The sequence below is a fragment of the Thalassospira sp. ER-Se-21-Dark genome (genome assembly GCF_017922435.1).
In the GTDB taxonomy this organism is placed as follows: domain Bacteria; phylum Pseudomonadota; class Alphaproteobacteria; order Rhodospirillales; family Thalassospiraceae; genus Thalassospira.
Map to the genome: position 1 here is coordinate 1 of NZ_VDEZ01000006.1, position 57,671 is coordinate 57,671.

A 57,671-nucleotide genomic window follows, 5' to 3' on the forward strand; every position below is an offset into this window, starting at 1 on the left:
GCCTTGTCGATCATGCTGTAGTCCTGGAACGAAGCGCCACCGGCTTCTGCCAGAACTTTGGTGATTGCTGCGGTCAGCGTGGTTTTACCGTGGTCAACGTGGCCGATAGTGCCAACGTTAACGTGCGGTTTTGTACGCTCAAACTTTTCCTTGGCCATTGCCCTCAGATCCTATTATCCGAACCAAAAAAACACGTAGTAACCCACCGCACGAGCCGACGGGTTGCATCATAAGAATATTGGAGCGGGTGAAGGGAATCGAACCCTCGTCGTAAGCTTGGAAGGCTTCTGCTCTACCATTGAGCTACACCCGCATATTTATGCTGCGAGCTCTCGCGAGGGCGAGAGAGTGGTGGAGGGGGCAGGATTCGAACCTGCGTAGACTAAGTCGGCGGATTTACAGTCCGCTGCATTTGACCGCTCTGCCACCCCTCCATCAGGGTCGTAACGCCATCCGGGTTTGACCCCGGCCTCGTTGCGGCGAGGGAGGGAATACGGCGAAGGCACCTACCCTGTCAACAGCAAAAAAAGCACGAAATCGTATTTCCTTTCCTATATGTTCGCCAAGTTTCGCCGATCAAACGAAGCAAACTGCATTCAGTCCCCTACGGCCCGGAGGTTTCCGCCATATGTCGCGTCGCAATAAATCCCGTTCAGGAAATCGTCATCAAGGTGACGGGGCACCCGATGCCCTCCCGCAAGGCGATGAAAACCGTGAAGGCAATTCGCGCCGCGGACGAAAACGCGGCCGTGACGGTGGTGGATCGGGTGGCAATTCGCGGCTGATTCTATTTGGGCGTCACCCGGTGATGATGGCAATTGCCAATCCGCAGCGCACGATTCACAAAATCTGGGCCACCGAAAACACCCGTGATGAAGTCATGGCTGCCCTTGCCGATGCCGAACGCGATGACATCGCAGTAGATTCGGCCGGACGCACCGACCTTGATGAAATGCTGCCGCCGGGCACCGTTCATCAGGGCATGGCCATGCATTGCGCGCCCCTGCCCCAGCTTTCCGTAGAAGAACTGATTGCCGATCACCGCGATTCTGAACAATGCACGGTTCTGATCCTTGATCAGGTGACCGACCCGCATAACGTTGGCGCGATCCTGCGCAGTGCGGCGGCTTTTGGCGCATCTGCGGTTATCGTGCCTGACCGTCATGCGCCGCCTGAAACCGGTGTGCTTGCCAAATCGGCCAGCGGTGCGCTTGAAACCGTTCCCTATATCCATGCCGGCAACCTGAACCAGACGCTCGATAAGCTTAAGGGCGCGCATTTCTGGCTGGCAGGTATGGATGGCTACGCCGAACAGACACTGGCCGAAGCAAAGCTGCATGGCCGTGTCGGGATTGTCATGGGATCCGAGGGTGAAGGCCTGCGCCGTCTGACGCGTGAAAGCTGCGACTTCCTGGTCAAGCTTCCGATGTCGGATCGCATCGAGAGCCTTAATGTTTCAAACGCAGCCGCCGTCGCGCTTTACGAGCTGTATCGCAAGTAGGTCACAGCCCACGAACACGCGCGTTTGAGGCGTTTTCACGGGATGTAAATTTCCGTGCTTCAAACTCTTGCAATCATCAGCGGCCCGGATTATGTTCGCGCCGCTCACGCCGGCATAGCTATAATTGGTAGAGCAGCTGATTTGTAATCAGAAGGTTGGGAGTTCGAGTCTCTCTGTCGGCACCATTTTCCTAGATAACCATTTGAAATATAAGGGTTTTTCTATCGAAATCGGGACTCAAATGGACACTATGTGTACCAGTAAGGAGTCCCAAATATGTCTCTATGCACAAATGTATATCGCAGAGGAAGCCGCTACTATTTCAGGAAGCGGATTCCATCCGATTTGAGACACCTTTTTCCTACTGACATATATAAAGTCTCTCTTGGAACACCAAACCACCTTGAAGCGCGAGAACGAGGTGCTAAGCTGGCAGCTATTCTTGTCAACTTTTTCCAGGGTCTGCGAATGTCCAACGATAATAAAAATATGCCGCTTCGCCCGCTGAAAGACGAGCAGACGAGAAAAATACTCAAATCACTAACAGAACAAGCCAAAACTGACTTTGATAAGTTATCTTGGAAACAGAAAGCTCATAGGTTAGAGCCTGTGGTAATGTTTTCAATGCAAGCACTCAAAGCTGAATATCAACAAGAAGAACTCGAAAAAAACAAGTTTGATATTGCTGTCAAAGACGAACTTATAAAACATAAAAATCAAGAAGTTATCGAACAGATTCAACAATCTTCCATCCCTGAACAACAACGAGATGACAACAACGGAATCGAAAATCGCTTCCAACATTTCATGAATGAAAGAGAGGGAGAAATAGATTCAGGATACTTTGATTTACACAAAGTTGTTTACAGGTATTTTACAGAATTATTCGGTGTAAAAAATGTAAGGGATTATACATATGAAGATGCCCTAGCATTTAAAAAGACAGTAGTCTTAATCCCAAAATATCCCAATAACTGGATGGCTTATTTTGGCACCACTGACCTTGTTAAAGTTCTAGAATTGAATAAAAAAATAAAAAAACCAACAGTTTCTAAGAATACATACAACAAAAAGTACCTTGCCATAATCAACACATTTTTCAACTGGTGTGAAGACCGGAAGTTCGTAACACAGAGTATCTTTAGGAATATGAACTACACCGCCAAGCCACACGAGAAGAACAAGAGTAAGAAAATGAAAAGACAACCTTTCAACATTCAGGAATTAAATACTATTTTTAACAGCCCTGATTTTACATCACTGCCTAGAGATTTTCTCTACTTTGGACCGTTGGTATTGCTTTTCAGCGGCATGAGATTCAGCGAACTTGCGCAACTGCGTATCAAAGATATTGTCGAGCATAATGGATACAAACACTTTGATTTGACTGGAACCGACAAAGTTCTCAAAACGGATACATCCTATAGGTATATTCCGTTACACGAAGAGCTTATAAAAGTTGGATTCCTTGATTTTGTTGAAGAACAAAAGAAACGAAAAAAAGATAAATCATCAAAGATTTTTGATGTGAATTTTAACACAGCAAGAAACTCATATGACAGCCGCAGGCTAACGAGATTCTTGGAGAAATTTAAAGAGAACGGACAGCTTAGAAAAACTGTTGTAGTCCATAGTTTCCGCCATTCTTATCGCAATGGGCTAGTATCATCTGGTGTTGATTCTGAATCCATCGCTATGGCTATGGGCCACTCATTTAAAGACGTTGAGTCCGGCGAAGATTATAATGATGGTGAGATTAAAAAAGTTCAGTCTGAAAAAGTTCTTGGACTAAAATATGAAGGATTAGATATCTCACATCTGTATATCTAGGGGGAACCAATGAGAACACTCATTATACTTGCTTCATTGTCACTAATCGCAGGATGTCAATCACTGAAGCAAAGCACAATTTTTGCAGACCCAGAGATTGTATATCAAAATCAAAGTGGGATTGGTGTTAGATATGTAAATGCAGGGGTTTTCTCAGGTGACAATGAAAATATCGCAATGAACCTCATTTCCAGGCATTGCAATAATTCATATAAAATCACCAACAGGGAAAAATCTGGTAAAACCGTTTTGCTTGATGCAGAGTGCAATTAAGAAAAACCCCGCCTTTTCAGGTGGGGTTTCTTTTATATCAATAACTTAGGAATATGTTCCTATTGACTTTGTTAGAATATTATAATATAAAGAAAGAGTTAAATATGTGGTCGGGAAAACCATTTAACTCTTAACTTCATTTTTTAGTAATTATCGGGGAATTGATAAAGATTAATATATACTAATTTAGCAGAATGTCAAGAGAAAAAATGCAGCTTCCGTTCACAAAGAATCGGAGGCTTTTTTTATGGCAACAGGGTTTAAAAATTATATCAGAAAATTAGACGAACATCTCTTTTCAAAACACCTAAAAGACAACCGTTTTATGAGGCCGGACGATGGAACAGATATGTTCGGCAACTCATACGATGACGAACAAGAAGCAACAAACGACAACAAAAAATTAGTCGTCATTCAGTCTCAAAAATCCACCCAATCTGCATCAATCCGAGCTACCGAAAAAAAGTTCATACAGGATTGGAACACATCTTTTGAAGCCAATCAGAAAGAGTATGACACTTTCAAAAAAGCCCATGATTCCGGCATTTTTCAACAGTTAACCGAAGCCGCACGAGCGGGAATTGATTTTGATATCATTTCTATGGATGACATCAATCAAACCTTATCTAAGTTTGCCCTACTCCCTGAGACTATAAAAATTGAAATAACTAAAGTTGTCGAAGCCAAAACAGGTATCAAACTTGAACATATCTCCAAGTTATCTAAGCCAAAAATGTTATGGGAATTAAATGACGAATGGGGAGAAAGTGAGGTTCTAAATTGGCTCAAATTTAAAAATCTCATTAACGGTTTAGAGACATATAAACTCGTTTCCCAATTATCGAATTTTTCCAATTTATCCCTATCTCTGGTTTCCAAATCTGATGAAGAAGTTACTGAACTTTCTAGGGAAATATCAGAGTTCTACATCATAAACGAACATATGATTAAACATCTGAAACAAGGTGAATATCACCTGTTTGGATATGACATAACCCCACCCCAAAATGTTCTTAAAGCCCAATGTGAAAAATACTGGAAAAGAAGAATTAGAAGGGAAATAGCCGACATAGAAACTTGGGTTTCAAACATGTTGGGATTAGCCGGAGCAGACCGACTTTTTATATCCAATCACACTTTAAACCGCTTCTCCGATATGTGGAAACGCAACAAAAAGTACCTTGAAGAAACCTACATCATGAACAGCAAAAAGGAATATGTCTGCCTAGCTGACATTGCCAAAACCAAGTCAAAAGCAAGGCTTTCAATGATGTATTCCATCATTCAAGGAATGACCGATGAAGCCAAGGACAGGAACCTAACACCTGTTTTCATCACTGTGACATTGCCGCCTGAATACCATCCCATGAAAAATAAGGGATATACCCGAAATGAGCAGTTTGGAGGTTTCTCAGGCACACAACAACGTCAAGAGATGCAAACAAGATGGAAGCATGTTCGAGCGATGGTTGCCAAAAATGATATTAATGTTTTTGGCATGTTAGTGAATGAATCACACAAGGATGGCACACCGCACAGGCATATGTTGTGCTTCCTACCTCAAAACGAGATTCCAGACCTCAATCATTGTTTCCAGACACATTTCCCTGAAACAGAATCAAACAAATGGAGACTGCCGGAGAATGGAGTTTCCTATAATATTAAGGTATTGGATTCTCACAGTGGGGCGACCGCTTACGTCTCGAAATATCTTAGAAAAACTGTGAACCTGGACTCACAGGAAGCAAGCACAGAAACACATGTAGATGAGGACCAACTCAACAATTTTGATGAGTATAAGGCATGGGCCAGTTCCAGAAGAATCCGCAGATATGACTTTTTTGGATTAAAATCCATAATCACCAAATGGGCCAGAATCTATAAGGAAAAAGAGAGGCCACAGGGTTTCTTTGGTGAGATTTGGGATGATATGAAATCACACCGTTTCAAATCTGCACTTCAGAAATTAGGTGCTTTTGGGGATTACAAAAATTTTATTATAAAAATAAAATATACTGAACATCTGAACATGTATGAAGAGACATATAGAAAACCACAGACCTTAGAATGTCACAATTCAGACACAGGGGAAAAGTGGGAATTATCTATGGAATCCCAATGGTTTGTACTGGACAAGGATTCTATAGATTCGTTTATAAATATGGATTCAAAACAACAAAATGATTTTATAGTTACACTTATTTCTAATTATCCTAGGTCCGGCTTCGCCGAAGGTGACTTAGACCCAATTCCGATTGACCCGCCCAAAAAGTTGACGGAAACGGAACGAGCAGAACGAAAAAAAATCACCCTAGAACGAGATAAAGCCGCTTACAAAAATAAGGCTGCTTAATTATTCCCCCCTCTAGCTTGCAAATCGTATCTCCCCCCAAGGGGAGATTCTCTCCCAATGTTTCACATTGGGTTTTGGAGCGGGAAACTTACGACTTGTCGTAAAACCCAATCTGAAAAACTTATACACAGCATTACACAAAATTAGACTCATATGGGGTCATTTTGTTCCATGCCATGCATAAGTTTAAGCACATGTAAGTCATTGTTTCACAATGATTTTATACTTGACATGTTCCTAATATACTGTATAATGGTTTCAGTATTACAATAGCCAGCCCTTCCCTGCGTGCTACCGCACTTGGGAGAACTGGCAGGGGGATTTCATCCCCGCTTGACCCCCTAAGAAAAAGGAACCTCGATGTTAAAACTGAAACCCAATTTTTTATATATAATTTCTACACTAACTTTTTGTTCAATGTTGACAAATACAGCGTCCGCTCAACAATATCTTTTCAGATACAAATCTAATGGACTCATTCATGTAAAAAATGAATCCGTCTTAGTATCTGAATCAACAGAACCAGAAGCACCTCTTTCCCACTGTGAAGAGTTCACCTGTGAAAGTGCAGGTGTTGTTTCAAACAGCAACAAACCTCATGCCTATAGGTTCGATACTGCCGGAACATATGAAGTGGTGGATTATATTCCTGGAATTGACTCTATTTATATCCCGTCCGGCTCGACATTAGATTATGACCTGGATGGAAACGTAATCATCAATCTTCCATCAGGAATTATTACATTGCACGGCGTATCTGGAACATACGATTTAACAAACCTCAATTACTATTAATAACAAGGAAAACAAAATGAAATGGGTAATCGGAATAATTGGAATTGTAGTTATGGTTTCATCATGCAGCGTTCAACATAAACAATTTCAAAACAGATTATTAGACAATGCAGAAAAACAATATTACAGAGAAAATCCGTCAAAACAATTAAGGAGATAAATATGGAAACAAATAACTACCCACGATACCTACATTTAAGACTCACTGACAAAATGTTTGCCGACATCGAAAAAAATGCAAATGAACTTGGATACAACAAAAGTAGATGGTTGCGAGAAGTTATAAAGTTAGCTCTCAAAAATGATTCAATATTAAATGCTAATCTACAATATGTTGAATCAAAAAGAATTCACTCTCAGATAAAAGCGATTGGTAACAACCTTAATCAAATTGCTCGAAAAGCAAACACCACTGGAGACATTGAAAATCTTGAGAATATCCAAAATCAATTAGAGGAAATAAAAAGAAAACTATGATTATAAAATCAACTCGCATCAAAACAAAATCAGGAACAAGAAATATTAAAAATCACCTTTTGAATAAACCAGAAGACAACGAAAAAATATATTTATTTGTTGGAAACGAAGTAGACTTTGAAACATTTCATGAGTTTGCAGATGAAGATAAAACTATGTATTCCCTTAGACATTTCAGCATCAATCCTGGTCAGTCTTGGACAAAAGACCAAATGCAAGAAAGCATATCTAAAATCCGTCAAGAATACGGCGCAACTGATAGGCCCTATCTTGTTGTTGGGCATGATAAAAAGTTAGCAGATGGCTCAAAAAACAGCCATTTGCACCTAATTATTCCCGAACGATTTGCAGGAAAAACATTAGATAATAAGTTTGCTTATCAGAGAAATGAGAAGATTTCTCGTATGTGCGAATATGATTTCAAGCACGAAATTACAACAGGGAAACACAACCGAGCGGTTGGACACTCATTAGAAGATAATGAGAAATATAAAGAACTTTCAAAAATTATGTTGGAAGTTCATGCAAATAAGCCCCGCCCCGTCGCATCTTATAGTTCTAACGATTTACAGATTTCTAAGAGACAGGGAATTGATTTACCGAAATCAAAATTAGAAATCAAAGATATTCACTCTCGAAGTGATAACTATCAGTCATTTGAAGCAGGACTAAAAGAATCTGGATACCAGATAAAAATGGGAGAAAAAGCCCATATTATTGAGAAAGATGGAACCTTTATTGGTTCTGCAAATCGTTTACTTAAAATGAAAAAATCAGACTTTGAAAATTATATTAAAGGAGAAAACTATGACAATAGCGAAAAAAATCAAACAAGACACAAGCGAGATTCTAGAGTTAGTTCAACCAACCGAAGGACCAAACAAAGTAGACGAACTCATAGAACTGATAGTTCAGATGAATCACAAAATAGACGAAAACACAAAAGAGATAACAAGTCTGAAAGGGTTGATGAAAGAGATTTACAAAAGAGCAAACCAATGACATTTTCAGACATTAAAATATTAAATGACATTAATAATTCAGATAAAATTTCTTTAGTAAAAACTGAAATAAAAAACAATAATAATTTATTAAAAAATATTTCTAAGTTTTTTAAATCAATATTTAAAGACGAAGCTACAATCAGTCAAAAAGACTTAAACGATTTGAATGAAATTGACAATATGTCTGATGACCAAAAAATCATGTATAAGTTTACTTCTAATGAATTAGAGAACGAAATCTTTAATCCTACAAAAAATGTTGAAACCAAGCCGGAACCTCAAAAAGCACCAGAACTACCAAAACCTGCTGGACCAGATTTCTCTATGTGGGAAAAACCCAAGATTGGCAGAATGTCCGACAAAAAATCTGACAGAAAACAGAAGAAACCTAGCGTCTCACTTGGTTCAGATACACCTGTAAACTTGAATAGCACTCTTATGGAAGATAAAACCAGAGATAGTAATTTACCACCTGCCCCTAAGCCATTCTAGTATAATAATTACATATGAAATAAATCTAGAAATCTTTTATAGACAAAAACTTATCTGACTCATTCTTTAATTCTTTTAGGTTATCCGTCATTATCAACAAAGATAACCTTTGCATATTTTCAGCATGTAGCAAAATCTCATCATTCTTATCACTATATTTAAGTTCAATAATTTTAATTTTTGAACTTCTTTTTTTATCTATATTATTCTTAATTTCGTCCACAATCTTAGAGTACTTATTGGAAAAAAGTAGCTTCACCTTATCACTGTTTTTACCAAACTCTTGATACTTGGGTAGATTTTCAAGCTCATCAACTGATTGCATTGTTGAAACTTCGGAAACTGCTTCCCAAACCGACTTGGTGAAGTCTCGGTGAGCCTGAAACCTAACTTCAAAAAAAGAGGTCAGCCGATTTACCTCAGCTTGCCGCATTTGCAGGAAGCAAATAATAAAACTGGCACTCACAACAACACCAGTTGCTATGTTTTCTGACGTTAGAAACTCGCAAAGAAAATCAACCATTATTTTCACTTCCACCATTTATTCAAAATCAGGATTTTATACGTTTATCGTTGAAATGTGTACCAGTTTTGTGTACCAGTTTACCTATGCTGACACGATAATTTGTCTACAAATCAAGTGTTTACAACAAATCCGGTACAGTGTTCGAGTCTCTCTGCCGGCACCACTCAAAGAAAACCCCGCACGCCATCGGCTGCGGGGTTTTCTTTTGGTCGTATCGCGAAATGCTATTTGGGCAGGCCTTCAAGCTGATCAATTTCATCAAGCCCGTCATCCCAGCTCGCCTTGCTGTCCAGCATGATGTGAGCGTTCGGCTTTATCGCGATGGGGGTTTCAAGGCTGCCTGCCGGCACCACCAACAGCTTGCCATCCATCTGCGTGTAGGGAACGGCCGCGCCGCATGTTTTGCAAAACGCCTTTTGATGGCGCGTTTCGGGCACGGTGTAGGACTGGATGTGGTTGTCGCCGGCTATCCAAGACAGCGCTGCCTTGGTTGAGAACAGATTGGCTGCATGGGCCGAACCGGTGTCTTTTTGGCAATATTTGCAGTGGCACAGAAAGAACGCATCAAAGTCACCCGTGACTTCATAGCGTACAGCCCCGCACAGACAACCGCCGTGATGTTTATCAGCCATGACCATTCCCCTGCCCTAGCCGTCGCGTCTGGACGATGCGTAGCGTTCCGAAACGTCGTAATAGTCATCAAAGCCGATGCGTTGGCGCAGATCCGCCCAGCTCATCAGTTTGTCATCCCGCGGCTGGCCGACCTTCATAGTTTGCAGGCATTCGACCATCGCTTTCATGGCAGCCGCCATCAGCGACAGTGGATAGGCTGCGATCTGATAGCCGATCTGTTTGAGTTCTTCGGGCGACAGATCCGGGGTTTCGCCGCCTTCCACGATATTGGCCATCTTGGGGCCGGGAAGTTCGGCACAAAGTGTGCGCATTTCATCAACCGATTTCGGGGCCTCGACAAACAGGATGTCGGCACCGAGTTCCTTGAACTTCGCGGCACGGTCAATCGCCTCGGTCAGGCCATGCTGATGACGGGCATCGGTGCGCGCCAGGATCAGGATGTCTGCCCCGGCTTCGCGGGCATCGACGGCGGCCTTGATGCGGTCAAACGCCTCATCCCGGCCAACGACTTCCTTGCCCTTGGTATGACCGCAACGTTTGGGCGCCAGTTGATCTTCGATCATGACCGCCGCACAGCCCGCCTTGGCAAAGCCTGTGACGGTCCGCCTGACATTCATCGCATTGCCGTACCCCGTATCGCCGTCGCCGATCACGGGGATCGATACTGCATCGGTGATGTTGCGGGCCTGATCAAGGACCTCGCCATAGGACATCAGGCCGAGATCAGGTTCGCCAATACGCGCGGCAGAGGTCGCAAAGCCCGACATAAAGGTCAGACCAAATCCTTCCTGTTCGATCAGTTTGGCGGAAAGCGCATCAAAGCAGCAGGGCATCGTGATCAGATCACCGGTGGCAAGCAATGCGCGCAGGGTATCGGCAGGTGATTTTACGTTACTCATCGGTCTTTACAGCTTGAAGGGAATATAAAGGGCGAGATCGTGCCACACATACAAAAGGGCAGCACAAGCAAACATCAGCAGCAGGAACGGTGCAACACCCCGGGCAACCTCGCCCAGCCTGGCCTTTGCCACCGACTGGATCACATAAAGGTTAAGCCCGACGGGCGGTGTAATCAGGGCACATTCGACCATGATCACCATATAAACACCAAACCAGATCGGATCGAATCCAAGCGCAAGGGCGGCTGGCAACAGCACTGGTGTCATGATCAGCACCATCGAAAGCGCTTCGAACACCAAGCCCATCACCAGCAGAACTGCCGTGACAATCAGGATGAAGCCAAGTTCGGTATCGACCCCTTGGGTGATCATCACCGAGATGTCCTGCGGGATGCGATAGAGCGTGATCGCCTTGCCAAAGACCTTGGCCCCGGCAATGATCAGAATGATCGCAACCGTGGTTGCCATGGAATCAAACACCGCCTTTTTCAGCGCATCCCAGGTCAGAACCCGCATGATCGGGCCGGTGATGATCAGGGCGGCGGCAAAGCCGATCGCCGCGGCCTCGGTCGGGGTGAAGGCCCCGGAATAGATGCCCGATATGATCAGCACAGCCAGCACAACCGATGGCAGGGCGCGGATGGTGGCGCGTTTGCGTTCGGCCCAGTCTTTTTTCGGTTCAAGTTCCTGCCCGCCCATACGGGCATAAATCATCGAAAATATGATAAAGAACACCAGAAGCGCTATGCCCGGTCCGATCCCGGCCAAAAACAGCGAGATCACCGATTCTTCGGTAACAAATCCATAAATGATCATCGGGATCGATGGCGGGATCAGAATGCCAAGGGTACCGCCCGCAGCCAGCAATCCATAAACAAAGCGCTTGTTATAGCCACGATTGATCATTTCCGGGATGGCCACCGTGCCAATGGTGGCCGCCGTCGCAACCGAGGATCCGGAAATGGCGGCAAACACGCCACAAGACAGTATGGTCGCCACTGCAAGCCCGCCCGGCCAATGGCCGACCCAGGCACTGACAGCGGCAAACAGGTCATTGCCGACACCGGCGCGCAGCAGGATGTTTGACATCAAAAGGAACAGCGGCACGGCCAGCAGGATAAAGCCATCAAGCGTAGACAAAACCGCCTGTGGTGCCATCAGCGGCGAAAAGCCGCCAAGGATCAGCATGGCAAGGCCAAGCCCGCCGAGGGCGAAGGCAACCGGCACGCGCATCAGAAGCAATGCGAACATCGCAGCAAGGGTCAGGACGATGGTCATTCGTGCGCCCCTTTCGGAATATCCTTGCCGCGTGCAAGCCCGATAATCTCGATCACCGCCTGAATAGCCAGCAGCGCAAAGCCGATGGCGACAGGCAGTTCAGCAACCCATGCCGGAAGATCAAGCATGGTGCCGCTGGTGCGGCCGCGCTCAAAGCTTTCATAAAATATTTCCCAGCCCTTGATCGTCACCATTACCGAAAAGGCCAGAATGCAGGCCATGGCAATGATCTCGACAAGGCGCTGGACCTTGGGCGCGAGAAGACGGGTGATGGCATCCACCGAAATATGGCGGCGTGCGGCCAGTGCCCAGGGCATCCCCAAAAGCGATCCCCAGATCAGACACAGTTGGGAAAGCTCGGCCGCCCAGATGGTCGGGCGCACGAAGAAATACCGTGCCAGCACTTCGTAGGTCAGCATGCAGCCGGCAAGCACAAACAAGATGGCCGCGACCCACGCAAGAATAAGCGTCAATCGATCAAACATGATTTAAACAGTGCATGTTGGAAAACGGGGCGTCATCACCACACATTATGGGCATTGGCCCAAACTTGCGCGGTGATGACAACAAATCAAAATACGCCCCGGTCGGCGTCCAAGCACAATCATGCAGCGCATGGCACATGGCACCCGACCGGTGACGTTAAATCCTTAGAACTTCTGGGCGGCCTCGAAGACCTGTTTGCCAAGATCACCGGTATTGGCAAGGAATGCCTCGTAAACCGGTTTGGCAGCTTCGCGCCATGCAGCCATTTCTTCGGCCGTCGGGGTGTAAATGGTCATGCCATTGGCTTTGGCTTCGGCAAATGCTTCTGCCTCGATTGTCGACATGCGATCACGCACATCGTTCTCGGCATTGACGGCCGCGGTTGAAATGATGTCACGCTGCGCATCGGTCAGGCCGTTCCAGAAGTCGGTATTCACAACCACGATGAATTCGATATCGGCATCATTGGTGGTGGTCACGGTGTCCATGACTTCCCAAAGCTGACGGGATTTCACACCTGACATGCCGGTCATGCCGACATCAACCGTGCCACGCTGATAGGCGATATACTGCTCGGAGCCTGAAATCAGGGTCGGTGCACCACCGGCAGCGGAGATGAAATCACCCTGGGTTTTCGAGAACACGCGGACTTTCTGGCCTTTCAGACCATCCGGGCCTTTGATCGGGCCACCGTTCGACAGCATGATCGACCCACCATAAGCCTGCCACCACAGAACCGTCGAACCGGTTTCAGCAATGGCGGCATCAAGCGGCGCACGTACCGGGGAATCCGGGGAAACGGCCTTGCGGACCTTTTCTTCGGTATCGAGCAGGAACGGCTGATAGAAGATATCAACAGCCGGCACGTCACCGACATAACGGGTCAATGACGCGACACCCATTTCAATCGCGCCAGATCCCACCGCCGCAGGAACTTCCTTGTCCTTGTAAAGCTGGGCGGAATCGTAGATCTGGACTTCGATATCGCCGTTTGATTTTTCCTCGACCTCGTTCTTGAACATCAGAAGGTTCTGACCGAGGTGGCTTTTCATCGGCAATTGCAGGGAAATACGCAATGTCAGGTCTGCGGCCTGAACCGTGCCGGAAAATCCGACGGCTGCCATCAGTGCGGCAGCAAGGGCAAATTTTTTCATGATGGACGTCCTCCGAGAACTTTTATTCTGTTTCTTTATTCAGGACGGCAAGGATGCGCCCATTTTTCGGCGGTATTCAACATGTTTTGACTACGGCGAAACCCTGACCGGGCTATCACTAGTGCAGCGCACATAAGACCGGAACTCAGCAAGATGAAGACATACAGACGAGAAGCACAGCTTTGATAACGGCACTGCGGTATTGAAATAATTTGCGATGGAAATGTCTATGCTCCCGGTCTGGCATGCCAGAATGATCGTTCTGAATACAAAACCGGGAATCGCAAGCCGTTTCAAAACACTATCTGATAATGCGCTTATACATCACAGTGGTGCCGCTGAGCTTTTCGGAGTCTGGATCGCGGGCAAAGTCCGGGATGACGCCGGTGGTCTCGAACCCGAGTGAGGTATAAAGAACCTCGGCGCTATCGCCAGTTCGGGTATCAAGGGTCAGCAAGGTTCGCCCAAGTTCACGTGCGCGGTTTTCGGCCGCCTGCATCAACAGCCGGGCAATGCCACGCCGACGACAGTCTGGGCGCACCATCAGTTTACTGATATCGCCGCGATGGGCCTGATTGGGCATGGTGTCATAATCAAGCTGGACCGTGCCAACCACGCGATCCTGATCAAGGGCGGCAAACAGGACCCGTTTTCCCCCCTTCAGTGCCGGGATGGTTTTATCGCGCCAGAAGGCTTCGGCCTCGTGCATCGGAAAGGGTTCGATAAAGCCGATGCTGGCCCCGTCATGGACACAGGCGTGCAGCATGTCGGCGAACTGATCCAGGCGCGCTGTGACGCCATCAGCATCAAGGGTAACGATATCGAGATCGGGGGCGGTGTGCGTAGCCGACGGCATAACGGTTCTTTCGCTTAGTCGATGATAAACAGGTGATATTTCGCACCCTGATCGCGGGGTGTTTGAAACACGTTGCCACCGCGCAACTGATAGCGCAGGCAATCGCCCGCCTTGAGGTGATGGGTTTGGCCATCGACTTCCATCGAAAGCGCACCAGACAGCATCACCAGATGATGTTCAAGCCCGTCACGCGGGGATCCGTCATATTCAATGCGCTGGTTCGGGCCGATTTCGACTTCGATCACCTCGCCCGATAACTGCCTTGATGTCGGGGAGACCAGCCGCCTTTGATAGCCGGTATCCGGATCGGTCCAGATTTCCTGATCATCACGTGTGACAAGCGGGGCGAAATCGTCTTCAACCATTTGCATCAGGCGTGACAGGGTCACACCAAAGGCAACACAGAGCTTACCCAGCACGCTTGCGGTCGGGCTGACCTCGCCCTTTTCGATCCGCGACAGGCTGGCACGGCTGACCGCGCTTTTTTGGGCAAGCTCATCAAGCGACCACCCACGTTCGGCGCGCAAGGCGGCCAGCCGTTGGGCCAGTCGTGTTTCAATCTCATCCATGGCAGCATCCTTTTAATCTCTTATTTGGGATATTTTTTCATTTATGAGAAAACGTCAAGATGAAAAGACCGGCCCCACCATTTAGGCAGGGTCGGCTCGTTATTAGTTCGAAGCATTACACCGGATCAGGCAATACCTGTCGGGATGCGGGCGACAACCTTGATCTCGAAATCAAAACCGGCAAGCCAGTTAACCCCGACGGCTGTCCAGTTCGGGTAAGGGGCCTGATCAAAGATCGCGCCCTTCACTTCCATGATGTCTTCAAACTGGTTTTCCGGATCGGTGTGAAAAGTGGTCACGTCAATGACGTCATCAAGGCTGCATCCGGCAGCCGCAAGGATCGCCTTGAGGTTATCGAATGCGCGTTCGACCTGTTTTTTGAATTCAGGTTCCGGGGATCCGTCTTCGCGACTGCCGACCTGGCCAGACACAAATAACAGATCGCCGGATTTGATGGCCGGGGAATAGCCATGCGCGTCATAAAGCGCATGGCGGTTTGGCGGAAAGACGGCTTGGTTTGCGAGGGCCATGAAGACCTCCTTGTTCGGGTGAAATTCAGTATCTGTGGTATTTCGAATTCAGTTCAGATACGCTGCGTATGTGAAGAAGACATATTCACATACGCAGCGTATGTCAATTCGCATACATCACGTATGTTAAATTGGAGAGCCCGATGACTGTCAAAACGCGCGCTGAAAAAATGGAAGAAACCCGCATCAAGCTAATCAAAGCGGGACGCAAGGCCTTTGCCGAAAAGGGTTATGCGGAAGCGTCAATGGACGAGCTCACCGCAAGTGCGGGGCTGACGCGCGGGGCGCTGTATCACAATTTCGGTGACAAGCGCGGGCTGCTGGCGGCTGTGGTCGATGAAATAGACTCCGCCATGGCGCAACAGGCCAAGGATGCGGGGGACGCCGCAGGTGGCGGCTGGAACGGATTGATGGCCGAGGGCAGGACATATATCGAACTGGCCCTTGATCCGGAAATACAGCGGATCGTTTTGCGCGATGGTCCGGCCTTTCTGGGCGATCCATCACAGTGGCCGAGCCAAAACCGTTGCTTGCAAGCGACAATCGCAACCCTGACGGAACTGGCTGACCAGGGGGCAATCAAACCGGTCGATATCGAAGCACTCGCTAGGTTGCTAAACGGGGTCGCGTTGAATGCCGCCCTTTGGGTCGCGGCAAGCGATGATCCGAAAGATACCCTTGGCAAGGCAATTGCCGCATTTGAATGCCTTGCGGCTGGCGTATTGGTAACGCCCAATGCCAAATGATGGTGGCGTGAATTCGATCACCGCGCGAAGTCGAGTACGCGATCACATTCCGGCCCCTGCCCCGTCAAAGAAAGTCGGGATTATTTGCCATTTTCAAGGTCAAAGCCCGCACGGATCCAGCTTTGAATGCCGCCTTTAAGGTTACTGACGGAGCAATCCACATGGGGCAAAACAGCATTGGCTGCCCCAAAGGAACGCTGACCGACGGCACAGACAAAGACCAGATCGGTATCGCTTTCATCGGTCAGATCGACCAAGGCCGGGATATCGAAGTTCGAGGTCGGGATATTGATCGCGGTTTCAATATGGCCGGTTGCGAATTCCTCGGCTTCGCGGACATCAATAATGGTGACGGCTTCTTCGCCGATCAGTCGATCAAGTTCATGCGGTTCGATAAACTGTACGGTTTCGTCGCCCATAAAGATGTCCTTTGGTGGCTTTTGCGGCCTGATCCTGCCACCTGTGATAGCTGTCGGCTTGGGGATTTTGCAAATGCAAAATATTTTTGTGCAAGGCTGTGGGAATGAAAGCGGCATCAAAGCTGGACGAGCAGTCACTTACATGTGAACATGAACACACGATTATACGATGTTCGACAGAAGTATCGTCTTGCGAAATCAGTTCGTTATTCCCACGTCTGAATAACAGGGCAAATTGCCTCGGCAGGCTCAAAGGTCACTTTGAAATTCATTCGACAGAAGCCTGCCCCGACACATTGATGGTCGGTTTGTTGGTCGCCGCAACGGGACCCAAAAAGAGTCTGATCAAGACTGCACTACGGCGCTGACGCCGCAACTGCACAATCGAATTTTCACACGTTTGGCAAGATCCGCCAGAGATTAACCGCGAACGCCATTTGTTAATTCATGACCGTCTGGCGGAGTCCCTTCACAGGAGACCTGCCGACGCCACCAGATCAGGATCGGGCTCGTCCCGTCCCGTGCAAAAGCAAAACGCAAAAATTGCGCAAAAACAGGATTGAGACAGGAAACGTAAGTTTGACAGTGCGATAACGTTTGAAAGGAGACCGCGCCATGGCTGAGAAGGATATCTTCGAGCTGTATGCGGAAGGCTATGACGGAAAGCAGGAAACTGAACTGACCATCCGCGATTACCTCAATTTGTGTCGCGAAGACCCAAGTGCCTATGCCTCTGCCGCTGAACGCATGATCAAAGCGATTGGCGAGCCGGAACTGATCGACACCTCGACAGATTCCCGACTTGGCCGCATTTTCCTGAACCGGACCATCAAACGTTATCCCGCCTTCGAAGACTTTTACGGCATGGAAGAAACCATCGAGCGCATTGTCGGTTTCTTCAAATATGCCGCACAGGGTCTTGAGGAACGCAAACAGGTTCTTTATCTGCTGGGCCCGGTCGGCGGGGGCAAAAGTTCGTTGGCCGAACGGCTGAAAGAGCTGATGGAACGTGAACCGATTTACGTTCTTAAGGCCGGAGACGAAATCAGCCCGGTGTTTGAAAGCCCGCTTGGCCTGTTTAACCCGGCCAAGATGGGCGATGCGATCGAGGACAAATATGGCATTCCCAAACGCCGCCTGACAGGTTTGATGTCGCCATGGGCGGTCAAGCGCCTTGATGAGTTCGGCGGGGACCTCACCAAATTCTCGGTCGTCAAACTGATCCCGTCGCGCCTGCGCCAGATCGCGATTGCCAAGACCGAACCGGGTGATGAGAACAATCAGGATATCTCGTCGCTTGTTGGTAAGGTCGATATCCGCAAGCTTGAATATTTCAGCCAGAATGACCCGGATGCCTATAGCTATTCGGGCGGCCTGAACCGCGCCAACCAGGGCATTCTTGAATTCGTCGAGATGTTCAAGGCGCCGATCAAGATGCTGCACCCGTTGCTGACCGCCACACAGGAAAGCAACTATATCGGCACGGAAAACCTGGGCGCCATTCCGTTCCAGGGGTTGATCCTTGCCCACTCGAACGAGGCAGAGTGGCAGACATTCAAGGCCAACAAGAATAACGAGGCTTTCATTGACCGTATTTCCGTGATCAAGGTGCCCTATTGCCTGCGCGTCACCGAAGAAACCATGATTTACGACAAGCTGTTGCAAGGATCAGAGCTTGAACACGGATCCTGCGCGCCGGGCACCCTTAAAATGCTGGCACAGTTTTCGGTATTGTCACGCCTGCAGGAGCATGAGAACTCCAACCTGTATTCCAAGATGCGGGTCTATGACGGTGAGACATTGAAGGATGTCGATCCCAAGGCGAAATCCATGCAGGAATACCGCGATACCGCCGGTGTTGATGAAGGCATGGACGGCATTTCAACCCGCTTTGCCTTCAAGGTGCTGTCAGAAACCTTTAACCACGACACGCACGAGGTCGCGGCTGATCCGGTGCATCTGATGTATGTCCTTGAACAGGCAATCCGGCGCGAACAGTACCCGGAAGAACGCGAAAAGGCCTATATGGACTTCATCAAGTCCGAACTGGCCCCGCGCTATGCCGAATTTATCGGGGCGGAAATCCAGAAAGCGTATCTGGAAAGCTATTCCGATTACGGTCAGAACCTGTTTGATCGTTATGTCGCCTATGCCGATGCCTGGATCGAGGATCAGGACTTCAAGGATCCCGATACCGGTCAGCTTCTGGACCGCAAGATCATTGATCAGGAACTGTCCAAAATCGAAAAACCGGCGGGTATCGCCAATCCCAAGGATTTCCGTAACGAGGTCGTCAAGTTCGCCCTGCGTGCACGTGCCAATAACAAGGGCAAGAACCCGTCCTGGACGTCCTATGAGAAACTGCGCGATGTGATCGAGAAACGCATGTTCAGCCAGGTCGAGGACCTGCTGCCGGTGATTTCGTTCGGCTCGAAGAAAGACAGCGAGACCGAGAAGAAACACAACGAGTTCGTCAAACGCATGATCGATCGCAAATATACCGAACGCCAGACGCGTCGTCTGGTCGAATGGTACATGCGCGTCAATAAGGCCGGCTAAGTTCCCCCCCTGTCTTTCCCGGCCCAACCGGGCGGCTTCGTCCCTTGTCCGCCCGGTTACCTCTTCGCCGCAGGATGTGGCCACGGCCCGTTTTATCCGGGTCACATCCTGCGGAACTTCAAGGCGCAAGCGACCTGCACAAAGCGCTTTTGAACCGTGCAAGGATGTGACTGCCCATGCTTTATATCGTTGACCGCCGCAAGAACCCGACCGGCAAAAGCCTTGGCAACAGGCAACGTTTCATGCGTCGCGCAAAGGCCCAGATCAAAAAGGCGGTTGAAAGCACCATCCGGTCGCGTGGCATTACCGATATCTCCAGCGGCGACCAGATTACCATTCCCGGCAAAACATTGAAGGAGCCGGGCTTTCACCACATGGGACGTGGCGGCAACCGCAATTATGTCCTGCCTGGCAACAAGAAATTTGTTCCGGGCGATCGCATTGCCCGTCCGCAAGGTGGCGATAGTGGGTCTGGCGGATCGCAAGCAAGCCCCGATGGCGAGGGCGAGGATGAATTCCAGTTCACCCTGACCCGTGACGAGTTCCTTGATATCTTCTTTGAAGACCTTGAACTGCCGGACCTTTTGAAAAAGAGCCTGAAGCAGACCACCGCGTTTCGAAATGCGCGCGCGGGCTTTTCGGTCGAAGGCACGCCATCAAACCTTAGCCTTGTGCGCACCATGCGCAATTCGCTGGCCCGGCGGATCGGACTGCGTCGCCCGAAAACGGCCGAGGTCCGCGAACTTGAAGAAAAGATATCCGCCCTTCAGGCCAAGGCGGAAAAACGCCCGAATGGCAAGCTGACCAAAACTGACGAGGAAACGCTTCATACCCTGCTGGAGGATCTTGAAGAGGCCAAACGGCGGATGAAGGCGATCCCGTTCATTGATCCGATTGATACGCGTTTTAACCAGTTTCAACAGATCCCCGATCCCAATACACAGGCAGTGATGTTCTGTTTGATGGATGTGTCCGGATCGATGTCCGAACAGATGAAGGAACTGGCCAAGCGGTTCTTCATGTTGCTTCACCTGTTCCTGCATCGCAAATACGAACATGTCGAGGTGGTGTTTATCCGCCATACATCGCGCGCAGCCGAGGTGGACGAGGAAACCTTTTTCTATTCGCGCGAAACCGGTGGCACGATTGTGTCCACCGCACTCGAGGAAATGAAAAAGGTGCTGGTGGATCGTTATCCCACCGATCAGTGGAACATCTATGCCGCGCAGGCATCCGATGGCGATAACTATTCCAATGACGGGGCAAAATGCACGGCCCTTCTGGCCCAGGACCTTTTGCCCAAGTGCCAGTATTACGCCTATATCGAAATTACTGACGAGCGCGAGGCCGAGATTTTCGCCGCCGCCGAGGGCGAAACCGCCCTTTGGAAATCTTATGCCCCGCTTGCCAGAGACAATCCACGCTTTGCGCTTAAACGGGTAACCAAGGCAGCCGACATCTTCCCGGTATTCCGGGAACTGTTTGCCAAAAACCGTGCGGAGGCAGGCCGATGAGCTCCAAGACCAAATCCGCCGACAAATTGCTTTTCACCAGTGCCGACTGGGACTTCGAGACATTGAAAGCCACCTATGACGCGATTGAGGATATCGCGCTGAATGAGCTTAAGCTTGATGTCTATCCCAACCAAGTTGAGGTGATCACGTCCGAGCAGATGCTTGATGCCTATTCATCGATTGGCATGCCGTTGATGTATCACCACTGGTCGTTTGGCAAACGCTTCGTGCGCGATGATGTCATGTATCGCAAGGGCTATCAGGGGCTGGCCTATGAGATCGTGATCAATTCCAACCCTTGCATTTCCTATGTGATGGAAGAAAACACCATCGTCATGCAGGCGCTGGTGATCGCGCATGCGGCGTTTGGCCATAACCATTTCTTCAAGAACAACTATCTGTTCAAGCAATGGACAGATGCCGACGGCATTCTGGATTATCTGCAATTTGCCAAGAGCTATATCGCCAAGTGCGAGGACCGATACGGCTTTGACGCGGTCGAGCGCATTCTCGATGCGGCGCACGCCCTGATGGATCAGGGGGTGAACCGCTATTCCCGACCGGAAAAACCCAACTTGGCGGCCGAGCTAAAGCGTGAACGTGAACGCGCCAAGTATGAAGACGAGACATACAACGATCTGTGGCGCACTCTGCCCCAGCCTGATCAGGGTGATCAGGACATGGACGAGCTTAAACGCAAGATGCGGGTCGAGGAACGCCGTGCGCAGTTCGGCTTGCCGGAAGAAAACCTGCTTTATTTCCTCGAAAAGAATGCCCCGACCTTGCAAGCCTGGGAGCGTGAGATTTTGCGCATCGTGCGCAATATCGGGCAGTATTTCTATCCGCAGAAACAGACCAAGATGATGAATGAAGGCTGCGCGTGCTATGTGCATTACGCCATCATGAACAGTCTGTATGACAAGGGCCTGATTTCCGAAGGTGCTATGATGGAATTCATCGACTACCATTCGCGTGTGGTGTTTCAGGCCGAATATGATGATCAACGCTATTCTGGTTTCAACCCCTATGCGCTTGGCTTTGCGATGATGCAGGATATCCACCGCATCTGCGTTGATCCGACCGAGGAAGACCATAAATGGTTCCCCGATATCGCGGGCAACAATGAGCCGGTCGAGACCCTGAAAGAAGCGTGGGCGCATTACCGGGATGAAAGCTTTATCCTGCAATTCCTGTCGCCCAAGGTCATGCGCGACATGCGGATGTTCATGATTGATGATCTCAGTTCATCACCGCACCTCGAAGTTGCCGCCATCCATGACGACAATGGGTATCGCAAGGTGCGCCGATCCTTGGCGCGCATGCATGACATTTCTGTGCGTGAGCCCGACATGCAGGTGGTTGATGTCGATATCCGTGGCAACCGCCAGCTTTACATTCAGCATACCGAGCATGAAGGCATCCGCCTTGAAAAGTCGGAAGCGGAAATGACGCTGGGCTATATCGGGCAGTTGTGGGGCTATGGCGTTACCTTGCAGGCCGTCGATTATGAAAGCGGCGAAATCCTGCATGAGGTGAATTACACACCGGATGATCTGGTCGGCAACTAACCACGACCTTCTGGCAAAAAAACAGACTTTTGAAATCCGCGCCCCAAATGGGTGCGGATTTTTTATGTCGGGTTTGGAAAAAGCCAAACCGATCAGGCGATGGATAGTAATTTCATTAGGTTGCCTGTTATTCCTTCCGCCCGGACTTCCGACTTCATCGAACCGTCATGCATTATCGCGCAACTCCGAATTGATAGATCGGTCAATTGCGGTACAATAGCATCACGGGAGTTTGAAAGAATAATCGTTCCAAATCAGGCGTCTGTGACGATTGGCACATCGCTTTGGCGGCCAAGCTTTTATCTTTCCGATGTAATCAGCCCCAACCTAATGGGGTACAAGAATAATACTGAGCATCTGCCGCGCCGGGGGACCGCATTCCGGCACGTTGAGGGAGACCACATTATGATCACGCGTCGCGGACTCTTGAAAGGGTCGGCTGCAGCGACCGTTGCTGCAGGCATTGCGCCAATGCCCTGGCTTGTTTCGCCATCGAATGCGATGGAAACAATTGCAAGCCAATCCCCCATCGGCATCAACGACGATTTGCCCAACCCGATGGAAATCCATTCGGTTGATGGGCGCCTGAAAGCCGATTTTTTCATGGATGCCAGCGACTATTCGCTGCCAAGCGGGCCTGCCAAGCTTCGCATTTTCAACGCATCCATTCCCGGCCCGACCATTCGCATGAAGCCCGGCGACACACTGGAACTGGCATTTGAAAACCGCATGCCGCCCAACAAGGATGCCGGCGAGGACGTGGTCACGAATGTACCGAACCGGTTTAACACCACCAACGTCCATTATCACGGCTTCCATGTCAGCCCGCGCGGCAACAGTGATAACGTCTATTTGCAGATTGAACCGGGGCAGAGCTTTAACTATGTCGTGAAGTTGCCGGTTGATCACCCGGCGGGCAATTACTGGTATCACCCGCATCGCCACGGATCGGTGTCGGCACAGGTCGCATCGGGCGCGGCAGGCATGGCGATCATTGGTGGCACGCTTGACGAAGTCCCAGAAATCGCTGCTGCACTTGAACGCGTTCTTGTGCTTCAGGCGCCGATCCCGGGCATTGACGGGTTGCTGGAAAGTGAAAAGCCGATCTGGCCGCTGGATGCCGAACGCGACTTCCTTGTGAATGGTCAATACCGCCCGAAAATCTATATCCGCGAAGGCGAAGTTCAGCATTGGCGATTGCTGAACGCGGGCGATGCGCAGTTCATCCCGCTGCGCGCAGATGGCATGGAAATGCATCTGATTGGTCTGGATGGCAACCCGTTGCCCAAGGCCGAACAAACCGAAGAATTCCTGCTGGCACCGGGGAACCGCGCGAACCTTTTGATCAAGGGTGTTAAAACCGGCACCTATGCACTGCGCCGCCCGGCCTTCATGCAGGGCAAGGCCAGCCTGCCCGAAGAACATCTTGCCGATATCATCGTGATTGCGGCCGATGATCCGCGTGTTGGCAAGGATGTCAAATTCGGCAAATCAATTCCGGCGGGTGATTTGCCCAAGAACGAGATTCTGACCGACATCACCGACGATGAAGTCACCAACCGGCGCAAGTTCGTTCTGGGTGTCAAGGATGTGTCAGGCTTCTTTGACGACACAGAATTTACCATCAACGGTCAGGGTTTTGATCCGAGGCGTGATGACGTTGTCGCCAAACTGGGCGCGGTCGAGGAATGGACGCTGATCAACACCACACCCTTCCCCCATCCATTGCATATCCACGTGAACCCGTTTCAGGTCGTCTCTATCAATGGCGAACCGGATGAACGCAAACCCTGGATGGACACCATTGCCGTTCCGGCGGCGGGAACCGTGACTTTCCGCACCCGCTTTGTCGATTTCACCGGCCGCTACGTTATGCATTGCCACATCCTGCCGCATGAAGACACCGGCATGATGATCAACGTCAATATCGAGGTATGATGATGCGATCCTTTGCACACACCGCCAGCTTTACCGCGGCCATCATGATCGCATGGTCCGCCTTTTCCGTGACAGATGCCAAGGCCGATGATGCCAAACCCGATGCGATGCCAACCGCGGCTTCGCAATGCCTTTCGTGTCACGGCACCAACGGCAACCCGGCCCTTAAGGATGTTCCGATCTTATTGGGTCAACAGCCGCTTTATCTTGAAAACGCCATTCGCGCCTATCAGGAAGGTCGCCGCACCGGTGGTCAGGCGCTTGTCATGCATGAAATCGTCAAAGACCTGAGCGATGCGGACATCAAAGCCATCGCCACCTGGTTCGGAGGGACACAATAATGAAACGTCTTATGCTTCCTGCACTTGCCGGTCTGATGATGGCCGCCCCTATGATGCACGCATCGGCAGATGAGTTGATTTATCTGACCGATGACAAGGGCACCGAGATTTTCATGGATGCCGAATTTACCGGCCCCTATTTCGAACTGGCGAGCTATCTTGAAAGCGAACACATCCTGACTTTCTGTGGCCCGGCCAGTATTGCCGCAACCATGAACAGTCTGGGTGTCGAACGCCCGCAGCCCTATCGCCTGTATCCGTGGGGCCTGTTTACCCAGGAAACGGTTTTCACCCCCGAAAACCAAAAAGTCAAATCCTATGCCATGGTGGAGCATGACGGCCTGATCCTAAGCCAGATTGCCACCTTCTTTGAAAATCTGGGTGTGAAGGCCAAATACCATCACGCCAACAACTTTGATGAAGCGTGGCTTCGCGACACCATCAAGGCCGCACTTGCCGACCCGAACATGCGACTGGTGGCGAACTATTCGCGCAAGCCGATCGGTCAGGTCGGTGACGGGCATGTTTCGCCGATTGCCGCCTATGACGAGGATACCGACCGCGTACTCGTTCTTGATGTTGCCAAATACAAATACCCGCCGGTCTGGATGACCATCGAAGACCTGCGCACCGCCATGGCAACGATTGATAGCGGATCGAACAAGGCGCGCGGCCTTGTCGTGGTAAGCAAATGAAGATTTCACGACGCGCCCTTTTAGGGTCAATCTCGTTATTGCCGCTGGCCCCGGCTGCCACCCGTGCACAGGCACTGGGCAGCAATGCGGTGTTCTATGACATTGTGCGTCAGATTGGCGGCATTCCCGATATTTCGGATCATCTTCTTGATGCCGCCAATTACGAGTTTCTTGCGACCTATGGTGCGGCAGCCCAGCGTGAATTCGTTTATGCGCTGCGTACCGGTGCGATTGCCGGACGCATCAAACAAGCCAGCCCGGAAATTCAGGAACAGGCAGCCTTCGTTGCCCGTCTGCTTTATACCGGCGAAGTGATGCGTAATGGCGCCTACAAGGCGATCTATTATCCCTGGTGCCTTGGTTGGAAATCCCTGACCTTTGCCACAGCACCGGGAACCTGTGGCGGCCCGGCCTTTGGTCATTGGGCGCACCATCCGGTCACGGGGGATATGTGATGGAAGCAACCGTCGTCATCATCGGATCGGGCATGGCCGGATCGCATCTGGCCTATAGCCTTGTGCAAAAGGGCATCGATGTCATCATGCTCGAAGCAGGGCCGAAACGCACGCGCGCCGAGAACCTGAAGACTTTCTATGAGAACCCGGTCAAGGGACCGCAGTCGCCTTATCCGTCAGAGCCCTATGCACCGCATCCCGAAGACGGGAAGTATAACGACTTCTACGTTCAGGGCGGCCCAGATCAGTTTATCGGTGCGTATCTGCGTTTGTTTGGCGGTACGACCTGGCACTGGACCGGCTTTGCCGACCGGTTGCGTCCGCATGACTTCACCATGAAGTCGACCTATGGCGTTTCACGCGATTGGCCGATCAATTATGACCTTCTGGTGCCCTATTACGTCGAAGCTGAAAAACGCTGGGGTGTTGCCGGGGATCCAAACTATCCGTGGGGCGCGCCGCGCGATGGCGCCCCCTATCAGATGCCACCAATCCCGATGAGCTATATGGATCAGAAGGTCACCGAGGCACTGGATAAACTGGGTCTGCATTCAGCCCCGTTTTCCCATGCCCGCAATTCCGAGATTTACGACAAGCGCCCGGTTTGTTGCGGCAACAATACGTGCGTGCCGATCTGCCCGATTGGCGCGAAATATGACGCTTCGGTTCACGCCCAAAAGGCCGAGGACCTTGGTGTCCGGGTTGAGACCGAAGCATTGGTCACCTTTGTCGAGGTCGGTGATGATCAAAAGATCAGCCGTGTGAAGGTCCGCAAACCCGACGGGTCGGAATTCTGGGTAACGGGGAAATACTTTGCCGTTTGCTGCCATGCGATTGAAAACCCGCGTCTTCTTCTGAACTCGGCACAGGACAATGCCCCCAAGGGTGTTGCCAACAGTTCCGATGCGGTCGGACGTAACCTTTTGACGCAAGCCAACCAGGACAGCTGGGGCATGCTTGATGAGCAAATCTTCCCCTATCGCGGTCCACAGCAGACCGGTGGTCTGGTGGAACTGCGTGATGGTGACTTCCGATCTGACTATGCCGCTGTTGGCACCAGCTTCATGAATGATGGCTGGTCGGGCAATTCCGATGCCACCAATCTGGCGAAGGATCTGATTAAAAAGGGTATGGTTGGTCAGGAACTGGCCAATGCAATCAATGATCAGATTTCCCGGCATCTGCGGTTAAACAGCTCGGCCGAGGTTTTGGCAAACTGGAACAACCGGGTCGAGCTTGCCGATGAAAAGGACAGCTCGGGCATTCCGCGCCCGAAAGTGACCTTTACCCTTGATGACTACACCAAAAAGGGATTGGCAAATGCGCTTGAGGTCAATCGCAAGATCTTTGCAACCCTTGGTGTGGCCGACATGCAGACCGATACCCCGTATCTGTCGAATGCGATTATTGGTGGAACCACGATCATGGGCTCGGACCCGAAAACATCGGTCGTGAATGCGGATCTTGTCGCGCATGATCACAGCAATCTTTATATTCTGGGATCAAGTTCGCATGTAACAACACCGGTCAATGCCCCGTCCTTGACCATTGCCGCACTGGCGATCCGTGCGGCTGATCATATGGCCGATGCATTGACCAAATGAATACACCACTCAAACGACTGATCCTGATTGAAACAGGGCTTCTTGCCCTGTTCGTTCTTCTGGGCAACGGAATGCGATCTGTCGCAACCATGACCGTTTCCGTCTCCCAAGGTGAGTTTGCAAGCTTCCTGAACATTTCGGTCGAACGCACCGATATCCTGATTGAAGTCCTGATTGGTGGTGCTGTTATGGCACTCGCCATCGCGCCCTTTGTGATCAACAGTCACACTGCGCGCAAGGTCTGCCTTGCCACCGCCATCCTTGCCAGTGCCAGCTATGCCGCTGTCGGGTTGACCATGCACTGGGATCCGGCCCTTTCCGTGCGTGAAATCATCGTTCTGGCCAGCTTCTGCATGGGTGGCTTTGCGATTTCGTTCTTTGCCCCGCTGGCACAGCTTGCGATCAGCCAGACCAAGACGGATCGCGAAAAGGCGATGCTGACAACAGTCTGGACCGCCGCCCAGCCGATGGCGTTTCTGATTGCGCCACAGCTGGTTAAATATGTCGCCTTTGATGTCGGCACCGGGAATTACTTCCTGATCCTGGCCGTGATGCCTTTGCTGTTTTTGTTGATCATGCCGATGGTGATGGGCGCTGCCGCGCCAACAATCACCGGAAATACCGGCATAAAACAGGCGCCCAACTGGAAACTGATCGGTCTGTTTCTGTCGGTCGTCATCATTTTTGAAGCATGGACAACTGCCAACAGCTTCCTTGGCGTTGAAAGCCTGACGGGACTTGGCCTTATGTCGGCTTTCCTTGTTTTGTCGGCCGTTTTGTATTTCAGTGTGAAATCGTCAGTGCCGCACGACACCAAACTGCCATCTGATGCGATTTTCCTGTTGGTGGTGTTATTCATCCTCGAAATCCCGACCACCGGTGTTTACGACACCGCTTATCTTGTGCGGCATCTGTGCTCGTCAGAATTGATTGATGATCGTGCGACCCTTGGAGCAGCCTGCCAGGTGATCATGGTGTTTGCCGCCGGGGCCCTGATTGCACGTAATCCGGTCTGGCGCGAACGACTTTGGCTGCTTGCCATTCCATGTCTGATCGTTTCATCGGTTGCGACGATCTTTTACCCCTACCCCGCAACGGATGCGGCCCTGTTCTATTGGACCAAGATGCTTTCAAGTATCGGGATCGGGATTGCCACAACAATTGTGGTTAGTGCTGTGATCGCATCGGCCAATGGTAACAAGCTGATCACGCTGGCCCCGGCATTCGTCATCATGTTTGGTACAGAAGTCGGGATCGAGATCCTTGAAATCACGTTCCAGATTTCAAAACTGGCGGGGCTTGGCGTAACACCAGCCTATCAGATGGTTTTTGTCGTACAGGTAAGTGCTGTGTTGCTGGCCACCACACTTATGGCGTGGCGCTGGCTTGCACCGAAAACACAAAAAACTTCTGCCGCCTGACTCAGGAGGACAACAGTCATCGTAATTGGCGCGCGCCTTTGGCGTGCCTGCGGGGAACTAAGCCATTACAAGACTTCCTAATTGGAGCTAAGCCTAGCTTTGTTCGCGATCTGGCGACCATGACCCTTTCAAAGGCATCGGCAAGACACAATATCAATTAATGGTTGCCATGCTTATTTCTCCGGGGGCTCTAGGAGCAACAGATTGCAAAACCGCTTTTGGGTATTGCTGATATCTGCCGTCATGTTTTCATTTACCGCCCCACCCGCACGGGGCGAAGAAATCGTGCGCATGGCCTTCCCGACCGGTGCGGTTGAGTTCTTCAGATACGAGTTCGGCGTTATCGAGCTTGCGCTTGAACATGCCGACGGCGAGTTTCGGCTTGTGATCGAAGAATTCGCGGGCATGACACAGGCGCGCATCAGCTCAATGATGCAAGAGGAAACGGTGGATGTCATGTTCACCGGTTACAGCCTCGAGCGAGAAGCAACGTTCTTGCAAGTTGACGTTCCGATGACACGAGGCTTGCTGGGATATCGTGCTTTCATCACGCATAAGGAAAACATCCCGGCTCTTAGTCAGGCAGCTTCTCTGGAAGAATTGAAAAAATTCTGCATCGGCACCGGGTCAGATTGGCCGGATGCCAGCATCATGGAGAAAAGCGGGTTTTGCGTTGATCGCGCACCGCGTGATCAGCTTTGGCCGATGGTCGCCAATAAAAGATTTGATCTTCTGAGCCGTGCGGTGCACGAGGGCTATCGCGAAATTGATGTTATCAGCCGGGAATATCCCAACGTCGTTCTCAGCCCGTCACCGGTTCTGGCGTATCCGTTTGATCTGTTCATTTACGTGAACCGCAATAATGAACGACTGCATGCGATTTTGACGCAGGGACTTTCGCGGGCCTATAGCACTGGCGACTTCATGCGACACTTCTTATCGAACCCGCATATTCGCCAGGCGCTCGAAACACTGAAGGATCCTGACACCCAGATTATCCAGATTGAAAATCCGGATATGAGCCAAAAGTCGCGCGACATTGACCCCGCACTTTGGGAAAATATCGTGCGCCGCAATTATGATGATAACTTTGGCTATGAACCCCGGGATCAGATGTAAATCCGATATTTATCAAAACGATATCTGATTTACTGCATATGCAGATTTTTCGTTCTTAAAACGGAATAATCTTATTTGGATCAGGCAATGATCCTTAATCGGTTTAATTTTCCAGCCAGTATCGGTGAATGTCGGCGCTGTTATGCTCTGTCATTTCCGGGTTACCAAGATCAATTATCCGTAAATCTGGATGGTCCTGCAGGAACCGGGTTGCATAGGCAATTCCGGGATGTGCCTGAAAATATTTGTCGATCGCGCCGTTTTCTGTCGCCGCCTGAAAGCCTTGTTCGATCAGGTCATGAAGGGATTTGCTGTCGCGGCGAACATAAAAATAGAAATCGTATGGATAACGCAGCAGCAATTTTGGATAAACAACAAGGTCATACTGCCGCAACAACCTTTTGACGTTTTCTGTTTCGAGTTCATGCATCGCCAGATGCATGACGTCGAACCGGCGCGTTTTAAGCATCGAATAAAGATTACGCCCCGGCCCTCCGACCACACACAAACCTGCCTGTTTGAAGATTAGGGTATCAACCCATGAATTGCCGGAACCGATACAAACATCTTTTAGGTCCATGAGGGTTTCGACTTGGCCAAGTTCTTCGACCATATCAGGCCGGGTAATCAACAAACGATACCCCTGCAACCCCTTGGTCAGAGGATAATCGATTTGAAGCAGATGACTTTCGGCATATCGGCTATACCCGGCAAGGGCAATATCGACCTGACGTTCATCAAGCATGACAAATCCACGCTTTTGCGACAAGCTATCTACAGGGACGATTTCCAGTCTGTTATTCCCCCGTGCGTACTGCAGTGCCAATTCGAGCAAGCCTGTCTGAAGAGCAAAGTGCGTCTCACTACCGGCCGGCAATGGTAGTTTGAATGTCTCGGCGTACAGAGGGGTGGTCAACATCACGGGAAGAATGGCCAACCCACAAAAATATCTGAAAAATGAAACCATTACGCCCGCAACTCTTTCCCCAAATTTTCAGGAATTTACCTTTGCCAATTCAGATGGGGATTGCCACGCATGGAAACATCCCTGCTGGTAAGGACGGGTCGAAAAAACATTCATCACTTTGTAATTCTTATAGAAACAACTGATCAACGAAGATCATTTTACCGATCTGTTGTGATTCTCCTTGACGTTTTGTTATGTTATATCATAACAACGCATACCAAGTAACACACCCATTGCAAACCGGATCAACCACATGCCTTCCTTGCGCCGAGCCCTCCGTCACATTCTTTTTACCGCCCCGATCCTAGTTGCCGCCCCGCTGACCGCGGTTGCCCATGGCGACGATGCCCCGAAAGTCGTGACCTCGATCAAGCCGGTCCACGGCATCACAAGTGCCATCATGAAAGATATCGGGGAGCCGGTTTTGCTGATTGATGGCGCGTCTTCGCCGCATACCTATTCTTTGCGTCCAAGCGAGGCGCGTGCGCTAAACGATGCCGATCTGGTGATCTATGTTTCACATGCGCTGGAAGGCTTCCTTGAAAAGCCGCTTGAAAGCCTTTCTGGCCATAGCCATCAGCTTGAACTGGTTTCCCTGCCGCAACTGTCATTGCGCAACATGCGCGAAGGCGGCACGTGGGAAGGTCACATGCATGCACATGAGGGCGACGCGCATGACGATCATGAGGATCATGACGACCATGTGGACGAACATGAAAAACATGACGATGATGACGCCCACCATGACGCCGCTGAACACCACGAGCATGAGGGTATCGACACGCATATCTGGATGGATCCGGCCAATGGCGCGACCATCGCGATTGCCATCGCCGATGAACTGGCCGAGATTGATCCGGAGCATGCCGAGGACTATCGCGCAAATCTTGAGACGTTACTTGCAAGCCTGACCAACCTTGGTAATGATCTTCGGGAAAAAGTTGCACCGGTTCAGGACAAGCCCTATGTGGTCTTCCACGATGCCTACCAGTATCTCGAAGCAGGCTTTGGCCTGAATGCGGTCGGATCGATTACCGTTTCGCCAGATCAAAAGCCCGGAGCCAAACGCCTTCATGAAATCGAAGACAAAATCCACGATACTGGCGCTGTCTGCATATTTGCCGAACCGCAATTCCGCCCGGCAATCGTTCAGGCCGTCGTGTCTGACACTGGCATCCGGACTGGCACGCTTGACCCGCTCGGCTTTGATATTGCTGCGGGGCCGACTGCCTATCAGGAAATTCTCGCACAAAATGTCGACGCACTTGTCGATTGCCTTGGCGACGCTTCGTAAGCGCACAGCAATGATTTTGGTTGCCGGCATGACGATGCTGGCAACCGCCCCTTCGGCATTTGCGCATCCACATGTCTGGATCGACGCGAATGCCGAATTCGTTTTTGAGAACGACAAGATTACCGCCATTCGCGTGCGCTGGCTGTTTGACGATCTGTTTAGCATGACCATGATCGACGAGTTCGACAAAAACCACGACACCCGGTTCTTTGACGAAGAAAACACCGCCGTACACGACAATGCCTTTGCAGCCCTTTCCGAGTTTTCCTGGCTGACACATCTGCGCAAGAACGAAGAACTGGTATCCTTTGCCAGTGCGACTGATTTTGTTGCCGATATCACCGATGACCGCCGGGTAAGCTATGACTTCAAGCTGATGCTCGAAACACCACTCGATCCGATCAAGGATGCCATCAGCCTGTCTGTTTATGATGCCGAATACTATATCGATGTCGCCTACACACAGGTCGATCCCGTCCTGTTTGCGGGGGCCAAAAACCTGTCCTGCCATTTCGAGATGAGCGAAGATGAAAAGAACCGCATCTATTTTGACCTGCTCGCGCCGGTCCGTGCCGATGTTGTTTGCGCGGCCAAGGTGGCGGATGGCAGCAGTTCTGGCGGCCTTGCTCCTGGCGATTTCGTTCTCGTCGAATAATCCGGCAGCCGCACAATCGTCAAACCTTCTGGGTCGCGGGGCCGTTGACAGCCCCCAAAGTGCCCCGGCACCCAATCCGGATGCCGATAATACCGAAGAAAGCCTGATTGCCCTGCCCGACTGGCTTTCAGACCTTATTGGTCAGACGGTGACTATTCAGACCAAACTCAATCGTGAAATCACCACCACGCTCCGCGAAGCAAAGAACGGTGACAGTTTCTGGCCGGGCCTTGTCATTATTGCCCTGTCCTTTGGCTATGGCGTTTTTCATGCGGCTGGCCCCGGCCACGGCAAGATGATCACCACCACCTACTTCCTGTCCCGCGACGCCGGATGGAAACAGGGTGTGGCGATGGGCAGCCTGATTGCCGCCGTTCAGGCGGTTTCCGCCATCGTCATGGTGGGCGGCCTGACCCTGGTTCTTAACCTTGGCCCGGCAGCGGTCACCAAGAACGGCCTGATCATGGAGGCGGTTTCATACGCCCTGATTGCCGCCTTGGGCGCAGTGATGGCGCTTCGCATCCTGCAAGGCCGTGATGACTGTTGTGATCACCACGGACCACATGGCAATCACCATCACCATGATCATGAACACGACCATCATCACGATCATCATCATGACCATGCACACGGTCACGCCCATGACGATGAACCCGTTGCCCAATCCAGCTGGCAGATGATCTCAACCGGTGTTGTCGCAGGTTTGCGCCCCTGTACCGGGTCGATCCTTGTGCTGCTGTTTACCTTGGCCAATGGCATGTTTCTGATCGGGATTGGCGCCGCCTTTGCCATGGCGTTTGGGGTTGCAATTACCATCAGCCTGATCGGACTGGCCGCCATCGGCATTCGCACAGGCACACAGCATCTGTTCAGCGTTTCGGAAACGTCTTCCGGGATCATTCGCCGCACGAGCGGCTTTACCGGGGCTGCAATCATTACCCTGTTTGGTGTGATGCTGTTGCTGGCGTCGGCAAGACAGCTTGGCTGGCTTTGAGCCGGACATAAAAACAGCCCGCAAGGGGGTACTTGCGGGCTGAAAACGATCTCGTCTATTTGGGCAAAACGGCCTCTGCCTTACTGAGCAGAGACAACTTTCATCACCAGTTTCCCGTCCGGCTTGATCGGGCCGTCTTCCTTGGCGCCCAGGGTGTATTCGAATACGCCCGTTTTCATGCCACCGGCTTCGGAATGCACCATCAGCATCAACATTTCGCCGGACTTGACCGGTTCCTGCAGGATGGCTGTTACGTCCATGTTTTCACCCTTTTTAAGCGGTGCATAGCCAACGACCGGTCCCGGCTTCATATCGCTGTTGGTGCGATGGACAACCAGCCAGCCGTTTTCGCCAGCCATGATTTTCGATGCGGTCACCACGCCAGCCGAAACATCCTGATCCATGGCTTCGACCATCGGACCCATTGCGTTTGCCGCACCGGCACCGCCGAATACAAAACCGGCACTCAGCATCATTGCCGTGATCACGCCGGTTGCTTTTGCCGTTGCTTTGGCTTTGAAGGTCATGTGAAGTCTCCTTTGCTTTTGATCTGGAACGCGCTGTTTTCTGCGCTCGCTCATGTCATGCGTTTCATCGCACACACAGAAGCTACGCAGCCAAATCAATCGGGTTTCAGCAAAGGTGATTTTTTTTTACTGAGCGACGGAAATCAGGCGCCCATGGATCGCAGGACCGGTTGGCTGACCGGTCGGTGAACCGCCTTCGGGCTCAAGGCTGATACCAAACGTTGCATTGCGCAACATGGCGGGATCAAATCCGCCAAGCTGCTTGGTGGTCGGATTGGCGATGTTTTCAAGTAGGCCAAGCGATTTTGGTTTTGGCCCGGTTTCCTCAGTCACAATCCACAGCTGATAGGTCTTGCCTTCGGGTACTGTCGCCTCGACCGGGCGAATGGTAACTTCGCGGGTTTCAAGATCAACACTCATGACAAATGCCGGTTGGGTGTCATCCCGGTGGAAGACGGCAACAAACTGCCCGTTCTGGACCGGGGAATTCAGATCACCTGAAAGCACAACCACAATCAGACTGGCCGCAATCGCCGCCGCCCCCAGCGCACCGGCACGCCACACGGCCAGTCGACGTTTGAGTTTGGCGAATTCCACCACACCCGGCACCTGTTGGCTGGCGGCTTGGCGCGCAGCCTGTGCGGCACCTTCGATCCGGGCACGAATACCGGCAAACAGATCGCGCGACGGGGCAACCGCATCATAATGGGCGTTTAACGGCGACAGGCGCGCTTCCCAGTCGGAAATCGCGCGATCAAGTTCGGGTTCCTGGCTGCGACGTGTCTCAACGGATTGGCGTTGCGCGGGCTCCAGAGTCCCCAACACATATTCCGCCGCCAACATGTCAATATCATCCCGGTCCGTCATGTTCCCAGGCATTCCTTTAATTGTCTCAGGCTGCGATGCAGCCATGTCTTGATCGTTCCGACCGGTTGGGCAAAGCGTTCTGCCAGTTCGGCACGTGACCAGCCTTCGAGATATGCCAGCTTCACAATTTGCTGGCGGTCGTCTTCGAGATCGTTTAGGCAATGGTCAAGCTGGCGCATCTCGTCTGCAACCGCCATCTGGTCAAATGCAGAGTCCGGCGATATCAGCGTATCAATATCTGCATCCTCGATATCGGCTTCCGGGCGTTGCCGCCGGACGATATCAATCGCCCGGTTGCGGGCAATGGTTGCCATCCATGTGATGATCGAGGCACGACCAGGTTCGAAATCACCCGCCTTTTGCCAGATACGCACATAAATGTCCTGAAGGGCGTCCTCGCTCTCGGCGCGATTTCTCAAGATACGCAGGACGATACCGAAAAGTTTCGCTGATGTTGCATTATAAAGCTGTTCGAAGGCATCCGTATTGCCTTCGATCGACTGCCTCAGCAGGTTTTCCAAATCCCGGGTCGATGTCATACCCACCGCCACATGCATACAGCCCGCCAGACGTGCGGCTGTATGAAAGAAACAAATACGGAATCGCGCATGATCCCGAGCCATAAGTCATTACGCAGCCAGATAGCAACCTGATCAATTTTATTTCAAAGAAAACAACGCGCAGGGTTGCCTGCTGGCATGTCAGGTTTGCCACTCAGACCTGATATTCCTCGGCGATGTTGTTAGCCGCCTTGATCAGGGCGTCCATCACAAGACGCACGCCCGGTGATCGACGCATATCCGGGTGCACCACCATCCACACACTTTCACGGCTGCGGCCTTCGACGTCTGCGTGGATCAATTCGAGTTCATCATCGCGATCACCAAAATAGCGCGGCAAAACTCCGACACCATGCCCGGCGGCAATGAACTGACGGACGGTTTCGGTATCATCAGCACGGAACCGACAGGGCAATTCGCGATCAAGGACCGTGCGCACCCATTCCCGTTTGGACGCGCCATATGTGGTGTCCTCATAACCGCAGAACTCCCAATCCATTTCCGGCACGCGGTCCTTGTAGCCAACCCCGCCATACAGCCCCACACCCAACTCAACCAGTTTGCGGGTAATCAGGCCAGGTTCGCGCGGCGTGATCATGCGTACGGCGACATCGGCTTCGCGTCGCGCCAGATTGACGATGTTCGCCGCACCAACGATTTCGAATTCGAGTCCCTTATGCGCCTTGAGCAATCGGGCAAGGCGCGGCGCGAACAATACGCGTCCGGCAACCGGGGGCACGGAAATGCGCACAACCCCGTGGGCGGCTTCATCGCCCTTTGCCTGTCGCTCAAATGTCAGGGCTTCTTCTTCGACTCGTTCGGCCACAGGAACAAGGTTTCGACCCGCTGATGTCAGTTGCCAGCCACGTGGTAATCGGTCAAAAAGTTTTGTGCCAAGATCACTCTCGAGTGCCTCGATCCGTCTCGCAACGGTGGTATGTTCTTTACGCAACCGTCGCGCTGCACCGGACAGGCTATTTTCTTCCGCAAGAACAAGGAAGTAGCGTAAATCATTCCAATTCATAGGCGTTATTTGGTCCCTTGGAATCTGTCAAAATCGTCGTGCATTTTTGCACAGTAGCTATGCAAAACAAAGTAGTTCCCGTTTTATTTCGCATATGACATTTTCCGCCCATCGAAACGCAAATCAACCGTAGATCATAGGAGGCCATCATGGCACACACGGTTTCCGCTGCACCGCAATTCAATGCTGCTACCGACCCGTTCGCGAAACGCATGCCGTTCGGATCGCTTCTGAGCCAGATCGCCAACAAGATCGGTAAGGCACGTGCACCCAAAGCCGCGAGCTACGGTTGGGATTCACTGAGCCATGCTGAACTTGCCGACCTTGGTCTGCAGCGCAAATTCAACGGTTCGACCTGGTATGTTGACCGCATTTCGCGCTAAGGCGTGATCGGGCGCGGCACCGATATCGCCGCATGGACGACCCTGATAGAAAAAGGGACCCAACCGGGTCCCTTTTTCGCATTTCGGCTTTGGCTACTGAGCCCAAAAATATCAGCCGCGCAGCGTCTTGACCTTATCGGTGGCTTCCTGCGCAAGTTTGGTGATCTTGCCCCAGTCGCCTGCCTTGACCGCATCCTTGGGCGCAATCCATGAACCACCGACGGTGATGATGTTTGGCAGCGCCAGATAATCAGCAAGGTTGGCAAGCGAAACGCCACCGGTCGGACAGAATGATACCTGCGGGAGCGGGCCGGAAATGGCTTTGAGCATCGAAACACCGCCCTGCTGTTCAGCCGGGAAGAATTTCAGCGTGTCATAGCCATGGTCAATCAGGTTCATGATTTCCGACGGCGTACCGGCACCCGGAAGCAACGGGCATCCGGTATCTTTGGCTGCCTTAAGCAAACCTTCGGTATGGCCGGGCGACACGGCAAAGGCACAACCGATTTCGGCCATGCGTTCCATCTGTTTGGCATTGATCACGGTGCCAGCACCGGTCATCGCATCGGGCACCTCGGCGATGATGCGCTTGATGCTTTCTTCGGCTGCGGACGAGCGTAGGGTGATTTCAAGTACCGGCAGACCACCGGCGACAAGCGCCTTGGCCAGCGGCACGGCATCGTTGGCGTCTTCGATCACCAGAACCGGAACGACCGGTGCCTTGGACAGAATTTCACGCGATGAAAGGCTCATTAAGTTTCCTCCAGGTTTCGATTACGCCGTCAAAATCTTGGCGCAACCGATCAGGGCCGGGTATTTCGCCGTCATCAGGCGCACCGGCACATCATTCATCAAATCACGGAACCGCCCCTTGGCGATCATGCGCTCCTTGAGCGCGCTTTTCTTCATGTATTCGGTAATGCGCGGACCAATGCCGCCACCGATAAACACCCCGTCAAAGGCGCCAAGGGTCAAAACCAGATCCCCGGCAACACCGCCAAGGAACATGCAAAACCGTTCCAGCACCTTAAGACACAGGGCATCCCCGTCCTTAAGGGCACCATCAACAACCTCGGCCGCGGTTTTGGGTGCGACATCAAGCCCATCAATGGCGGCAAGTGCACGATAGAGGTTTTCAAGCCCCATGCCCGACAACACACGTTCGGCAGATACACGATCAAGTTCACGGCCCAGGAATTTGACGATCTCGTAATCCAGATCGTCAATCGCCGGCAGAGACACATGCCCGCCTTCACCTTGTATGGGCAACCATTTGCCTTCGTGTGGCAGCAGCCCCGAAACGCCAAGACCGGTCCCTGCCCCGACCACAGCCAATGGCAACCCCGGACGGCCTGGACCATCAAACAGCGTGATCAGGTCTTCGTCACCGAGATAGGGCACAGACATGGCAAGACCGGTAAAGTCATTGACCACCACCAGCCGATCGAGATTGAATTCGGCCTTGAGTGCTTCTTTCGAGAACACCCACGGATTGTTGGTGAACTTGACCGTATCGGCCATGGCGGGGCATGCCACCGCCACAGCAAATTCACGCAAGTCCGTGCAATCGGTTTTCACCATAAAATCCCGCATGGCATCGCCGATGGTGGCATAGTCACGCACCGGCAATGTCATGGGTGTGTGGGGATCGCCGGCCTCGTCCAGCCAGGCAAAGCGGGCATTGGTCCCGCCAATATCACCAACCAGCTGCATTACGCGACTTCAGCCTCCCCCGGGAAGGCCGCAGAGGCACCAAGTTCCGCCAGACCAACATGTTCGCGGAAGACACCAAACATCTCGCGGCCAAAGCCATCCTGATGTTCGGCCTTATGGTCAAAGGTCGCAAAGTCACGCTTGGCCAATTCGGCGTCGGTGACATTGAGCAACAGCTCGCCGGTTTCGGCATCAAGACGGATGATATCGCCATCCTGAACCTTGGCGATCGGGCCGTTCATCATGCCTTCCGGCGTCACGTGAATGGCGGCCGGGACCTTGCCCGATGCACCCGACATACGGCCATCGGTGACAAGGGCAACCTTGTAACCAAGATCCTGCAGAACACCCAATGGCGGGGTCAGTTTGTGCAGTTCCGGCATGCCGTTGGCTTTCGGCCCCTGGAAGCGGACAACACAGACGACGTCACGATGCAGTTTGCCTTCCTTGAAGGCGTCCATCATTTCTTCCTGCGACGTAAACACCGCCGCCGGCGCTTCGATCACGCGGTTTTCCGGCTTAACAGCCGAAACCTTGATCACGGAACGGCCAAGGTTGCCCGAAAGCATACGCAAACCACCATCAGCACTGAATGCCTTTTCGGTCGGACGCAGGATTTCTTCGTCATGGCTGGTTTCCGGCGCATCACGCCAGGAAAGCTTGCCATTATCAAGATACGGCTCGGTGCCATAGGCCGCCATGCCACCGGTATGAATCGTTTCAAGATCCGGGTGTAAAATACCGTTCTTAAGCAGATCGGAAATCACAAAGCCCATACCACCTGCCGCATGGAAGTGGTTCACATCCGCCTGCCCGTTCGGATAAACACGGCAAAGCAACGGCACAATGCGCGACAGCTCATCGAAATCATCCCAGCGAAGCTCGATCCCGGCTGCACGCGCCATGGCCGGCAGATGCAGGGTATGGTTGGTCGACCCACCGGTGGCGAGCAAGCCAACAATCCCGTTCACAAACGCCTTTTCATCCAGGATCTTGCCAATCGGGCGATAGTCATTGCCAAGCTTGGTAATGGCAAGCGCACGACGTGCGGCTTCTTCGGTCAGTGCATCGCGCAGATCGGTATTCGGGTTGACGAACGCCGCCCCCGGAAGATGCAAGCCCATAACTTCCATCAGCATCTGGTTGGAGTTCGCCGTGCCATAGAAGGTGCAGGTGCCCGGGCTGTGATAGGACGCGGTTTCTGCCTCAAGCAGTTCCTTGCGGCCAACCTTGCCCTGGGCATAAAGCTGCCGGATGCGGGCCTTTTCATTATTCGGCAAGCCTGATGGCATCGGCCCCGCCGGGACAAACACCGCCGGGATATGGCCATAGGAAAGCGCGCCCATGACAAGACCAGGAACGATTTTATCGCAAACACCAAGGTAAAGGGCCGCATCAAACACATCATGCGACAGCGACACAGCCGTCGACATGGCAATGACATCGCGTGAGAAAAGCGACAGTTCCATACCCGGACGGCCTTGCGTCACGCCATCACACATCGCGGGAACACCACCGGCAACCTGTGCGGTGCCGCCGGCTTCAAACACGGCCTTTTTGATACGGTCGGGATAAACACCCAACGGTTGATGGGCCGACAGCATATCGTTATAGGACGTGACGATACCAAGGTTTGCACCGTCTTCGCCGTTAATGCGCTGCTTTTCCGCAGCCCCGCAACCGGCCGAAGCATGGGCAAGGTTGCCACATGACAGGGCGGAGCGATGCGGGCGATCAGAGGCCGCTGCCTCGATCTTGGCAAGGTAGGCTTCGCGGGTTGGTTTGGAACGCTCGATAATGCGTTTTGTAATCTGTTCTATTTCACGTTTCATGGGGTTCAGCCTTTCGGGTTCTCGGCGCTCCACCACAGATCGACGGGGACATCGTTCTGTTGCAAGATTGCGCGAACTGGCATCTCTTCGATTTCCGTGCCGTTTTTCGCGGTTTCATAGGTCGACCATTTGGATTGTCCGGTAATGTGGATGGCAATGTACCGGGAATTCAGGATGGCGGGCAAAGTCATGCTGATGCGCGGGACCGGTGATACGGTCGGGCGGGCAGCGGCGACCAGTTCGCCATGCTTGGGATAAAGCCCATTACCCAGGGCTTCGGGGGTTGAGGACGGGAAAAGCGATGCGGTATGACCGTCATCCCCCATCCCCAAAAATACGATATCAAGCGGCCAGTGCATTTCGGTTCGCAACCGCGCGCTGACGGTTTCGACCGCGTCTTCCGGGCTGTTATCGCCTGTTTTCAGCGACACAAAGCGGGCGATCTGCGCTTCGTTGATAAACAGGTTATCGCGCACCAGCTTCTCATTGGACTGATCATCATCAAGCCCCACCCAGCGATCATCACCAAGGGTGACAATCACCTTTGACCAGTCAAGGCGCGCCTGTGAAAGGGTTTGAAACAGCGGCTTTGGAAAGCGTCCACCAGCGACCGCAATGCTGGCGTGGCCGCGGGTTGCGATGGCAAATTCCAGACGATCAACGGTTTCCTTGACCATTGCCGCAAGCATTTCATCGCCGCTTTTGAATGTGCGTTCGTTTGTCATGTCTTCTTCCCGAAGTTGGGGTCATGGCGAGTTTGCGCAAGGCCCCGGCACATAAGTACCGGGGTGCACAATGCTAGAACCCGGCCTCTTCGTTCCAGGTCCGGCCATCGCGTTCGATCAGGGCGATGGCAGCAGACGGGCCCCACGTTCCGGCGGTATATCCCTTGGGCGTGACATGATTGTTCTGCCACGCATCCTGAATGGCGTCGACCCACTGCCAGGCAATATCCTGTTCATCGCGGCGGACAAACAGGGTGTTGTTGCCATCAATCGCATCCAGCAAAAGACGCTCATAGGCATCCGGGCTGCGGCCGCCAAACGCCTCGGCAAAGGACAGGTTCAATGCCGTCGGACGCAGACGCACAAGCCCCGGTCCCGGGTTCTTGTTATTGAGCACAAGATGGATACCGTCATCAGGCTGCAGGCGCAGGACCAGCTTGTTGGCCTGATAGTTGGTCATGGATTTTGCCAGCGGGAAAATCTGGTGCGGGACGTCACGGAACTGGATAACGATTTCCGAATGGCGTTTGGGCAAACGTTTGCCCGTGCGCAGATAGAACGGAACACCTGACCAGCGCCAATTATCAAGTTCTGCCCGGATGGCCACAAAGGTTTCGGTGGTGCTGTCGGTATTGGCACCTTCCTCTTCGAGGTAACCCGGCACTTCCTTGCCGCCCACAGCGCCCTTGCGGTACTGGCCGCGCACGGTGGAACTATCGATATTGCTGTCGTTGATCGGCTGAAGGGCTTTCAGCACCTTGACCTTCTCATCGCGGACCGCATCCTGATCAAGGACATAGGGCGGCTCCATCGCGACAAGGCACAAAAGCTGCAACATATGGTTCTGCACCATATCGCGCATCGCACCGGCATCGTCATAATAGGACCAGCGGCCTTCGACCCCGACTTCCTCGCCGACCGTGATCTGTACGTGATCGATATGCGCGCTGTTCCACAGCGGTTCGAACATCGCATTGGCAAAGCGCAGGATCATAAGGTTCTGCACCGTTTCCTTGCCAAGATAGTGGTCGATACGGAAAATCTGGTTTTCCTCGAACACTTCACCGATCTGGCCGTTGATTTCACGGCAACTGTCAAGATCATGACCCAGCGGCTTTTCCAGCACGACACGGGAATTCGGCGTTACCAGACCTGCCTTTTTCAGATTAAAGGCCATGTCGGCAAACAGCGATGGACTGGTCGAGAAATAAAAGACACGATCACGATCAGGCTGATCGGACAGCTTTTCATACAGGACCTTGAACCCGCTTTCATCGCCGGCAGAAACCTGCACATAGGCGATTCGACTGGCGAACTTCGCCCAGGTCTCGGGTTCGAATTCGCCTTTGGGAATGAACTTCTTCCCGGCTTCTTCCAGCTTGGCCCGGAAATCTTCGTCGCTATGTTCGCTGCGCGATGCGCCAAAGATGCGGGTCTCATCATCGAAACGCCCGGTGCGTTCCATTTCATACAGTGCGGGAAAAAGTTTACGTAACGCCAGATCTCCGGTCCCACCGAAAATCACGATATCCGCGATACGATGCTTAAGCCTTTGCCTTTGTTTCATTATGCCCTTAGCCTTCCAACGTTTCCTTCCCGTCGCCAAGGTGGGACCCTGGATCTTGCGATCCTGGCAGACAATCGGGGCACGGCATTTTGCCGTGGTGGCAATCCCGGCCTTTCCGGAACTGCCTATCTGGCAGACAGCTGCGCCGCAAGCGGAGCGTTATCGACCGCAAGCCGGCGTTTCGCCTTCCCATTCTGGTCGAACAAATAGCAATCCTGTACCCGGGCAGTTACCCCGACAGAGCTCCCTGATGCGATTGCCGTATCGCCAGCAACACGGGCAACAAAAAGCTCTTCGGCACCGGTCTGCACATAGACGAGGCCAGCCTCGCCCAGATGTTCAACCACATCGACCGTTCCTGCGAACAATGCTGTGTCCTGATCAGCAATGTTGCAATGTTCCGGCCTGACGCCCACTGTTACACGATCTCCTGTGGCAAGACCACTGCCATCAACGGGCAGATCGACGTCTTTACCAGAATCCAGTTTAACCGTAACAGTTTGTTGCGAAACGGCCCCAACAACCGCCGGAACGAAGTTCATTTTAGGCGATCCGATAAAGCCTGCAACAAATTGATTTTGCGGGTGATGATAAAGTTCCAGCGGGGATCCAACCTGCTCGACCCGACCGGCCCGCAAGACGACAATTTTATCGGCCATCGTCATCGCTTCGACCTGATCATGCGTCACATAAATCATCGTGGACTTCAATTTTTCATGAAGTTTTGTCAACTCGATGCGCATTTGCACACGCAGTGACGCGTCAAGGTTCGATAACGGTTCATCAAACAGGAACACGCCGGGTTGGCGCACAATTGCACGCCCAATCGCGACACGCTGTCGCTGACCACCGGAAAGTTCCTTGGGCTTGCGGTCAAGAAGTTCTTCAAGCTGCAAGATCTTGGCCACCGCCATGACGCGTTCATGCTGCTCGTCCTTGGTCTTTTTCGCCAGATCGAGCCCGAATGCCATGTTGTCAAACACCGACATGTGCGGATAAAGCGCGTAGGACTGAAACACCATGGCGACACCACGATCCTTGGGCGCGACATTATTAACGACCTTACCGCCAATCGACAGTTCCCCGCCCGAGATATCCTCAAGCCCTGCGATCAACCGCAGAAGCGTTGACTTTCCGCACCCTGATGGGCCGACAAATACGCAGAACTCACCATCGCGAATATCAAGGTTCACACCATGAATGACATGGACCGGCCCGAACCGCTTTTCGACCTGCTTTAAAACAACATCAGACATCTTAAACTTCCCTCTGACTTCTTTTGTTATAAGGTCCCGAAATAAAAACCCCACCCCGGCAGCGTCAGGTGACTACCTGCAACTGTGCCGGTGGCAAACGGGCAGTTCGGTTCGGATTGTCCGGGCAGTGTGACTGTTACCGGATCAGGGGTGGTGTTGAACACGCAAATCGTGCGCACAACGCCAGACATTCGGGCAAAGGCAATGACATCACCGCCCAGATTTTCCAGCATCTCGATATCGCCATTGATGATTTCCGGATGGCTTTTGCGCCATGCCAGAAGATCGCGATAGAAATTCAACAACGAGTTCGGATCTTCAGTCTGATCTGCCACCGCGAGTGCACTGTGCTCTGGCGGAACCGGCAACCACGGCTGATCGCCAAAGGTAAATCCGCCATGTGGTGCATTGGCATTCAGCCATGGCATCGGTGTGCGGCAACCATCGCGCCCCTTGAATTCTGGCCACATTTCAATGCCGTAGGGATCCCGAAGCAGTTCATAAGGTACAACTGCTTCTTCAAGACCAAGTTCTTCGCCCTGATAGATGCACGGGGTTCCACGCAGGGACGTGTAAAGTGCCGGGATCATCCGCAGGCGCGCATCATTGTCCCCGCCCTTGTCCTTGCCCCAGCGGCTGGCAACGCGCATGAAGTCATGGTTGGACACTGCCCAGCATGGCCAGCCATCCCCCAGCACATCAAACACGTTTTTGAGCATGTCCCGCACAAGCCCGGTTTCAAGCGGGCTTTCAAGCAGATTGATGGTGTAAGCCATGTGAAGCTTATCCCCGCCTGAAGTGTATTCCGCCATGGTCGCAAGCGAATTGTCCGAGCCGATTTCACCCACCGTCGTGCTGCCGGGATATTTATCCATTACCGCGCGCAGCTTTTGCAGGAAGGCTATATTTTCCGGGCGTGTCTTGTCATAGACATGCATCTGGCGTGTATACGGGTTTTCCTTTGGCGCACCTTCCGGGCGATGTGTGCCCGGAACCCATGGCGGGTTATCACGCAACTCCGCGTCATGAACATAGAAGTTCGCCGTATCAAGCCGGAACCCGTCCACCCCGCGCCGCAGCCAGAATTCGACATCATCAAGCAACTGCGCCTGCACATCCGGGTTATGGAAATTCAGATCCGGCTGACTGACCAGGAAGTTGTGCATGTAATATTGCTGTCGCGTGGTATCGAATTTCCACGCCGACCCGCCAAAGATCGACAGCCAGTTATTGGGCGGCGTGCCATCGGGTTTTGGATCGGCCCAGACATACCAGTCGGCTTTGGGGTTATCACGTGATGAACGACTTTCCTTGAACCAGTCATGCTGATCCGAGCTGTGTGACAGCACCTGATCAATCGTGACCCGCAGGCCCAAGTCATGGGCACGTTCAACCAGATGATCGAAATCGGCCAGCGTGCCAAACATCGGATCGACATCACGATAGTCGGCCACGTCATAGCCGAAATCCTTCATCGGCGAGGTAAAGAACGGCGACAGCCAGATCCCGTCCACACCAAGCGACGCGACATATTCCAGTTTTTGGGTCACCCCCGGCAGATCGCCGATCCCGTCACCGTTGGAATCAAAGAAACTGCGCGGATAGATTTGATACAGGACGCCACCGCGCCACCAGTTTTGATCACCGGCCAAAGCCATTTTTGATCACCTTCAAGTCAATTTGGGACGAGATCGCATCAACCTTTGACAGCGCCAGCCGTCAGGCCGGACACGATGCGACGTTGGAAAATCAGAACCAGAACAATCAATGGAACCGTCACGATGACCGATGCCGCCATGATATTGCCCCAAGGCATTTCAAACTGGCTCGCACCTGAAATCAGGGCGATGGCGACCGGCACGGTGCGCTGTTCATTGGTCAGGGTAAAGGTCAGGGCAAACAGGAACTCGTTCCAGGCCATGATGAAGGCCAGTAGCCCGGTGGTTACCATGGCCGGCCACATGACGGGCAGGAACACCCGCGTGATTACCGTCCACGGGCTAGCGCCATCCATGACAGCCGCTTCTTCGAGTTCGCGGGGCAGTTCGCGCATGAATGCCGTCAGAATCCAGACCGTGAATGGCAAGGTCAGCATCATGTATGAAATCGCCAAACCGAACATGCTGTTATAAAGCCCGACCGCACGGATCAGCTCAAACATGCCCGACAGAACAGCCACTTGCGGGAACATCGACACCGACAAAATGGTGATCAGCAGCAACCCACGTCCGGCGAACTTGACGCGCGCCAGCGCATAGGATGCGGTTACCCCCATCAGAAGGGAAAGAGCAACCACCAGTACGCTAACAAAGATCGAATTGAAGATATTCCGCCCGAACGGCTGACCTTCGAACACCGAGAGATAGTTTGCTAAGCTGAAGCTTTCGGGCAGATAATTGACTTCAAACAGGGCCGATCCGGTTTCGAACGCGGTCAGGATCGCATAGTAAAACGGGAACACCGCAAACAGGACGATCACGCCGACCAGCAAATAGAAGCCAGCCTTTTTGACGATGTCATTAAAGGTCATATCCATCTTAGTGCCCCCCTTCATCAAGGCGCACACGGCCAATCATGATATAAGCCATGATGCAAAACGCGATTACCAGGAACAGCAGTGTGGATGCGGCAGAGCCATATCCAACTTCCTGAAAATCGACCAATATCTGTCGGGCATAGACCGACATGGTCATGGTGTTGGGATTGTTCGGCGTCAGCACGTAAATCACGTCAAACACCCGAAGAGCATCAAGCGCACGGAAGATAACCGCAACCATCAGGGCTGGCTTGATCAGCGGCAAGGTCACCTTGAAGAACACCTTGACCGGGTGAATGCCATCGACCTTGGCGGCTTCGTAACAGTCACTTGGCAACATCTGAAGGGCTGCGAGTGTCAAAAGCGCCATAAATGGCGTCGTTTTCCAGACATCGACCATGATGACGGCGGCCATCGCCATTTGCGGATTGGCCGTCCATGCGATCGGTGCGTCGATAAAGCCAAGAGCAATGAACAGGTCATTGATGATGCCGAACTGATCATGAAGCATCCAGTTCCACATCTTGGCTGACACAATCGTCGGAATTGCCCACGGAATCAGAACAGCAGCACGGACAAGCGCGCGCCCCTTGAATTCCTGATTGAGGACAAGGGCAACAATGATGCCCAGAACCGTCTCAAGCGAGACCGAAATCACCGAGAAATAAATCGTATTCCAGACCGCCTGCCACCATTCCGGATCAGCCAGAAGCCCAAATGTCTCGCCGTCATAAACGGCATAGAAATTCTCAAACCCGATAAAGCCGTAGCTGCCAAGATCAGACAGATTTGCATCGGTAAAGCCGAAGATAAACGTTCGAAGCAAGGGCCAGCCTGCCACTGCGGCCAGAATGACCAGCATCGGGGTCAGGAACAACCAGGCCGAACGCCGTCTTGAACGTGTCAGGGACGAAACCTGCGCCATGTTACTGCTCTTGATATTGAAGTCAGACGGAGCAATGCCCGTCAGTTACCCGGCTTGCCGTTTTCCGATGTTAACAGCCGCTACTTCGGATGCGTTCATCGCAGCAACCCGGCCTTGTGTCCGTCGGCGGAGCGTCGTGTTTTGACGCCCCGCCCGACGGATGGGCGTTACCAACCGGAACGCTTGATGCGTTTAAGGCTACGTTCAAGCCCGGTAAGGGCCTCATCAGCAGTCTGGTTGCCAGAAAGGGCACTATGAACAGCCTGCCAGAACTCGCTTGAAACCTTGTTATAGTTTGAACCGGTCACAGTTGACGGACGCGGTGCGGCATTGACAAAGGTGTCATAAAGATCGCCAAAGAACGGGTTAGCCGAAAGAACTTCTTCGTCCTGATAGAGATCGGCAATCGTCGGATTATAGGACCCTTTGATGGCACGGCGTTTCTGTTCCTCATAGGAGGTCAGGAACTTCACAAGGTCTGCGGCAAGTTCAGGGTTTTCGGAATATTTGGAAACTGAGAGCTGCCAACCGCCAAGGGCTGCTGCCGAACGGCCATCTTCACCACCCTTTGGCAGGGCAGCGACACCGACCTTGCCTTTGACCGGGCTGTCAGCAGAGTTTGCCAGCGACCAGGCATAAGGCCAGTTGCGCATGAAGACCGAGTTGCCCGACTGGAACACACCACGTGCTTCTTCTTCGGCATAACCAAGAACACCTTCCGGCGAAATCGTACCTACCCAGCCCGCAGCAGTGCGGATGGCTTCCTTGGCGGCATCGTTATTGATCGAAATGTCGCCATTTGGCTCAACAACCGATCCTCCGTTATAGGAAACAACCCATTCCAGCGCGTCGCAGGTCAGGCCTTCATACGCACGGCCCTGGAACACATGGCCCCACATCTTGTCGTTGCCAGCCTTGCGTTCGCCTTCCTGAATTTTCTGGGCCGTCGCGGTCAGTTGTTCCCAGGTTTCCGGGACGGGCTCACCGTACTTTTCCAGAAGATCCTTGCGGTAATAAAGAACACCTGCATCGGTGTACCACGGCATGGCAACCAGACGATCTTCGAAGGTGTTGTTGGCAACAATGGCTTCAAAGTGTGCTTTGGCCTCTTCGGCCATATGATCGTTCAGATCAATGAAGTGATTACCAAGAATACCCGGCCAGATCACATCGATCTGAAAGACGTCGATATCGGCCGAACCGGCGGCCAGAATTTGCTGGTAAAGGGCCAGACGTTCGGTGGTGGAGTTCGGAGTGGAAATCACCGAAACCTCGTTACCGGTTTTGGCCGCCCAAGCATCGACACCTTCCTGACACAACGCAAGTTCCTGACCAACCGCGCCACACGAAATCGAAATTTTGGCTGCATGTGCCGACCCGGCGATGGTGATGGCTGCGCCAAAGACGCCCGCAGTCGCGAGCAACTTTTTCATCAAGGTCATGGAGACCTCCCTATATTGATGTTTGTTTTCCATGCAGCCTTTCGGCGGCTGCCTTGTTTGTTCTTATTGGACGTATTTCTGTGCAGGATGGGTTCCGCGCCAGAACCCCAGTCGCACTATTTGGCTACAATCAATTCGGATTTTGCTTTCCCGGCGCGGAACCATCCGATTGAAAAAGGATACGCCTGATATGACCTTTTCAAAGTGTCATATCCTTCAAAGGATGATACTATTCTGCAAATTCAACGCCAATAGTCCTACAATTGACGGGTTAAAATGCGAATCATCCAGGAACGAATTACCAATCCAGATGGATATAGCTGGGGTTATTTCCATTATGTCTGGGATGATTTCCGCTGTAACTGGCACCAGCACCCGGAATATGAAATGACCCTGACGCTCAACGCCAAAGGGTCGCGTCTGATTGGTGATCATCGTCAGGATTTCGATGGTATCGACTTTGCCATGGTCGGCCCCAACCTGCCCCATTTGTGGGAATGCAAACGTATCGACCCGTCCCGCCCGATTGAAGTTTATGTCATGTGGCTGTCTCAGGAATGGGTGCAGAACCTGACCCATGACTTTGTCGAATTTGCCGACTTCCACGAATTGTTTGATCGGGCACGCCGTGGTCTTTCCTTTACCGAAGACGCTGTTGCCAAGGTGGAGAGTATCTGCCCCAAGCTTGATAGTGCCAAACCACGCGCACGCTTCATCCTGATGATTGAAATGCTGGAAACCCTTCTGGCCGGGATCGACCGCCCCTTGGCATCCGCCAATTTCCGGGGCGAGGCTGGTCACAACAGTGAATCGATCCGGGTTGACCGCGCCCTTGCCTTCATCCATGCCCATCACGCTGAACCGTTGCGCGTTTCTGCCCTGGCCGATGTCGCGGGTGTAAGTGAAAGCAGCTTCTATCGTCTGTTCAAACGCTACACCGGGCGCAGCGTGGTGGAATATTTGAACGAATACCGCATCTCGCGGGCGTGCGTTCAGTTGTCACGCACCGATCTGCCGATTTACCAGATTGCGGAAAATAACGGCTTTCCCAACCTGTCCAACTTCAATCGTCGCTTCCGGCAATATCGCGGCAAATCGGCCAATGCCTATCGCGAGAACATCCGGGTTCATGGCCAGTTCCCCGATCATCCGCCGACACCGGCCGCAGTCGCAGGTGCCGTTCCCGCCCGACCGCTTCCAAGCGAAGTTGATGGCATCCCGTCACGCACAGCCATCCCGGCAGCAACGATTGATGCGGCCGAGTAAAAGAACATCGGCGTTCATTTTATCAAGACTCGCGCAAAGGTACTGTTTTCTGCGGATTTGATTAAACCCGAGTCTCCCCCCTTTGACGTGAATGTTCTCATTCTCACCAAAAAAAGAGAACATTTGAGAACGCAATCTTTATATTTAAATTCAATCACTTAATATAGACGCCTGCATTTTGTTCCAATTTTGTTCTTGCGAGAACAAAATCAGAACAGTATGGTTTCCTCAGACAGATTGAGGAGGACACACCATGCTGAAACTGATCGAGAACCCGACCCGCTTAAACGAGCTTTGCAGCACAGTCGCTGTTGTCGGCAGCACAGGATTTTTCCTGTTTGTGATCGGACTTGGTATGGCCCAGACCCTTCGCGGTCTTGTCTAGGAATTCCCAACACACGTTATTTGTGTTTCTGAGGCCCGGACCATAAGCCACCCAGCTTTTGTCCATCACGGGCGTCTGACCGGCAGGCAACCCCGCACCCAAACCCTGTCCTGCCTGTCGGTCAGATCTTCCCTACGCCCGGTCTTCCCCATGGGGCCTCATGGACCGCAATAATGCTTTCCGCATACTCCGCCTACTGGCGCCGCTATTTCCCCAATAGCGGCGCTTTTTTTTGATTTGCACGTACCCGGCACCAGATTTACCCCAATAGAAAATGTGAGCCTTCCTCACATTTCTCTGTCAATCGACCGCCAAGCTCCAACGTTACATGCCAAAAACTTTTTATTGCATCGCAACAGTTTACGCTGCATTGCAAAATTTCACTCGACAAACCGGCAAAATTTCGTTTGAATCAGGGTGAAAAAAGATAATTCGTCATTTCCTCATACTTTATGGCTATTGCTTGTCTGCGGAACTCAAGTAGGCTTTGAAGCAACAATTGGATTTCAGAACGCTGATCCCCAGATATTGAGTAACGGGCGTCAGATCGGCCAACGGAAATTACTCGTCCAGACCGGAATTCTGAAACAAGCCACATTACGCGCGCAGGTACGCTGTACGCGGATAAAACAGGGTGAAATGCCGTAAACCAGGTCGGTGGCCACTTAAACCTTTGTCGGTCACCCGGGAGTGAGAATAAATGCTGTATCACCTTTATGAATTGCAGCACGCCACAATAAGCCCGCTTCGCATGGCCGCAGATGCCAGCAAGAAGTGGCTGCGCAATCCGGCCAATCCAATGTCCTATACCCATCAGGGTCGGGCAGCGGCCGCAGCGTGTGACGTGTTCACGCATATTACCCATCGTTACGGCAAACCGGAATTCGGTCTGGACACGACGGTGATCAACGGCGAAACCGTGCCGGTCACCGAAGAAATTGTCCACAGGGAAGCTTTTTGCAACCTGTTGCATTTCAAGCGCGAAACCGACCATCTGAAAACACAGCCCGATGACCCGCGACTGTTGATTGTAGCCCCCCTTTCCGGGCACTTTTCAACGCTTCTGCGCGGCACGGTCGAAGCACTTCTGCCCGATCATGATGTCTATATCACCGACTGGATTGACGCCCGTCTGGTGCCAGTCCATCTCGGCCATTTCGATCTGGATAGCTATATCGATTATCTGATGCGCTTCCTGCGCAAGCTTGGCCCGAACACGCATATGATGGCCGTTTGCCAGCCATCTGTCCCAGTGGTTGCCGCAGCATCCCTGATGGCAGCAGGCAACGAAGCCTGCCAGCCAGCATCGATGACCCTGATGGGGGGCCCGATTGATACCCGCGAAAACCCGACCGAGGTCAACAAGTTCGCCAAGCAACATACCCTTGACTGGTTTGAGCAGCATGTGATTTCGCATGTGCCCCTGCCGCATGCGGGTGTGATGCGCCGGGTTTACCCGGGCTTTATGCAGCTTGCAGGCTTCATGAGCATGAACTGGGATCGTCACGTTTCCGCCCATCACGACATGTTCAATCACCTTGTCGAAGGTGACGGCGAAAGTGCCGATGCCAAGCGTCATTTCTATCAGGAATATCTGGCGGTCATGGATATGACAGCCGAGTTTTACCTGCAGACGCTGAAGGTCGTGTTCCACGAACACAGCCTGCCCGAAGGTACGATGCGCTGGCAGGGCGTTCCGGTTGATCCATCCGCCATCACCAAAACGGCCCTTCTGACCGTTGAAGGCGAACGTGATGACATTACCGGCATGGGACAGACCCGCGCGGCCCACAAACTGACCACCAATCTGCCTGACAATATGCGCATGCATCATCTTCAGCAGGGTGTCGGCCATTACGGTGTCTTTAACGGGCGTCGCTGGCGTGAACAGATCAGCCCGCGGATCAAGGAATTCATCCGCCGTCACGATCACGAAGGCAAAGGTGCGCGCAGCGCCCCCAATGTCACGCACATCAACGCGGCCGAATAACACCTAACCGCAACCATATCAAAAGCCGCCTGCATAAAAACAGGCGGCTTTTTTTGTTTGAGCGGATTACTGCCAATGACAAAAAGACACAGGTGAACCGCCCTTCACGGCAACGCGTAAAGCCTTAAACAGCGAAACAACGACTGAGCCCACCACCATGACCAGCTTGACGACATTTGACTCTTTTCCAAAAGACAGCCTTGCCGTCGTCTGTGGCGCAACAGGCGGAATCGGAAAGGCCTTTGTCGATCATTTGCAGGCCAGCGGGCGGTTTTCCGGGGTGATCGCGCTTTCGCGAACCAGCAGCCCTGCCCTTGATTTTGATCGCCCGGAAACCGTCGCCGAGTGTGCGGATTATGTCAAAACGCTTGGTGGCGAGGTACGCCTGATCATTGATGCGACGGGATATCTGCATGACGAGAACTTCCAGCCGGAAAAATCCCTGCGCCACATTGATGCCGACTACATGGCCAAGCAGTTTCAGATCAACGCGATTGGCCCGGCGCTTTTGATGAAGCATTTCTGCCCAATGCTGCCGCGTTCAGGCAAATCGGTGTTTGCCACCCTGTCGGCCAAGGTTGGCAGCATTGGTGATAACCGTATGGGGGGCTGGTATGGGTACCGTGCGGCCAAGGCAGCGCTTAATCAGCTGGTCAAATGCACCGCGATTGAAATCGGGCGGAACAAGCGTGATTGCGTTTGCGTGGCCCTTCATCCCGGCACGGTCGATACCGGCCTTTCCGGCCCGTTTGCCAAATCAGGGCTGAAAGTACAAAGCCCGGATGAGGCCACGGCTAATATGCTGAACGTTATTGATCAGCTTGAGGCCCCGCAATCGGGCGGGTTCTTTGCCTATGATCGTACAGAGCTGCCTTGGTAAAGCGGGCTTAATCAAACAGCTTGGTCAGAAGGGCATGCTGTAACAGGATAATGGTCTTGGCATCGCGGATACGTCCATCGGCCATCATCGGAATGATGTCGTCAAAGCCGATCTCAAGCACATGGATATCCTCGCCCTCTTCATGCAGGCCACCACCATCGCCTTCGCGGTGATCGCGGGTGACTTCGGCAATGAACAAATGCAAACGTTCGGTGACGGATCCCGGGCTCATGAACAGGTCAAAGACCTGACGGGGCTTTCCGATCTTATAGCCGGTTTCTTCTTCGACCTCGGCAATGACGGCTGCAGCCGGATCACGATCATCAAGCACACCTGCTGGCACTTCGATCAACATGCCGTCTTGGTTGCCATTGACAAAGCTTGGCAGGCGAAACTGTCGGGTGAGGATAACGGTACGATCCATGCGGTTATAAAGAAGGATGCCCGCCCCATTGCCACGTTCATAAGCTTCGCGCGTCTGGCTTTGCCATGATCCATCTGATCGTTTCAGATCAAAGCTGACGCGATAAAGCCAATACCAGTTGTCCGACAGACATTCGATATCACTGACACGGACGTGATCCTGATCGGAAAGAGACCAACCTTTGGGCAGATCGAACATGATGGCGTCACCGGACTAGCGTTTCAGGAAGGCAGAAAGGGTCAAAAGCACGGCATCGGGTTTCTCGGCATGCACCCAGTGGCCAGCGCCCTTGATGCTGGTAAAGGTCGCCTTGGGGAAAAGCGACTTGATGTGATCGCGGTCCTTGGGATCGACATAGTGCGAGTTGGCACCCGAAATAAACAGGACATCGCCATCATACTGATCGGCAAGCCCGTCCGTTGGCCAACCGATGATATCGTCAAGATGATTGGCCATGGCATCAATGTTGACCTGCCATGACATCGCACCCGTTTCCTTGTCTGTCGCGACATTCTGGGCAAGGAATTGACGCACGCCCTTTTCCGATACGCCAGAAGACAAGGCGTCTTCGACCTCGGAGCGGCGCGAAATGGTGAAAAAGTCGACATCGCGCATGGCGCTGATATAGCCGCTATAATCATGGTCATAGGAAACCGGGGCAATATCGACCACGACCAGATCGGCAACCAAACCGGCATCGGCCGAAAGGGAAAGCACCATCGATGCCTTGCCGCCCATCGAATGCCCGACCAGATGCACCGGTTTATCGGATACTTCACTGATCAGTTCGGCCAGATCGGCCGCCATGGCCGGATAGGTCATTTCCGCGTCCCAGTTGGAGCGTCCGTGATTTCGCAAATCAGCGGTAACAACGTGATACTTTTCCGCCAGTCGCCGTGCGATGGCCGTCCAGTTGCGGGCCTGACCAAACAGGCCATGGACAATCACGATGGTGCCGTTGTCACGGTTTTCTTCGCCAAAGGCGTAATGGGCAAGTTTCATAAAGACCAACTTCTGCGCAATTCGAACGGGGTCGATCCCCCTTAATAGCGGTGCAAACTGCGAAGGTGAAGTGCCCAAACAAAAACACCTCCGCAACAACGAGATGCGGAGGCGTTTTTAAGCGTACCGATTGAACGGTCGCAGGGTGTGGTTGGCTGCGCAATTATGCGCCAGCAGCAACACCACCGTGGGGTTTGTTGTGTGCGCCAAACAGGGCACCAACTTTGCGTACCAGTGCAACAAGCATCTGACGCATAGCCTGTGCACGGAGATGTTCAGCTTCGCGCTGCAGGGCAACCAGGTCATAATCACGATACATTTTCATGTCCGTTTCCTCTTAAAAGCATCCGGCGTTATTCCCGCCGGGGTTTCGCTGTGTGTTTCGTTAAACCCGGTGTACGCCTGTTTGATCATACCGACGAGAAGAGTTTTATCACCCCAAACATGCACTCAACGCATACCTATGATCGGCAATGAGATAATTTCGTCATGCATATTTCACATATTTGTATCATGACAAATAAGGCGTTCGTTTTGCTCACATTTTCACACTCTGAAACCCTTAACATCCCGCCAAATCTATGATGATCCTAATATGAAGATGCTCTGCCCGATGATATTTCAAGTCCTAGGCAGAAGAAAAATCATCAAAAAATACTTGGTGCAGATCGATTTTTCGCCAAATACGGTCAAAATTGCAGATATTTTCGCCAGAGTCACACCGCACAATTTTGCATAGCTCATCCAAAAGCAGAAAACGGCAATACCCGATCAGGATATTGCCGTTTTACGATCCGCCTATCCGGGTGTTCTTTACACGCCGTCAGTTGCCCGACTTAAGGGCGTAATTGAGGTATTTGGGTTCGAGATATTCCTCAAGCCCCCAATGACCGCCTTCGCGGCCCTGACCACTTTCCTTGACCCCGCCAAACGGCGCACCTTCGTGGCTGGTGGTGCCATCATTGATGCCGACCACACCGACTTCCAGACGATCGGCAAGCCGTTGGATACGCCCGATATCGCGACTGTAGATATAAGAAGACAGTCCGGTGCGCACCCGATTGGCAAGTGTGATCACGTCATCTTCGGTGCCAAACCGATAGATCGGCGCCACCGGGGCAAACAGTTCCTCGTCAAAGCAATCCGCATCATCGGGCACATCGGTCATCACAAGTGGCCGGGTGAAAAAGCCTTCCTCGGGCAAGGGCGCGCAATAAATCAGGTTCGCACCGCGTTTTTGGGCATCAGCGACAAGGCGTTCGACCTTCGCCACCGCCTGGCGGTTGATCAGTGGCCCCAATTCCGTGCCGGGCACAAATCCATTGCCAATGGTCTGTGCCTTGCTGGCGGTAACGAACTTTTCGACAAAGGCATCATAGACACCGTCCTGGACGAAAATGCGGTTGGCACAAACGCAGGTCTGGCCACTGTTGCGGAACTTTGAAATCATCGCGCCAGCAACGGCCGCAGCAAGATCAGCATCATCCATGACAATAAAAGGCGCATTGCCTCCGAGTTCCAGCGACAGTTTTTTCATCGTCGGCGCGCATTGTTCCATCAACCGTTTGCCCACCGAGGTTGAGCCAGTGAACGACAGCATCCGAACGCGCTGATCGCCTGTAAGGGCCTCGCCTATCGGATGGGGCAAACCGGTCACGACGTTAAACACACCAGGCGGGAACCCGGCCTGTTCGGCCAGCTTGGCGGCTGCCAATGCCGAAAGCGGGGTATCCTCGGCCGGTTTGACAATCACGGTACAGCCCGCCGCCAATGCCGGCGCACATTTGCGCACCACCATGGTCAGCGGGAAATTCCAGGGCGTAATCGCCGCGACCACACCTACGGGATGTTTTTGCACAACAACGCGACGATCGCGCTGGGTTGCGGGCATGGTTTGGCCATAGGCGCGCTTGGCTTCTTCGCCATACCATTCGGCATAGGCAATCGCACCGACCACTTCGCGCAGCGCCTGATCAAGCGGCTTTCCCTGTTCAAGGGTGATCAGGGCTGCCAAGTCTTCCTGATGGGTTTCAAGCAAGTCACGCCAGCGGCGCAAGATATCCGCCCGTTCACGTGCCAGCATGCGCGACCATGCCGGAAAGGCCGCGTGGGCGGCGTCAATTGCCTGTCGGGCCTCGGATGTGCGCATAAATGGCACTGTGCCAATCACGTCACCCTTGGCCGGGTCGATCACGTCCAGCGTTTCACGACTGTCGGCGGCCCGCCATTCCCCGTTAATATAGGCATGTTTAAGGTTCCAGTCGCGGATAAGGGCCCGTGCACGCGCGCGTCCCTCGCGAATGAGGGTCTCATTGGCCTGTGGATCCGGGGCGGATGATGCGGAGGGTGAATTATTCCGGGTGGCAGCGGACATGGGCGGGACTTCCTTGGCACGCAATAACAAAAACTTTGGTGATCACGC

56 protein-coding genes and 3 tRNA genes are annotated in these 57,671 nt (G+C 52.2%); 27 read left to right on the forward strand and 32 right to left on the reverse strand.

The window, feature by feature from the left end:
- The 3 genes from FHI25_RS18430 to FHI25_RS18440 form a co-directional block, all read right to left on the reverse strand.
- Positions 1-158: GTP-binding protein (locus FHI25_RS18430; protein ID WP_246879231.1), on the reverse strand; the 158-nt coding region annotated here is incomplete at its 3' end.
- 81 nt (positions 159-239) lie between these two features.
- Positions 240-313 (reverse strand) — tRNA-Gly (locus FHI25_RS18435).
- Positions 314-349: 36 nt separating this feature from the next.
- Positions 350-434, reverse strand: a tRNA-Tyr gene (locus FHI25_RS18440).
- A gap of 194 nt (positions 435-628) precedes the next feature.
- On the opposite strand from FHI25_RS18440, the gene rlmB reads away from it, so the two are divergent.
- The 8 genes from rlmB to FHI25_RS18480 all read left to right on the forward strand — a co-directional run bounded on the left by rlmB (position 629) and on the right by FHI25_RS18480 (position 8,725).
- The gene (gene rlmB, locus FHI25_RS18445) at positions 629-1,501 is read left to right on the forward strand and encodes a 23S rRNA (guanosine(2251)-2'-O)-methyltransferase RlmB (RefSeq protein ID WP_008892100.1); all 873 of its coding nucleotides are present in this window, start codon (positions 629-631) and stop codon (positions 1,499-1,501) included.
- A 108-nt stretch (positions 1,502-1,609) separates the two neighbouring features.
- A tRNA-Thr gene (locus FHI25_RS18450) sits at positions 1,610-1,686 on the forward strand.
- Positions 1,687-1,969: 283 nt separating this feature from the next.
- On the forward strand, positions 1,970-3,331 hold the full coding sequence (locus tag FHI25_RS18455; protein ID WP_210520289.1) for a tyrosine-type recombinase/integrase: 1,362 nt from the start codon (positions 1,970-1,972) through the stop codon (positions 3,329-3,331).
- 9 nt (positions 3,332-3,340) lie between these two features.
- Positions 3,341-3,604: a hypothetical protein gene (locus tag FHI25_RS18460; RefSeq protein ID WP_210520291.1), complete on the forward strand. Its 264-nt coding sequence runs from the start codon at positions 3,341-3,343 to the stop codon at positions 3,602-3,604.
- 247 nt (positions 3,605-3,851) lie between these two features.
- Entirely contained in the window at positions 3,852-5,957 is a 2,106-nt protein-coding gene (locus tag FHI25_RS18465; RefSeq protein ID WP_210520294.1) for a replication endonuclease, read from the forward strand.
- A 360-nt stretch (positions 5,958-6,317) separates the two neighbouring features.
- Entirely contained in the window at positions 6,318-6,752 is a 435-nt protein-coding gene (locus tag FHI25_RS18470; protein WP_210520296.1) for a hypothetical protein, read from the forward strand.
- 162 nt (positions 6,753-6,914) lie between these two features.
- Positions 6,915-7,229 carry a plasmid mobilization relaxosome protein MobC gene (gene mobC / locus FHI25_RS18475; RefSeq protein ID WP_210520298.1) on the forward strand — a complete coding sequence of 105 codons (315 nt, stop codon included), beginning with the start codon at positions 6,915-6,917 and terminating at the stop codon, positions 7,227-7,229.
- Positions 7,226-8,725: a hypothetical protein gene (locus FHI25_RS18480; protein WP_210520300.1), complete on the forward strand. Its 1,500-nt coding sequence runs from the start codon at positions 7,226-7,228 to the stop codon at positions 8,723-8,725. Before mobC ends, FHI25_RS18480 begins: the two co-directional genes overlap by 4 nt.
- A gap of 25 nt (positions 8,726-8,750) precedes the next feature.
- Here the strand turns inward: FHI25_RS18480 and FHI25_RS18485 are convergent, their stop codons facing one another.
- The 9 genes from FHI25_RS18485 to FHI25_RS18525 all read right to left on the reverse strand — a co-directional run bounded on the left by FHI25_RS18485 (position 8,751) and on the right by FHI25_RS18525 (position 15,656).
- Entirely contained in the window at positions 8,751-9,248 is a 498-nt protein-coding gene (locus tag FHI25_RS18485; protein WP_210520302.1) for a hypothetical protein, read from the reverse strand.
- Between the two features lie 227 nt (positions 9,249-9,475).
- Entirely contained in the window at positions 9,476-9,883 is a 408-nt protein-coding gene (locus FHI25_RS18490; protein ID WP_210520304.1) for a GFA family protein, read from the reverse strand.
- 15 nt (positions 9,884-9,898) lie between these two features.
- Positions 9,899-10,783, reverse strand: coding sequence for an isocitrate lyase/PEP mutase family protein (locus FHI25_RS18495; RefSeq protein WP_210520306.1), 885 nt, complete (start codon positions 10,781-10,783; stop codon positions 9,899-9,901).
- A 6-nt stretch (positions 10,784-10,789) separates the two neighbouring features.
- Positions 10,790-12,061 carry a TRAP transporter large permease gene (locus tag FHI25_RS18500; RefSeq protein ID WP_008892103.1) on the reverse strand — a complete coding sequence of 424 codons (1,272 nt, stop codon included), beginning with the start codon at positions 12,059-12,061 and terminating at the stop codon, positions 10,790-10,792.
- Positions 12,058-12,546: a TRAP transporter small permease gene (locus FHI25_RS18505; RefSeq protein WP_008892104.1), complete on the reverse strand. Its 489-nt coding sequence runs from the start codon at positions 12,544-12,546 to the stop codon at positions 12,058-12,060. Before FHI25_RS18505 ends, FHI25_RS18500 begins: the two co-directional genes overlap by 4 nt.
- 165 nt (positions 12,547-12,711) lie before the next feature.
- Positions 12,712-13,701 (reverse strand): TRAP transporter substrate-binding protein DctP, encoded by a 990-nt coding sequence (dctP, locus tag FHI25_RS18510; protein WP_210520308.1) that lies wholly within the window; start codon positions 13,699-13,701, stop codon positions 12,712-12,714.
- A 301-nt stretch (positions 13,702-14,002) separates the two neighbouring features.
- Positions 14,003-14,557 carry a GNAT family N-acetyltransferase gene (locus FHI25_RS18515; RefSeq protein WP_210520310.1) on the reverse strand — a complete coding sequence of 185 codons (555 nt, stop codon included), beginning with the start codon at positions 14,555-14,557 and terminating at the stop codon, positions 14,003-14,005.
- 14 nt (positions 14,558-14,571) lie between these two features.
- Positions 14,572-15,126: a helix-turn-helix transcriptional regulator gene (locus FHI25_RS18520; RefSeq protein WP_210520312.1), complete on the reverse strand. Its 555-nt coding sequence runs from the start codon at positions 15,124-15,126 to the stop codon at positions 14,572-14,574.
- Between the two features lie 125 nt (positions 15,127-15,251).
- On the reverse strand, positions 15,252-15,656 hold the full coding sequence (locus tag FHI25_RS18525; protein WP_210520313.1) for a RidA family protein: 405 nt from the start codon (positions 15,654-15,656) through the stop codon (positions 15,252-15,254).
- Between the two features lie 143 nt (positions 15,657-15,799).
- Between FHI25_RS18525 and FHI25_RS18530 the strand changes: the two genes are divergently transcribed.
- On the forward strand, positions 15,800-16,402 hold the full coding sequence (locus tag FHI25_RS18530; protein ID WP_210520315.1) for a TetR/AcrR family transcriptional regulator: 603 nt from the start codon (positions 15,800-15,802) through the stop codon (positions 16,400-16,402).
- A gap of 80 nt (positions 16,403-16,482) precedes the next feature.
- Here FHI25_RS18530 and FHI25_RS18535 read toward each other — a convergent pair whose 3' ends face one another.
- Positions 16,483-16,821: a rhodanese-like domain-containing protein gene (locus FHI25_RS18535; RefSeq protein WP_210520317.1), complete on the reverse strand. Its 339-nt coding sequence runs from the start codon at positions 16,819-16,821 to the stop codon at positions 16,483-16,485.
- A gap of 615 nt (positions 16,822-17,436) precedes the next feature.
- Here FHI25_RS18535 and FHI25_RS18540 point away from each other — a divergent pair.
- From FHI25_RS18540 to FHI25_RS18585, 10 genes are all read left to right on the forward strand, one after another.
- The gene (locus tag FHI25_RS18540; RefSeq protein ID WP_210520319.1) at positions 17,437-19,380 is read left to right on the forward strand and encodes a PrkA family serine protein kinase; all 1,944 of its coding nucleotides are present in this window, start codon (positions 17,437-17,439) and stop codon (positions 19,378-19,380) included.
- A gap of 176 nt (positions 19,381-19,556) precedes the next feature.
- Positions 19,557-20,894 carry a YeaH/YhbH family protein gene (locus tag FHI25_RS18545; RefSeq protein WP_210520321.1) on the forward strand — a complete coding sequence of 446 codons (1,338 nt, stop codon included), beginning with the start codon at positions 19,557-19,559 and terminating at the stop codon, positions 20,892-20,894.
- Positions 20,891-22,462: a SpoVR family protein gene (locus FHI25_RS18550; protein ID WP_210520323.1), complete on the forward strand. Its 1,572-nt coding sequence runs from the start codon at positions 20,891-20,893 to the stop codon at positions 22,460-22,462. Before FHI25_RS18545 ends, FHI25_RS18550 begins: the two co-directional genes overlap by 4 nt.
- 405 nt (positions 22,463-22,867) lie before the next feature.
- Complete coding sequence (locus FHI25_RS18555) at positions 22,868-24,400, forward strand: multicopper oxidase family protein (protein ID WP_210520325.1); 1,533 nt, start codon at positions 22,868-22,870, stop codon at positions 24,398-24,400.
- A gap of 2 nt (positions 24,401-24,402) precedes the next feature.
- Positions 24,403-24,741 (forward strand): c-type cytochrome, encoded by a 339-nt coding sequence (locus FHI25_RS18560; protein ID WP_245227999.1) that lies wholly within the window; start codon positions 24,403-24,405, stop codon positions 24,739-24,741.
- Complete coding sequence (locus tag FHI25_RS18565; RefSeq protein WP_008892116.1) at positions 24,741-25,436, forward strand: phytochelatin synthase family protein; 696 nt, start codon at positions 24,741-24,743, stop codon at positions 25,434-25,436. The genes FHI25_RS18560 and FHI25_RS18565 overlap by 1 nt, the downstream gene beginning before the upstream one ends.
- Complete coding sequence (locus FHI25_RS18570; protein WP_210520327.1) at positions 25,433-25,891, forward strand: hypothetical protein; 459 nt, start codon at positions 25,433-25,435, stop codon at positions 25,889-25,891. Before FHI25_RS18565 ends, FHI25_RS18570 begins: the two co-directional genes overlap by 4 nt.
- The gene (locus FHI25_RS18575) at positions 25,891-27,495 is read left to right on the forward strand and encodes a GMC family oxidoreductase (protein WP_210520329.1); all 1,605 of its coding nucleotides are present in this window, start codon (positions 25,891-25,893) and stop codon (positions 27,493-27,495) included. The genes FHI25_RS18570 and FHI25_RS18575 overlap by 1 nt, the downstream gene beginning before the upstream one ends.
- On the forward strand, positions 27,492-28,916 hold the full coding sequence (locus FHI25_RS18580; RefSeq protein WP_210520331.1) for a hypothetical protein: 1,425 nt from the start codon (positions 27,492-27,494) through the stop codon (positions 28,914-28,916). The genes FHI25_RS18575 and FHI25_RS18580 overlap by 4 nt, the downstream gene beginning before the upstream one ends.
- 243 nt (positions 28,917-29,159) lie before the next feature.
- On the forward strand, positions 29,160-30,035 hold the full coding sequence (locus FHI25_RS18585; RefSeq protein WP_246879217.1) for a hypothetical protein: 876 nt from the start codon (positions 29,160-29,162) through the stop codon (positions 30,033-30,035).
- Positions 30,036-30,138: 103 nt separating this feature from the next.
- On the opposite strand, the gene FHI25_RS18590 is transcribed toward FHI25_RS18585, so the two are convergent.
- Positions 30,139-31,002, reverse strand: coding sequence for a hypothetical protein (locus FHI25_RS18590; RefSeq protein WP_210520335.1), 864 nt, complete (start codon positions 31,000-31,002; stop codon positions 30,139-30,141).
- A 253-nt stretch (positions 31,003-31,255) separates the two neighbouring features.
- On the opposite strand from FHI25_RS18590, the gene znuA reads away from it, so the two are divergent.
- The 3 genes from znuA to FHI25_RS18605 are packed head-to-tail and all read left to right on the forward strand — an operon-like array spanning position 31,256 to position 33,945.
- Positions 31,256-32,296, forward strand: a complete 1,041-nt coding sequence (gene znuA, locus FHI25_RS18595) for a zinc ABC transporter substrate-binding protein ZnuA (RefSeq protein ID WP_210520337.1) — start codon at positions 31,256-31,258, stop codon at positions 32,294-32,296.
- Positions 32,256-32,951, forward strand: coding sequence for a DUF1007 family protein (locus FHI25_RS18600; RefSeq protein WP_210520339.1), 696 nt, complete (start codon positions 32,256-32,258; stop codon positions 32,949-32,951). The genes znuA and FHI25_RS18600 overlap by 41 nt, the downstream gene beginning before the upstream one ends.
- Positions 32,899-33,945, forward strand: a complete 1,047-nt coding sequence (locus FHI25_RS18605; RefSeq protein WP_246879218.1) for a high frequency lysogenization protein HflD — start codon at positions 32,899-32,901, stop codon at positions 33,943-33,945. The genes FHI25_RS18600 and FHI25_RS18605 overlap by 53 nt, the downstream gene beginning before the upstream one ends.
- An 80-nt stretch (positions 33,946-34,025) precedes the next feature.
- Here FHI25_RS18605 and FHI25_RS18610 read toward each other — a convergent pair whose 3' ends face one another.
- The 4 genes from FHI25_RS18610 to FHI25_RS18625 all read right to left on the reverse strand — a co-directional run bounded on the left by FHI25_RS18610 (position 34,026) and on the right by FHI25_RS18625 (position 36,923).
- Positions 34,026-34,472: a hypothetical protein gene (locus tag FHI25_RS18610; RefSeq protein ID WP_210520341.1), complete on the reverse strand. Its 447-nt coding sequence runs from the start codon at positions 34,470-34,472 to the stop codon at positions 34,026-34,028.
- Positions 34,473-34,598: 126 nt separating this feature from the next.
- A complete protein-coding gene (locus FHI25_RS18615; RefSeq protein ID WP_210520343.1) occupies positions 34,599-35,339 on the reverse strand; it encodes an anti-sigma factor in 741 nt (246 codons plus the stop codon).
- Positions 35,336-35,878 (reverse strand): sigma-70 family RNA polymerase sigma factor, encoded by a 543-nt coding sequence (locus FHI25_RS18620; protein ID WP_246879219.1) that lies wholly within the window; start codon positions 35,876-35,878, stop codon positions 35,336-35,338. The genes FHI25_RS18615 and FHI25_RS18620 overlap by 4 nt, the downstream gene beginning before the upstream one ends.
- 175 nt (positions 35,879-36,053) lie before the next feature.
- Positions 36,054-36,923 (reverse strand): LysR family transcriptional regulator, encoded by an 870-nt coding sequence (locus FHI25_RS18625; RefSeq protein ID WP_210520346.1) that lies wholly within the window; start codon positions 36,921-36,923, stop codon positions 36,054-36,056.
- Between the two features lie 149 nt (positions 36,924-37,072).
- Between FHI25_RS18625 and FHI25_RS18630 the strand changes: the two genes are divergently transcribed.
- The gene (locus tag FHI25_RS18630) at positions 37,073-37,306 is read left to right on the forward strand and encodes a hypothetical protein (RefSeq protein WP_064790530.1); all 234 of its coding nucleotides are present in this window, start codon (positions 37,073-37,075) and stop codon (positions 37,304-37,306) included.
- 111 nt (positions 37,307-37,417) lie between these two features.
- Here the strand turns inward: FHI25_RS18630 and FHI25_RS18635 are convergent, their stop codons facing one another.
- From FHI25_RS18635 to FHI25_RS18680, 10 genes are all read right to left on the reverse strand, one after another.
- Positions 37,418-38,059 carry a bifunctional 4-hydroxy-2-oxoglutarate aldolase/2-dehydro-3-deoxy-phosphogluconate aldolase gene (locus FHI25_RS18635; protein ID WP_210520348.1) on the reverse strand — a complete coding sequence of 214 codons (642 nt, stop codon included), beginning with the start codon at positions 38,057-38,059 and terminating at the stop codon, positions 37,418-37,420.
- Positions 38,060-38,080: 21 nt separating this feature from the next.
- Positions 38,081-39,019 (reverse strand): glucokinase, encoded by a 939-nt coding sequence (gene glk, locus FHI25_RS18640; protein WP_210520350.1) that lies wholly within the window; start codon positions 39,017-39,019, stop codon positions 38,081-38,083.
- Entirely contained in the window at positions 39,019-40,851 is a 1,833-nt protein-coding gene (gene edd / locus FHI25_RS18645) for a phosphogluconate dehydratase (protein WP_008892135.1), read from the reverse strand. The genes glk and edd overlap by 1 nt, the downstream gene beginning before the upstream one ends.
- Positions 40,852-40,856: 5 nt before the next feature.
- Entirely contained in the window at positions 40,857-41,576 is a 720-nt protein-coding gene (gene pgl, locus FHI25_RS18650) for a 6-phosphogluconolactonase (protein WP_210520352.1), read from the reverse strand.
- 73 nt (positions 41,577-41,649) lie between these two features.
- The gene (gene zwf, locus FHI25_RS18655; RefSeq protein WP_063090213.1) at positions 41,650-43,143 is read right to left on the reverse strand and encodes a glucose-6-phosphate dehydrogenase; all 1,494 of its coding nucleotides are present in this window, start codon (positions 43,141-43,143) and stop codon (positions 41,650-41,652) included.
- Positions 43,144-43,268: 125 nt separating this feature from the next.
- Positions 43,269-44,399 carry a sn-glycerol-3-phosphate ABC transporter ATP-binding protein UgpC gene (ugpC, locus tag FHI25_RS18660; RefSeq protein WP_210520354.1) on the reverse strand — a complete coding sequence of 377 codons (1,131 nt, stop codon included), beginning with the start codon at positions 44,397-44,399 and terminating at the stop codon, positions 43,269-43,271.
- Positions 44,400-44,425: 26 nt separating this feature from the next.
- Positions 44,426-46,057, reverse strand: a complete 1,632-nt coding sequence (locus FHI25_RS18665) for an alpha-glucosidase (RefSeq protein ID WP_210520355.1) — start codon at positions 46,055-46,057, stop codon at positions 44,426-44,428.
- A 38-nt stretch (positions 46,058-46,095) separates the two neighbouring features.
- Positions 46,096-46,935: a carbohydrate ABC transporter permease gene (locus FHI25_RS18670; protein ID WP_246879220.1), complete on the reverse strand. Its 840-nt coding sequence runs from the start codon at positions 46,933-46,935 to the stop codon at positions 46,096-46,098.
- 1 nt (position 46,936) lies between these two features.
- Positions 46,937-47,860 carry a sugar ABC transporter permease gene (locus FHI25_RS18675; protein WP_064790522.1) on the reverse strand — a complete coding sequence of 308 codons (924 nt, stop codon included), beginning with the start codon at positions 47,858-47,860 and terminating at the stop codon, positions 46,937-46,939.
- Between the two features lie 167 nt (positions 47,861-48,027).
- Positions 48,028-49,302, reverse strand: coding sequence for an ABC transporter substrate-binding protein (locus FHI25_RS18680; protein WP_210520357.1), 1,275 nt, complete (start codon positions 49,300-49,302; stop codon positions 48,028-48,030).
- Between the two features lie 276 nt (positions 49,303-49,578).
- On the opposite strand from FHI25_RS18680, the gene FHI25_RS18685 reads away from it, so the two are divergent.
- From FHI25_RS18685 to FHI25_RS18695, 4 genes are all read left to right on the forward strand, one after another.
- Entirely contained in the window at positions 49,579-50,568 is a 990-nt protein-coding gene (locus FHI25_RS18685; protein WP_064790521.1) for an AraC family transcriptional regulator, read from the forward strand.
- Positions 50,569-50,821: 253 nt separating this feature from the next.
- Entirely contained in the window at positions 50,822-50,953 is a 132-nt protein-coding gene (locus FHI25_RS20775) for a hypothetical protein (RefSeq protein WP_255356223.1), read from the forward strand.
- Positions 50,954-51,653: 700 nt separating this feature from the next.
- Positions 51,654-52,943: a polyhydroxyalkanoate depolymerase gene (phaZ, locus tag FHI25_RS18690; protein WP_210520359.1), complete on the forward strand. Its 1,290-nt coding sequence runs from the start codon at positions 51,654-51,656 to the stop codon at positions 52,941-52,943.
- A gap of 157 nt (positions 52,944-53,100) precedes the next feature.
- The gene (locus FHI25_RS18695; protein WP_210520362.1) at positions 53,101-53,823 is read left to right on the forward strand and encodes an SDR family oxidoreductase; all 723 of its coding nucleotides are present in this window, start codon (positions 53,101-53,103) and stop codon (positions 53,821-53,823) included.
- A 7-nt stretch (positions 53,824-53,830) separates the two neighbouring features.
- On the opposite strand, the gene FHI25_RS18700 is transcribed toward FHI25_RS18695, so the two are convergent.
- The 4 genes from FHI25_RS18700 to FHI25_RS18715 all read right to left on the reverse strand — a co-directional run bounded on the left by FHI25_RS18700 (position 53,831) and on the right by FHI25_RS18715 (position 57,623).
- Positions 53,831-54,445, reverse strand: a complete 615-nt coding sequence (locus FHI25_RS18700) for an NUDIX domain-containing protein (RefSeq protein WP_210520364.1) — start codon at positions 54,443-54,445, stop codon at positions 53,831-53,833.
- A 15-nt stretch (positions 54,446-54,460) separates the two neighbouring features.
- The gene (locus FHI25_RS18705) at positions 54,461-55,249 is read right to left on the reverse strand and encodes an alpha/beta fold hydrolase (protein WP_210520366.1); all 789 of its coding nucleotides are present in this window, start codon (positions 55,247-55,249) and stop codon (positions 54,461-54,463) included.
- A gap of 163 nt (positions 55,250-55,412) precedes the next feature.
- Positions 55,413-55,574, reverse strand: a complete 162-nt coding sequence (locus FHI25_RS18710; protein WP_157088485.1) for a hypothetical protein — start codon at positions 55,572-55,574, stop codon at positions 55,413-55,415.
- A 498-nt stretch (positions 55,575-56,072) separates the two neighbouring features.
- Complete coding sequence (locus FHI25_RS18715) at positions 56,073-57,623, reverse strand: NAD-dependent succinate-semialdehyde dehydrogenase (RefSeq protein WP_246879221.1); 1,551 nt, start codon at positions 57,621-57,623, stop codon at positions 56,073-56,075.
- Positions 57,624-57,671 lie beyond the last annotated feature (48 nt).

Coding starts and splice junctions, on each gene's coding strand:
- FHI25_RS18555 (WP_210520325.1), top strand. CDS start 22,868: ATGATCACGCGTCGCGGACTCTTGAAAGGGTCGGCTGCAGCGACCGTT.
- zwf (WP_063090213.1), bottom strand. CDS start 43,143: ATGAAACAAAGGCAAAGGCTTAAGCATCGTATCGCGGATATCGTGATT.
- FHI25_RS18600 (WP_210520339.1), top strand. CDS start 32,256: ATGTCGACGCACTTGTCGATTGCCTTGGCGACGCTTCGTAAGCGCACA.
- FHI25_RS18545 (WP_210520321.1), top strand. CDS start 19,557: ATGCTTTATATCGTTGACCGCCGCAAGAACCCGACCGGCAAAAGCCTT.
- FHI25_RS18505 (WP_008892104.1), bottom strand. CDS start 12,546: ATGTTTGATCGATTGACGCTTATTCTTGCGTGGGTCGCGGCCATCTTG.
- FHI25_RS18455 (WP_210520289.1), top strand. CDS start 1,970: ATGTCCAACGATAATAAAAATATGCCGCTTCGCCCGCTGAAAGACGAG.
- mobC (WP_210520298.1), top strand. CDS start 6,915: ATGGAAACAAATAACTACCCACGATACCTACATTTAAGACTCACTGAC.
- FHI25_RS18575 (WP_210520329.1), top strand. CDS start 25,891: ATGGAAGCAACCGTCGTCATCATCGGATCGGGCATGGCCGGATCGCAT.
- rlmB (WP_008892100.1), top strand. CDS start 629: ATGTCGCGTCGCAATAAATCCCGTTCAGGAAATCGTCATCAAGGTGAC.
- FHI25_RS18630 (WP_064790530.1), top strand. CDS start 37,073: ATGGCACACACGGTTTCCGCTGCACCGCAATTCAATGCTGCTACCGAC.
- FHI25_RS18590 (WP_210520335.1), bottom strand. CDS start 31,002: ATGGTTTCATTTTTCAGATATTTTTGTGGGTTGGCCATTCTTCCCGTG.
- FHI25_RS18665 (WP_210520355.1), bottom strand. CDS start 46,057: ATGGCTTTGGCCGGTGATCAAAACTGGTGGCGCGGTGGCGTCCTGTAT.
- edd (WP_008892135.1), bottom strand. CDS start 40,851: ATGAAACGTGAAATAGAACAGATTACAAAACGCATTATCGAGCGTTCC.
- FHI25_RS18565 (WP_008892116.1), top strand. CDS start 24,741: ATGAAACGTCTTATGCTTCCTGCACTTGCCGGTCTGATGATGGCCGCC.
- FHI25_RS18580 (WP_210520331.1), top strand. CDS start 27,492: ATGAATACACCACTCAAACGACTGATCCTGATTGAAACAGGGCTTCTT.
- FHI25_RS18500 (WP_008892103.1), bottom strand. CDS start 12,061: ATGACCATCGTCCTGACCCTTGCTGCGATGTTCGCATTGCTTCTGATG.
- FHI25_RS18495 (WP_210520306.1), bottom strand. CDS start 10,783: ATGAGTAACGTAAAATCACCTGCCGATACCCTGCGCGCATTGCTTGCC.
- FHI25_RS18670 (WP_246879220.1), bottom strand. CDS start 46,935: ATGGATATGACCTTTAATGACATCGTCAAAAAGGCTGGCTTCTATTTG.
- FHI25_RS18705 (WP_210520366.1), bottom strand. CDS start 55,249: ATGAAACTTGCCCATTACGCCTTTGGCGAAGAAAACCGTGACAACGGC.
- FHI25_RS18550 (WP_210520323.1), top strand. CDS start 20,891: ATGAGCTCCAAGACCAAATCCGCCGACAAATTGCTTTTCACCAGTGCC.
- FHI25_RS18680 (WP_210520357.1), bottom strand. CDS start 49,302: ATGACCTTGATGAAAAAGTTGCTCGCGACTGCGGGCGTCTTTGGCGCA.
- FHI25_RS18675 (WP_064790522.1), bottom strand. CDS start 47,860: ATGGCGCAGGTTTCGTCCCTGACACGTTCAAGACGGCGTTCGGCCTGG.
- FHI25_RS18695 (WP_210520362.1), top strand. CDS start 53,101: ATGACCAGCTTGACGACATTTGACTCTTTTCCAAAAGACAGCCTTGCC.
- FHI25_RS18585 (WP_246879217.1), top strand. CDS start 29,160: ATGTTTTCATTTACCGCCCCACCCGCACGGGGCGAAGAAATCGTGCGC.
- FHI25_RS18570 (WP_210520327.1), top strand. CDS start 25,433: ATGAAGATTTCACGACGCGCCCTTTTAGGGTCAATCTCGTTATTGCCG.
- FHI25_RS18485 (WP_210520302.1), bottom strand. CDS start 9,248: ATGGTTGATTTTCTTTGCGAGTTTCTAACGTCAGAAAACATAGCAACT.
- FHI25_RS18525 (WP_210520313.1), bottom strand. CDS start 15,656: ATGGCCCTCGCAAACCAAGCCGTCTTTCCGCCAAACCGCCATGCGCTT.
- FHI25_RS18615 (WP_210520343.1), bottom strand. CDS start 35,339: ATGACGGACCGGGATGATATTGACATGTTGGCGGCGGAATATGTGTTG.
- FHI25_RS18620 (WP_246879219.1), bottom strand. CDS start 35,878: ATGACATCGACCCGGGATTTGGAAAACCTGCTGAGGCAGTCGATCGAA.
- phaZ (WP_210520359.1), top strand. CDS start 51,654: ATGCTGTATCACCTTTATGAATTGCAGCACGCCACAATAAGCCCGCTT.
- FHI25_RS18610 (WP_210520341.1), bottom strand. CDS start 34,472: ATGACCTTCAAAGCCAAAGCAACGGCAAAAGCAACCGGCGTGATCACG.
- glk (WP_210520350.1), bottom strand. CDS start 39,019: ATGCAGCTGGTTGGTGATATTGGCGGGACCAATGCCCGCTTTGCCTGG.
- FHI25_RS18490 (WP_210520304.1), bottom strand. CDS start 9,883: ATGGCTGATAAACATCACGGCGGTTGTCTGTGCGGGGCTGTACGCTAT.
- FHI25_RS18700 (WP_210520364.1), bottom strand. CDS start 54,445: ATGTTCGATCTGCCCAAAGGTTGGTCTCTTTCCGATCAGGATCACGTC.
- FHI25_RS18715 (WP_246879221.1), bottom strand. CDS start 57,623: ATGTCCGCTGCCACCCGGAATAATTCACCCTCCGCATCATCCGCCCCG.
- FHI25_RS18465 (WP_210520294.1), top strand. CDS start 3,852: ATGGCAACAGGGTTTAAAAATTATATCAGAAAATTAGACGAACATCTC.
- FHI25_RS18710 (WP_157088485.1), bottom strand. CDS start 55,574: ATGAAAATGTATCGTGATTATGACCTGGTTGCCCTGCAGCGCGAAGCT.
- FHI25_RS18540 (WP_210520319.1), top strand. CDS start 17,437: ATGGCTGAGAAGGATATCTTCGAGCTGTATGCGGAAGGCTATGACGGA.
- FHI25_RS18685 (WP_064790521.1), top strand. CDS start 49,579: ATGCGAATCATCCAGGAACGAATTACCAATCCAGATGGATATAGCTGG.
- FHI25_RS18460 (WP_210520291.1), top strand. CDS start 3,341: ATGAGAACACTCATTATACTTGCTTCATTGTCACTAATCGCAGGATGT.
- FHI25_RS18470 (WP_210520296.1), top strand. CDS start 6,318: ATGTTAAAACTGAAACCCAATTTTTTATATATAATTTCTACACTAACT.
- FHI25_RS18635 (WP_210520348.1), bottom strand. CDS start 38,059: ATGAGCCTTTCATCGCGTGAAATTCTGTCCAAGGCACCGGTCGTTCCG.
- pgl (WP_210520352.1), bottom strand. CDS start 41,576: ATGACAAACGAACGCACATTCAAAAGCGGCGATGAAATGCTTGCGGCA.
- FHI25_RS18530 (WP_210520315.1), top strand. CDS start 15,800: ATGACTGTCAAAACGCGCGCTGAAAAAATGGAAGAAACCCGCATCAAG.
- FHI25_RS18560 (WP_245227999.1), top strand. CDS start 24,403: ATGCGATCCTTTGCACACACCGCCAGCTTTACCGCGGCCATCATGATC.
- FHI25_RS18535 (WP_210520317.1), bottom strand. CDS start 16,821: ATGGGCGACGAAACCGTACAGTTTATCGAACCGCATGAACTTGATCGA.
- dctP (WP_210520308.1), bottom strand. CDS start 13,701: ATGAAAAAATTTGCCCTTGCTGCCGCACTGATGGCAGCCGTCGGATTT.
- FHI25_RS18625 (WP_210520346.1), bottom strand. CDS start 36,923: ATGAATTGGAATGATTTACGCTACTTCCTTGTTCTTGCGGAAGAAAAT.
- znuA (WP_210520337.1), top strand. CDS start 31,256: ATGCCTTCCTTGCGCCGAGCCCTCCGTCACATTCTTTTTACCGCCCCG.
- ugpC (WP_210520354.1), bottom strand. CDS start 44,399: ATGTCTGATGTTGTTTTAAAGCAGGTCGAAAAGCGGTTCGGGCCGGTC.
- FHI25_RS20775 (WP_255356223.1), top strand. CDS start 50,822: ATGCTGAAACTGATCGAGAACCCGACCCGCTTAAACGAGCTTTGCAGC.
- FHI25_RS18515 (WP_210520310.1), bottom strand. CDS start 14,557: ATGCCGTCGGCTACGCACACCGCCCCCGATCTCGATATCGTTACCCTT.
- FHI25_RS18605 (WP_246879218.1), top strand. CDS start 32,899: ATGGCAGCAGTTCTGGCGGCCTTGCTCCTGGCGATTTCGTTCTCGTCG.
- FHI25_RS18520 (WP_210520312.1), bottom strand. CDS start 15,126: ATGGATGAGATTGAAACACGACTGGCCCAACGGCTGGCCGCCTTGCGC.
- FHI25_RS18480 (WP_210520300.1), top strand. CDS start 7,226: ATGATTATAAAATCAACTCGCATCAAAACAAAATCAGGAACAAGAAAT.